The organism is Paenarthrobacter sp. NPDC056912 (assembly GCF_042786555.1).
Lineage (GTDB): Bacteria > Actinomycetota > Actinomycetes > Actinomycetales > Micrococcaceae > Arthrobacter.
This window is the reverse complement of record NZ_JBHUCD010000016.1, coordinates 1-55,504: the sequence shown is the minus strand read 5'-3', so window position 1 is coordinate 55,504 and position 55,504 is coordinate 1. Positions and strand designations below refer to the sequence as shown.

Below are 55,504 nucleotides of genomic sequence, written 5' to 3'. Positions count from 1 at the left end.
GACCAGCAGGGGTTCGATGAGCTTCCGCCCGGCCTCTAGGCTTGGGTCGTCGAGTCGGGCCAGGAGCCTCTGTGCGGCGTCCACGCCCACGATGTCGCTTCGGTTGTCGATGGATGTCAGGTCCAGGTAACGGGACTTGGCCAACGGCGAGTTGTCGTACCCGATGACCGAAATTTCCGCCGGCACCGACAAACCCCGGGCCTTGATGGCCGCGAAAGCGCCCAACGCCATGGTGTCGTTCGCCGCAAAGATGGCCGTGGTTTCCGGGTGATGGTCCAGGAGCCGGCAAGCGGCGCCGTACCCGTCTTCTTCCGACGTTCCGGCGGTCTCGCTGATGACTACCTCGACGCCGGCAGTTTCCACCGCCTGCCGGAACCCTGCGCGGCGGTGAGCAGAGGCGCCGTCGCCTCCTGAGAGGTGACCGATCCGGGTATGACCGAGCCCCAGCAGGTGGTTGGCGGCCAGGCTGCCGCCGCCGTCGTCGTCGTTGGTGATGAGGTCCGCGCCCGCCGGAACGGCTCGGCGCCACCCGGCCACCACGGTGGGTACCCAGATGCCCGTGAGCATGGCTTCATTCGGTTCGGCGGCGAGCACCAGCGCATCCACGTGCATGGCAAGCAGTCCGTCGGTGGCTTCCTTGATGCGGTTTTCGCCAGGGCGGGAGTCGGCCAGCATGACTTGGTAGCCGAGGTCCGAGAGGACGGATTCCATGCCCCTGAGGAGATCGACGAACCAGGGATTTCGGTAGTCGTCAATGACCAGCCCGATGCTCTTGGTGCGGGTACTCGCAAGGGTCGTGGCCGCTCGACTGGGCTGGTATCCCAGCTCCGAAATGGCGCTTTGGACAGCGTCCCGGCGTCTTTCGCTGACCCTTTCCGGGTCCTTGAGGAACAGCGAAACCAACGACGGCGAGACGCCGGCTTGGCGCGCGACGTCGTACAGGGTGGGGCGTCTGGTCTGGGGGCTGTTCAACGGAATCGATGTGCCTTTCGTGTCTGTCCTTGAGGATAGTCGGTTAATGATTGACAGGACATATAGACATAGTTACGATCAAAGCCAGCGTAAAAATTGTAGCGCTACAAAATGCCGTACAGCGCCCCACGCGGCGGCGAAATTTCGAAGGAGAAATCAATGGCTGAGAGCCTCGGCGTCGCCGTCATCGGTGCAGGCATGGCCGGCAAGGCCCACGCTGCCGCCTACCGCACGGCATCTGCCCTTTACAGCCCCGTACTTCCCCCGGTGCGCCTGGTCTCGATCGGCGATGTCAACGCCGAATTCGGTTCCTTGGCCGCCCGCCGGTTCGGATACGAGCGCAATGACACGTCCTGGCAGGCGATTGCCGAGGCCGATGACATTGATGTGGTCAGCGTCGTGATTGCCAATTCGCTGCACCGCGAAGTGGTGGAAGGGTTGCTCGCCGCCGGCAAGCACGTGCTGTGTGAAAAGCCGTTGAGCGACACCCTCGAAGACGCCCGCGCCATGGCCGACGCTGCCCGCGCCGCCGAGGCCGGCGGAACCATCGCCCGCATCGGCTTCACATTCCGCCGTACACCGGGCATCGCTTACATCCGCGACCTCATCCGGAACGGTGTCCTGGGCAATGTGCTTCATTTCAGCGGCCGCTACTGGACCGACTACGGTTTCAGCCCCGCCGCCCCCATGAGCTGGCGCTACAAGGGCGGCCCCGGCTCCGGTGCCCTGGCCGACGTCGGAAGCCACCTGACCTACGTTTCCGAGTTCCTGTGCGGCGACATCACATCCATCAGCGGTGGCCGCCTCACCACGGCCATCGACAAGCGTCCGTTGCCGCTCGGAGCTGTGATCGGGCACGACCACGCTGCTGTCAGCGACACCTACGAGGCTGTTGAAAACGACGACTACGCAGCTTTCAACGCAGAGTTCGCCAACGGAGCCGGCAGCTTCGAGGTCTCCCGAGTAGCTGCGGGCCATGCCAACAGCCTCCAGTTCGAGGTCTTCTGCGAGAACGGGGCCGCCAAGTTCGACCAGCGCCGTCCGTCCGAAATCCAGTTGTTCCTCAACGACGGCTCAGGCAACGAGAACGGCTACCGCCAGGTCATCCTCGGCCCGGGACACCCGTACATCGCCGGCGGCCTGGCCATGGACGCTCCGGAAGTGGGCTTCGGCCAGAACGACGCCTTCGGCTACCAGGCCCGTGCGTTCCTCGAAGAGGTTGCCGGCCTGGACGCGGAAGCATCCCTGCCGCGCTGCGCCACGTTCGACGAAGGCGTCCGCAATATGGAATTGCTCGGTGCCGTCACCGAATCGGCTCTGAACAACGGAAAGAAGATCACGCTATGAAGCTCGGCGTCTACAACGCGATCCTGCACGACCGGCCTCTTCCCGAGGCACTGAAGGTCATTGCCGGCCTTGGCCTGACAGGCATTGAAATCAACACCGGCGGGTTCCTGCCGCCCGTGCACGTGCCTACCTTTGACCAGATCCTGGAAAGCGACGCCGCACGCGACGACTACCTGGCGATCTTCGAAGGCACAGGCGTCTCCATCGCCGGCCTTAACTGCAACGGCAACCCGCTGCACCCCAAACGCGAGATCGGTGAAAAGCACGCGGAAGACATCCGCCGCTCCATCCGGCTGGCCCAACGCCTCGGCCAGGACCGCGTGGTCACCATGTCCGGCCTGCCCGGCGGGGAGCCTGGCGCCACTACCGTCAACTGGGTGGTCAACGCCTGGAACTCGGCAGCACTTGACGTGCTGGACTATCAATGGGGCGTGGCGGCGGAATTCTGGAAGGAAACCGACCGCCTGGCCGCCGATCACGGGGTCAAGGTAGCCCTGGAACTGCATCCGCAGAACATCGTCTTCAACACCGCCGACGTCCACAAGCTGATAGAGCTCACCGGCGCCACGCACGTAGGCGTGGAACTGGATGCATCCCACTTGTTCTGGCAGCAGATGGATCCGGTGGCCGTGGTCCGCGAACTGGGCCCTCTCGTGTTCCAGGCCGCTGCGAAGGATGTCCGTGTGAACACGGAGAATGCCGCGCTCTACGGCGTGCTGGACAACAGCTTCCGCCGGCTCTCGGCGGACGAGCACCGAACCAACCTCGGTGGCGACGAATGGGCTAACGAGTGGCCCAAGAACTCTGCGTGGGACTTTGTTGCCCTGGGCCGCGGTCACGACACCGCCTACTGGACGGAGTTCCTCCGCGCGCTCCATGAGGTGGACCCGAACATGCTGGTCAACATCGAGCACGAGGACGTGTCCTTGGGCCGGATCGAAGGCCTTCAGGTAGCCGCCAAGGTCCTGCGTGATGCCGATGCCGCCCTTGAGGCATCACTGAACGTACCGGCGTAAGCGAAGCGAAAGAAGCAGGGCGAACAGCAAGGCGGTGGCTTCGGCTGCCGCCTTGCTGTGGCATGGCAGGAAACGAAACCCTACGGAAGGACTCGGCACGTGCGCATCGGGATTGTGGGATATGGAGTGGGTGGAAGGTATTTCCATGCACCGTTCATTGAAGCTGCAGAGGGCGTGGAACTGGTGGGTGTCGTGGCGCGCTCAGAGGCCAGGCAAGCCGAAGTCCAGGCTGACTATCCAGGACTTCCGGTCTATGGCAGCCTGGCGGAGATGCTTGCGGCCGGGGTTGATGCAGTGACCATTACCACCCCGCCGCAAACACGCCGCGAGCTGGTCCTGGAAGCAATAGCGGCAGGCGTCCATGTAGTGGCAGACAAGCCGTTCGCCCCCGATTCCGACGCCGCGACGCCGACATCCTCACGCTTGCCGGAGTCCTCTCCTCGGGTGAATTGGGCCAAGCATGGCGCGTGCACTCGATCATGGACCAAGACGGCGCGGACACCCTCGAGGTCGGCCCCACAGGAGGCCTGTTGCGTGATCTGGGGAGTCATGTGGGGGTCGCTTGAGAAAACGGACGTCAGACTACGCTAAGGAGTCTTTGTCGGATTGTCGGTGGTGTCTTCTAGCCTGGAGCGTATGGAGAATCTGTCAGATGTTGAGCACGCGTATTTGAGAGCTCTGGATCTGCTCGTCGAGCGTGAGGTTCCTGTAATCAATGCGCAGGTATCGGTTGGAGCCCCGGGAGCGGTCGTTTGGTTGGACGTCGACTTAGAGGTAGATGTCCTTGAGGCTGCGCTGAGGGTCATTGATACTTGCGCGGTTCGATTTGTTGCTGCTTCGGCCGCGGTTGACGGCGACGAGGAAGAACGGTCGCTTGTCTTTGTCGGCGATGTGTTGATCGGGCTTAGATTCGGCGTGGAAGTCGACGATGACGATGACTTCGAACAGGTTTCAGGCTTCGACGCCGCAACCGTTGAAGACGAAGTTCTGAAATTGTCAGCTTCGGTCATTGAACGAGTCTCTTCGTTCCCCGGTGTTGAACCCTCGAACTTTGCAAGGATTCAGCAGCTGGTCGATGAGGCCTTTGCAGAGTTTGCGGCTGGTGATGAACGAATGGACAGGGTGGCGCGGTCGCGGGCTTCCGCGTTGGTGTATGAGATTGCTGAGGAGATCCGGCGGAGGCATCGGAGAGGTTTTGCCGACCGAGCGGAGGAGATTGCTGACTCGATACTTGCGTCCCGGCCAAATGTCCTATCGATGAACTTAACTGCGCTAAGGCCCCTTGTGCACGATTACCTGCGTACGTTAGACCATGAATGTGCAACACAGCGGGCCGGCGAGCCGGTTGTTCAGGCACTGCGTGCCAAAGCGAAGGCTCCTGCTGCCGGCGCCCCGCTGTTCTAGTCTCACCGTGAAGAAGCGGGCAGCCAGCGGTAGAGCGTTGGCACGGATACACCTAGATCGCGCGCCACATCGACGGCAGGTGTTCCCTGGGCCAGAAGGCGCCTGGCTGAAGTGATTTTACTGTCGGTCATGATCCGTTTCCGGCCCGGTGATGTGCAGGAGAGTGTTTGCGCTCTCACTGTGCGCATGCGCGCCTGGTGTGGAACCTTGCCGTTGAGCAGCACGGGGATTGGCGCCCGGGGCGCAGGGGCGCGCCGGGCGGCGACTCTCTGAGAGGGGGGAAGACTGCTGGAGCGCGGCCGCCCACATGGGGGAGTGGACGACCGCACTGTCCGCTGGAGCTCGAATCAGCGGACCAGTACGCCCCCGCTTAAGAGACCACGGTAGGGGCGCACTTCCGAGGAGCCGGCCATCCAGCCGGCCCCTTATGGTGACCGGGGCAGGGATTGACAACGTAACTGCCCCAACACCCGCACAGTATGAACGCACCCTGGCCCGTGCGGGCTGTCAGGACTGAATAGTCATTCCGGTCCCGGTGATGACGGGTGAACGCGTTCACCCGGAGCGAAGCCCTCGCCAGGCTGTGAGTGCCCTCCATTGCGTGCCCGGCGTTGGGTGGCTTGTGAAGAAGTGGATATCCAACGCTAAGGGACCCCGGCGTCCGGTAACGAACGCTGGCAAGTCATTCCAGGGCAAGGCGCAGAAATAGCGTTGACCCTCCGAGCACCGCGGAAAAACGGACTCTAACGTACAGCAAGCTCGAAGTACCCCAGATCACAAACGAACGATTTCATCCGTTTTCTGCAACCACCCCTTTTTGGGATTGGCGGAGCCCGGCTTTGGCGCGGCGGTGCAGGGCGACAACGGCGTTGGGACTGAGCGCGAAGAGTTTGGCTGCTTCCTTGGCTGGGACGTCGTTCAGGTCCATGTGCCAGAGGACTTGTTGCCAGCGTTCGGGTAGAGACCTGAATGCCTCAGCCAGAGAAGTCAAGGAACGTGGTTCCGGTGAAGTCGGTGAAGTCGGGGAGCAGGGTCTCACGGGACTGCTGCCCGATTTGCCGGTGAATGTGACGGGTGATGCTGACAAATAGGTACGCGGTGAAGGTCCCTACAGGACCTGCGCCTGCGTTGATGGCGGCCAGGATGGAGGCGAAGGCCTCTTGGACGGCGTCTTGAACCATTTGGTGGTCACGGGTGCGTCGCCGTGCGACGCGCAGAGCAGTGGGGGCGCGTCGGGTGAAGAGTACGCCATATGCCTCAGCGTGGCCTTGGCGGACCGCCTCAAGCAGTTCCCCGTCGCTGAGACCCTCCGGGGAGCCACGCGGTTGGTGTCAGAGAGAATCAATGATGCCCGTCCCGGGCGTTGGGTGCGGGCGTAGCAGGACGTCTGCCATCTTGAGCTCTGGGGACTTGGGAAGATCGGTACGGAGATTCACGCTAAGTGCCTCGCTATAGAAAACGGACGTCATGATTTCGCGAACACGGGCGAAGCGTCCTGGCCACCGAAGTCGAACGAAAATGCCCCTTACCGGCGACTCGGTACGGGGCATTTCGGTGGAATTCGGGCTTACCGTTTCATGACGCCGCCATTGGGTGTCATCAGGTCACTGGGAGCGAATGGTCTGGTTATCCGGCTTTTGGTACTGTCCATTGCTGGTTTGCGCCGCCGTGGCAAGTGTAGAGGAGTGCCTCGTTGGTGGTTGTGGATACGTCAAGGCATTTCCCGGTGCCCGGGTTGGTCAGGGTTCCATTGGTGCTTCGCCACTGTTGCGTAGAGCCGGCGTGACAGGTATAGGCGAGGGCTTTGACGCCGTCGGTTGTACCGCCGGCGTCCAGGCACAGCCCTGTTGCCGAGCCCAGGCGGATGGTGCCGTCCTTGGCAACGACCCAATTCTGATTCCCGATGTTGTTCGAATCGTTCGCCTTGGTAGTGAGGGGGGTGTTGTTTGTTCCCGGACCGCCGTCCAGGACACGGCTGTTCAGACCGATGAGCGGTCCCCGGATGGTGTTACCGATAGCGTTGGTCTGAATAGTGGAGGACGGGGTTGTTTCGATCGAACTGAAATCTGTCGGACACGCGGAGCTTAAACTTGTGCTCAGGACCCCGGCGTTTACGGCACCGGCATTGGCCCGGGGCAAAGCGATCTCAGCGCGGGAGTAGGGCTGGTCCAGGCAGGTGGCCTTAGGGTTGTTCCATTCGAAGTACTCAGTCCAGGAGACCATGTTCGTGGATTTGACATAGTCGGATCCTGCGCGGATGCTACCAAGCTTGAAGGACGTGCCTGTCGTGGTGTCTGTGACGGTGACGCCGAACCACCTGTCACCCTCGTTGTTGAGGTTGAATTTGTAGTTATGGCCTTGGACCCATTCAACGTTGATACGGCAACTCTTTCCGACGCCTTCACCGCCGAAGTCCTGGCACCAACTCCCCGCAGCGCCCGCTTTGGCCTCGGTTGCATCCCACACTGAGAAGATGAAGGTCCGCGCGTTCCCGGCCCCGTTGGTCTGCATGCCGGTGTAGGCGTTCTTTCCATCGCTGAACTGGAACTGGTTGGACCAGAAGACTTTGGCGGACTTACCCGGGTCGGCCGTGACCTTGATACCGAACTCAACATCGCTCAGACCTTGTGCCGGGGCGTTAGCGAATGTGTAATTCGTGTAGGTGCCAGGTGTCTGGCCCAGCGTGGCTGCCGCGATGGTTGCGGTCGGACCCGTCTCGATGTTCGTGGCCGCTAGAGCGGCCGTGGACCCACCGGACAGCAAGCCAAGGGCGATTGCTGGCGTCAATGCCAGACTGGCCCAAGTTCTTCTCCACGTCATTATTGGTTTCTGCTTTCAATCATGCACGACAGGCCATGCCTCAGACCGATCACACGGTATGAATACCTCCGGTTAAAGGATTCATCACAAAATAGTGCGAATCCCTAAATTAGTGACGTGAATCACGAAAACATACCCCCGCATCGGACGGCGTTCGGGTGCACTGGCTGAAATTGCTAAGGGGTGGGTGTCGGCCAGGTCTTGCTTCCTGCTGGACGGGCTCCAAGACCCTGGCCTCCGCCGGAAAGTCACAGCCGGCCTTAATAAAGGAGAAGCCCGCAACACCCTTGCCCGGGCAGTGTTCTTCAACCGGCTCGGTGAAATCCGCGATCGATCCTTCGAACAAGAGCGCTACCGCGCCAGCGGCCTAAATCTCATCACCGCCGCTATCGTTCTCTGGAACACCTTCTACCTTGACCGCGCAATCACCACCCTCACCAACGCCGGCAACAGTCCTGATCCAGATCTCCTGCGGTACCTCTCACCACTGGGATGGGAACACAACAACCTCACCGGCGACTACACATGGCCCCGCGCCAGCCACATCAAACCCGGAAAATACAGGCCACTACGTCGCACAGCCAAACCTTAGCGTTGGATATTTCACTTTTTCACAAGCCACCCCTTCTTCTGCTTGGGAAACGGAACGCAGAACCATTTTTTACACTTTGTCCAAGCGCATACTTTTTTTCAATGAAATGCTGGACAAACAGTAAAAAGTTAGACAGACTGTAATCAAGCTCACAGACAAGAATGAGGTTTCATGGATCCCGACGTCCCGTATCTGTACGACCGAAGCGGGGAGAAGTACCCGGTCGACGCTCCGCGGTGGCGAGGCAATGACGGCACGCCCTTGATGGTGTCGGCGCTTCGCGGAATAGGCCGTGACGACATCGAAGACCGAGAGCGGTCCCAGTGGCGTTACGAGGCTGCCCTGCCCTACCATCTGCGTGAGAAGATCACGCTTGGGGAGGGCTGCACCCCACTGCTGCCGTGCCATATCAACGGGGCCGACGTCTTCGTCAAGCCCGAGTGGTTCAACCCGACGTCCAGCTTCAAGGACCGCGGGACGACAGTGATGCTTTCGGCGCTGAAGGACCAAGGGATCATCAGGGTCCTCGAGGACAGCTCCGGTAACGGCGGCTCCTCCGTCGCTGCCTATGCCGCCGCCGGTTCCATGAAGGCCAAGGTTCTGGTGCCCGCCAGCACTTCGCCGGCAAAGATCGTCCAGTCACGGCGCCACGGCGCCGAGATCGAACTCGTTCCCGGGGTCAGACAAGACACTGCGGACGAAGCGGTCCGCCAGTCGGGCTCAATCTTCTACTCGAGCCATAACTGGCATCCCTTCTTCCTGCAGGGAACCAAACTCATCGCCTACGAGATCTGGGAAGGCCTCGGTTTCACCGCCCCGGACAGTGTCGTAGTTCCGGCCGGGGCAGGAAGTCTCGTGCTGGGCTGTTCAATCGGCTTCGGCGAACTGCTGCGTGCCGGTCAGATCGATAAGATGCCCCGGATTCTGGCCGTGCAGCCTGAGAACTGCAGCCCCATCGCCAAGGCATTCGCCGCCGGGTCACCGGTCCCGGTCGACGGCGCGTGGAAACACAGCTTCGCTGAAGGTGCCTCGATCGCCCACCCGGTGCGCGGACCGGAGGTCCTCGCCGCGGTCACAGGAAGCGCCGGCGCGATCATCACGGTGACCGAAGACCAGATCCGCGCCGCTACCGACGAACTCGCCCTCAAGGGCCTTTATGCTGAACCGACAAGTGCGATGGCCGGCGCTGCTGTCCCGGCCTTCATGGACCGCGGCCTGATTCGCACCGGCGAGAAAACCGTCTTGGTGCTGACCGGTTCGGCGCTCAAGGCCACAGCAATAACTGAGTGATTTGGAGAATACAGATGACATCACCTGAGAACGCCGAAACCGAGCACCTGTTGTCCGAGCTGGACAAGATCACCACAGCTCTCGGACGGACCTTCCCAGGGCTGTGCGAAGTCGTTCTTCATGACCTCCGCGACCCCCTCCACACAGTCCGCACGGTCGAAAACAACATTTCAGGGCGTAAACCCGGGGACTCGGCCACAGAGCTGGGACTGGCCCGGATCCAAGACCCTGAGTTTCCTGCAGTGCTGCAGAACTACGCCAACAGCTTCCCTGACGGCCGCGCCTCAAAAAGCACCTCCATCGGCATCAAGGACAGTCAGGGAAATTACATCGCGGCCCTGTGCTTGAACGTCGACATCTCACTGCTCAGCACGCTGACACACCAGCTTTCCGCCCTCACCCGGATCGACGAACAGGCTCCTATGGTCGAAGAAAGCATGCGGCCCAAGAGCCTGCAGGAAATACGGATATTCATCGCCACATATGCGGCCGAACGGGGAAAGACGCCCCAGAGCCTGGACGCCGAATCGACGCGGGCGCTGACCCGGACACTTCGCGATGAAGGTTTCATGAACATCAAGAAATCCGTACCCACCGTCAGCGAAGCCATCGGCGTCTCGCGGGCGACCATCTACAACTACCTGAAGTGAGCCCATGACCCCATTCAGCACAGCCCCTGCAATCCAGCAAATGAACGCTGTTGGCGTCGTCTCCCCCGTGGGGAAGTACAGCCACATCACAGTAGTAAACGGCATGGCCTTCATCTCCGGCCAGCTACCCATCAACAGCGAAGGCGAGCCGGTTACCGCCGAGCCCTTCGCCGTCCAGGTCGAACAGACCCTGGCCAACGTCGATGCCTGCCTCGCGTCAGCTGCGCTAACCCGTGAGGACCTTGTACAGGTCCGCGTCTACGTCACCGAAATCGCCGACTGGAAAGCCTTTGACGACATTTACGGCGAATGGATTGGCGCGCATCGACCGGCTAGAGCCGTCGCCGGCGTCAAAGAACTTCACTACGGAGCTGCCGTAGAAGTCGAAGCCATCGCCCTCCTCCAGGACATCACCCGCTAGTTCCCTGGCCGGCCCCTGGCCTAAGGGCCGGCACCCATCTCCCGAACCGCAATTCGACTCCTCGATGGAGATACCGATTTGTGGTGCCCAAAACAAGGAAAACATCATGAGGAACAGGCTTACCGTCCTGATTGTCATCGGACTCGTGGCCGGCGTAGCCACCGGCCTCATCTTCCACGCAACCCTGCCAGCAGACGCGGCTAAAACCGCAGTTGATGTCTTTGATACCGTCGCCCACCTCTTCCTCAACCTCATCAAGATGGTGATCGCTCCCCTGATCTTCGCCATCATCGTTACCGGCATCACCGGAATGACCAAGTCCACTGGGCTGGGCCCCTTGTTTGCCAAAGCCATCACATGGTTCCTCGCCGCCTCGGTCATTGCAGGAGCCTGGGGATTCATCACAGCCCACATCCTCAATGTCGGAAAGGGCCTGGACCTGCCAGAGTCGAACAGTTCCGCCGTGGATTCCCTCGCCGCCAAACCGCTCGACTTCCTCACTTTCATCGAACATATCGCCCCCAAGAGCCTCATCCAGGCCATGGCAGACAACAACGCCCTGCAGATCCTCGTCTTCGGCACGCTTTTCGGCGCCGCACTACTGGCGCTGAAAAGGGCCGGCAACACAAAGATCTCCGACGTCATCGAAGAGCTCGTCCCTGTCATGCTCAAACTCACCGGCTACGTCATGCGGGCAGCCCCCGTGGGCATCTTCGCGGCCGTCGGATCAGCCTTCACCGCTCAGGGCATTGACGGATTCACTACTTACGCCGGCCTCGTCGGCGGTTACTACGCGTCCTTGGGCGGACTCTGGGTACTGATGCTCGCCGTAGGCTTCCTCTTTCTGGGCAAGTCCGTCTTCCGACTCATCGGGGCCATACGCGAACCCATGGTCATCGCCTTCTCCACCGCCAGCAGCGAAGCGGCCTTCCCCAAGCTCATTGACGCGATCACCCGCTTCGGCGTCCCCCGCCGTACGACTGGATTCGTCCTACCCATGGGCTACTCCTTCAACCTCGACGGATCCATGATGTACATGACCTTTGCATCCGTCTTCCTCATCAACGCCTACGGCATCAGCATCGACATCGGACAGCAAATCGCCATGATCGTCCTGCTCCTGGTCAGCAGCAAAGGCATGGCAGGGGTACCACGCGGAGCCCTCGTGATCCTCGCCGCAGTACTTCCCTCCTTTGGTATCCCCGCGGCCGGTATCGCTGTCCTCTTGGTTGTCGACCAGATCCTTGACATGGGTCGCACAGCCACCAACACCCTCGGCAACGCCATCGCCACGGTCGTCATCGGCCGCAAAGAAGATGACACGACGGAGTTCACCGAGGACGAAGCGCCCGACTGCAAGGACCACGAAGAATTAGCCCTCACAGCCAAGCACTAGACACTCGCGGAGCCTCGAGATCCGCACCGGACTCACACTGACGCCCGGGTGCCGATGCACTTATTGCCCGCCGCACACCGATTCGCTACAACTCCAAAAAAGTCTGCCAACACCCTCGCCCGGCTAACACAGCAAAGCGTTCGACGACATTTCGGGATGGCAACACAACTTCCATTCGAATCTGTGGTCTCGCTCCGCTTAGGGGCACACTCCCGCATGAGCACGAGACAAAAGGAGCCTTCATGAAAATAACATCCGTGAAAATAGCCAGCGCACTGGCCTTTTGCCTACTTATCCCATGCGCTTCCGCATGCTCTTCCGTCCAGCCCAGCGGACAGTCCGCTGCCAAAGACATTCCCGCGGAAAAGACCACGTCAGACTTGCCCAACGTTAAGATCCTGGCAACGGGAGGAACCATCGCAGGCACCTCCGACAGCAATACAGACACCACCGACTACACCTCAGGACAACTCGGCGTGGACGCACTCATCGCAGCTGTCCCGGAAATCAAAACCAAGGCTGACGTCACCGGTGAACAAATTGTCAACTTCAACAGTCCCGACATCAATAGCGAAGTACTGCTCACCCTCGGCAAGAGGATCAACGACCTGCTCGCTTCCCAGGAGGTGGATGGCGTCGTAGTAACCCACGGAACAGACACCCTGGAAGAAACAGCGTATTTCCTCAACCTCGTCGTTAAGAGCGAGAAACCAGTCGTCGTGGTCGGCGCAATGCGTCCGTCCACTGCACTCAGCGCCGATGGGCCCATGAACCTGTACAACGCAGTGCGGCTCGCAGCCGATCCGGGTGCAAAAGCCAAGGGGGTCATGGTCGTCATGAACGACCGCATTGGCGCGGCCCGCTACACGACCAAAACGAACACCAGCGCCACTGACAGTTTTGCCTCGACGGAGCAGGGTTATCTGGGCGAATTCGCCGGCGAAGATATCCGCTTTAACGCCACGATATTGAAAGACCACACGACAAAGACGCCCTTCGACATCTCCAAACTTGATGCCCTCCCACAGGTCGACATCCTGTACTCCTACCAAAACGAAGGGAGATCCCTTTTCGAGGCCGCGGTTGACGCAGGTGCCAAGGGAATTGTTGTCGCAGGCACTGGAAACGGGTCAATGTCCCAGATTGCTGAAGAAGCGGCCCGCAAGACAGCCGCAGACGGCACCCTCATAGTGAGGTCCACTCGGGTGGGTAGTGGCATCGTCACCCACAAGCCCTCCGACGACACGGACAACTTCGTCTCTGCCGACTCCCTCAACCCACAAAAAGCCCGCATCCTTCTGTCCTTATCTCTGACAGCAACAACCAACCGCGAACAGATTCAGGAAAACTTCAACATCTACTGAGCTCCATCACAAACGGCAAAGACCACGAAGGCCACCACCTCGCTCTAGGGCTAGGTTCCTTCAAAACGTATAGACGGCATCCGTTCTTACAGCACATCAAATACCAAGAAACCAAAGGAGTCATTCCCATGACCACTAAGATTCGCAAGGCAATCACTAGTGCTGGCGCCAGCGCCCTGATAGCCGGTGCACTGCTCTCCGGTACAGCAGCGGGGGCCTTTGCAGCCACCCTCGCGCCGACTGTCATCCCGGCAAAAACCATCGCCATAGGTGCCACAGGCAATGTTGGCGCCCAAGTCCTCAACCAAATCGGCGTTACCCAGACTGGTACGGTAACCCTGAACCTGACAGCGCCAGCCAATTCAATCTTCGAAACCCCTGAGGTTTGGGGCATGGACATAAACCAGGGCGTCCCCTCAGGGGGGACTTCAAAGCGATTCACAAATTGCAATATCAGCAACGCAGGAAAGAACATGACCTGCAGCGGCTCAATCACGATACCCGCTGCCGGCAACGGCTCACCAAGCGGTGTGAATCTTCTCGCAGACGTGACTGTCCAGTCCAGCGCGGCCGATAACACGCTTTACACGGACGGATCATTCATCCTGACGAACTCATCGAATGGTGCTATCTCCGGCGGAACCACCAACCTCCAGTACCGGACACCGGAAGTGGTCAACGCCCCTATGATTGACCCGGTGATCGGCGGCGGAGCGGCATCCGCCGGGCTCCTGGCACTTGGTGGAATTTACGTGATGCGTACTCGCAAGAACGCGGCAACTGCCTAGGAACATCCACACGGACAAATCGGAGATCCACCGAAACCGTTATAGGACGAATTCCGGATTTGAATCACAAACTCCTAATTAATAAGTGGTTGTCGATGATGAAGCGCGAGTTTGTGGCCGACCCGGGGAACAACTCCCAGGGTCGGCCTTTACGTCCTGCACATAGACTTTCGCGAGGAAACCCATAGACTCAGCCAGCCCGGATGAAAGTCTTGAAATTTCAGGTTGCGTCCGCTTGTGCACCAAGCAGTGGAAGTCCTGGCTGCATAGCCACCTAGGATTCCACGATATCGGCCGGAACGTCCTCCGCCGTCAAGGGCGAGATCACCAGGTCACCGTTCTCGTCCAGGCGCACCGGTCCATCCCCGGCGGGCAAGAACCTCCTCCAGACCACCAAGCGCTTCGTCCAGTTCCTCCTGCATCCGGACCAGTGCCCGGGGCGAGTCCGCTGGCTTACCGACCAACTTGCAAAACTCATCATGCTGCAACCCCCATCTTTCAGGAGTGAGAAGGTAAGCAGTCGGGTCCGAGTAGCGTCGTGAACCGGCACAAACAAGTCACCGGTGCGCAGCCCGCCACGCAAAGCCAACAAAGTGCACAGCTCCCAATAATGCCGGTACGCGCTCGTATTCCCGGACTCGGCCGCGGCCTGCAGATACCCGGACCACGGCGCCGGGACGAACCCAACCGGTGCCTCTAAAGGGACCTTGCGGGCATCTGTGACCTTCAGATCCCGGAGAATCCCGACCGCGTCCAGGAGCCGACAGTCAGCCCATGAGCGGTGGAAGGGCTGATCCGCACCAACCGAATCCTCTATCCCTCTTGGCCAGCGGAATCGTGGACACCCCGACCGCGCACGGCAAGTTCGTCTTCGGAATGTTTGGCGCTCATGGCCGAATATGAAGCCGCATTGATCCGCGAACGACCCCCGGCCACGGCTGGCACGAGGAGTGCGGCCGTCCACATGGGGGCGTAGACGGCCGCACCGTCCGCTGGGACTCGACAGCGGGCCAGTGCACCCCTGCACCGGAGGACGCGGGGGCACACTACCAGGGGCGGGGCATGATCCACCCACCCCTGGTAGTGACCGGGACAGCATTGACAATGCTACTGCCCCAACACCCCGCCCGGAGCCTCCCCCCAAGGGATTCCCCATGCGGGCTGTCAGGACTGAATAGCCTTCCCGGTCCCGGTAATGACGGTCAGTACGTTCACCCGGAGCGAAGCCCCCGAGCCCCGAGATGTCCTCCATTGCGTGCCCGGCCGCCGCGGGGACTCAACCGGGGTCCATTCATCGGGTGCCCCACACTTAGGGTTGGAAGGCGTCCTTCAGGAGATCCAGTGCCGCTATGAAGCCTTCGGGAACATACTCGTAGACCAGTGCCCGTCTGTGGCGTGCCCCTTCCGGAACGTTTGCGCTCACGATGCCGGCATGTTCCAGATCCTTCAAGCACCTCCAGATAAGGGTGTGTGAGCGCCCAACGACCTGAATGATCGACGTGATTGTCGAAGGCCCATGGTCCATCAGATGCCGGATGACGGTCAGGCCGGTCTTGTTTCCAAGAATTGCCGCTGCATCGTCTACGGACAGCGGCTGGGGTGAAATGGGGGCTACGGTCATACCCCATATAGGGGTCGCCACAGAAAACGGACGAAATCGTACGTTAGTGATCTGGGTTTCCTCATTTTTGGCGTACGTTAAGTCCTTTTTCCGTGGTGGTTGGGTCGTGTCGCTATTTTTTTTGGGGGGGCGCAAGGGGCCGGAGCCGGTCCCGGCCGAGGAAGGCGTGAGGACCGTTGAAGTGCTCGACGCTGCCCGCCGGAGCGCTGCCGAACAGCGCGTCATACAGCTCTGAGGCCGTGCGGACGGGCGCCGGGCACCCGGGCCGCGGCGCCGGGCCGCCTCAGCCCAGCTCGGCCCGCAGCGGGTATTTAGCACCGTCCAGGATGACTTGGACACAGCGGCCAGTGGCGGGGTTCACCACAATCGGGGCCATGAGGTTGACCGTTGTTTTGTCCGGCGTCGGGTTCACCACTACCAACATGGTGGCCGCACTCCCTGCGAGCTCCAGCGAGTCCAAGGCCGCTCCCGAAATGACCGGGGCGTAGTCAGGGACATAGACGGCAGCATCAGCCACGAACATCCGGACGCGCGGGGTGGAGGCTTCCAACGCGTACAAGCCCTCCGCCCCGGCAATTCCGCGCAATGAGAACCCCTCGGCGGACTCCAAGCCCGGCATGGGGGAGGCGAAGGTCAGTGTCTCGAACACCGGTGCCGGGCTCATCGCAGGAAGTCCATGAGCGTGGGCTGGAGCACCTTGGCCGTCACGGCAAGCGCCACTTGATAGTTGGTTTCCTGCAATTTCAAATCCAGAACCGCCTTTCCCAGGTCCATGTCTTCCACACGGGCCCTCTGGGTTTCCAGCGTAGCCTTCATCCCTTCCAAGGACTCCTGGGCCTGGCCGAGCCGAGCCTGCCGCATGCCAACATCTGACCTTCCATCGATGACGGCCTTGATCCGGTCACCGAGGGCGCCCAGCCGCGCGTTGGGATTGACGCCTGAACGGATGTCCGCGACGACGTCACTCACCAGAGCGAAAACGGAGCCGGCGCCGTCCCCGAAGATCGTACCGCCGTCGGAATCCACCCGGACGGTCCGCTCACCATCGACGCGGCGTTCCACCGAACCGTTGCCGGCACCGTTGTACGTTGGGGGAGTGGCGTTGCTGAAGGCGCCGTCGGTGTCCGAACTCCCGGCAAACACGTTCCGGCCCAAGTATTGCGTGTTCGCCTGGGTCAGGAGGTCTTTGCCAAGGCCCTCGATCTCCACCGCGATCGCTTCCTTGGCCGTGGTGTTGAGGGTTCCATTGGACGCTTGGACAACCAGGTCCCGGACGCGGTTGAGGACGTTGGTGGACAGCCCCAGTGCCGTGTCTGCGGCGGCCAACCAGCCGTTGCCGTCGCTGATGTTGTTGCCGTACTGCGTGGCGGCGCTCAACTGGGCGCGCATGGCGATGGACTGCGCGGCACCGGCGGGATCGTCCGAAGGGCGGCTGATGTTCTTCAACGTCAGCGCCCGTTCCTGCAGACCGGCAAGCCTGGACTGCGCCGATTGCAGGTTCCTCTGCGCGGAGGCCGACATCATCTGGTTGGTGACGCGATTGAGCACGGTTTACCTTCCCACCAATCCGGTGCGGTTAATCAGGACGTCCAAGGCCTCGTCGATGGCCGTCATGACCCTGGCTGCCGCCTGGTAGGCGTGTTGACTGGCGAGCAGGAAGATGTTCTCCTCGTCCAGGCTGACGGACGCACCGGAGGAGCGCTGCCCGACGGCGGCAACACTAGCCGCGTCCGACAGTTGCGAATGCTGTTGGGCTGAGCGGGAGGCCATCCCGATGCCCGCCACGACGCTGCTCCAGAACGAATCAGGGGCATCGGGCGAGGAGCCGATCTGCGCGACGCGATCGGCGATGCTTCCGTCAAGGCTGCCGGAGCCCGGGGCGCCCGTTGCGATTCCGGCCGCACTGGTGGGGACAACCCGGATGGACAGTGCGGCGGGCACTCCTGGCGTGCTGGTGAAGAAGTCCAGGTTGCCTGCCCCTGTTGACGATTGTCCCGTGCGGTGGACGGCGTTGACGTCGTTCATCAATTGCGTGGCGAAGGCGTTGTAGGCTGCTGCTGCCTCGGCGATTGCCCCTCCCGTCCCAGTTCCCGAGCTCCCCGGCGCGGCGGGGGCAAGGAGCGAAACCGCCCCCGCGAGCTGGCCGCCGTCGAGGTTTACCGCGACGCCTGGCCGGTCCGCCCACTCAAGCTGAACTGGCGAACCAGCTGCGCTCAAGGACGTTTGGCCAGCCACCGTGAGCTCACGGTGCGAGGTCCCTGAGACCAGGGCGTTTCCGCCGATGAACACGTCAGCGGTGCCGTCGGCATTCTCGCGGACCGTGCCGCCGGCCAAAGCCGCGATGGACTCCGTCATCTGGTTGCGGGCATCGATGAGTTCGTTCGCCGAACCGCCCGCAGCCAGGACCGAACGGATGGTGGCGTTGAGGCCGGCTACGTGTCCGGCCGCGGCATTGAGCTCCTCCACGGTGGCTGATGCCTCGCCGCGGACGCGGCTCCATTGCGCGTCGAGCGCTTTGTAGCCAGCGGATACGGTGGCGCTCAGTGTGGCCCCCGCCTCCAGCAGGACCGACGCCGGCGCGGACTCGCCCGGGTGGTTCGAGACTCCGTGCCATGACGCCCAAAAGGTTTGCAACGCCGTCGAAAGTCCGTGCGGGCCGGGTTCCTGCAACGCGTCCTCAAGCCGCTGGAGTTCCGTGGACCGAATGCCGGCGTAACCGGACTGGGCAGCGGTGTTCCGAACGCCGGAGTCGAGGAAGCTGCTCCCGAGCCGTGCGATGCCGTCCACCGAGACTCCTTGGCCGGCCTGGCCAGTGGCCGGGTTCAGCCCGATGGGGAGCGGTGCGCTGATGGCGGATTGCTCGATCCTCTGCCGCGTATAACCGGGCGTGGAGGCGTTGGCGATGTTCTGGCCGGCCAGGTTGATGGCTTGCTGGGCTGCGGTGAGGCCACGGTAGGCCGTGTTGAGTCCGCCGAAAGTGCTCACGTGGTTGTCCTTTGCTGGTCCGGCCGGGATGTCAGGGGGTGCTTAGATTTGCCGGTCGACGAGGTGGGCCGCTGACGCTTCTCCGGTCCGGCCATGCGCGTCATACGTGCCGGCCCCGGGTTTCAGGTCGGCGATGGTTTCCTGTGTTGAGCGGACGGCTGCGCGCAGGAATTGTTCGTTCGCGTCGCGGAGTTCCTTGATGGCTGCTGTCTGCTGCCGCAAGGCCGTCAAATGGGACGTCAGGACCTCTGTCCACGCGGGATCAGGCGATGCCGCGGCCAATTCCGCCAACGAACAGTCGGCAGACACGCCCCATTGTTCTGCCACGGCGGCGATTTCCACGGCACGGGCCAGCCCGGCATTGGAAACACGGTCCAGGACCTGTTCCACTTCCCGGGTGCCGTGCGGCAGCCAACGGGACTTCCCGGCCGTCAGCAACAGTTGCTCTTCTTCGAGCTTGAAGGTCAGGAGATCCAGGAGTTCGCGCTCGCGCCACAGCAGGGCTGACAGTTCATGGATGGCCACGGGGGTCAACTCCAGTTCTGGTCGGGGTAAGGGTGCGGGATGGGTTGGCGTGCCACCCGCCAACTCCCCAATATCTATCGGCCGCTGCCGCCTCCCCGTTAGGCGGACGGTGCCCTGGAAACGCTGGTTCTTTTCCTCGGCATTTTTACTAACCGGCGCTGGACCGCCTCCGATAGTGGGTTGTGACGGCCCATGGATGGGCCGCCGCACAGTAAGTCCACATCACGGAGGAAAACACCATGGGCATGCAGATCAACAACAACCTGATGGCGAACAACGCGTACCGCAACCTGAACGCCACGCAGGACACCCTTTCCAAGTCGATGGAGAAGCTCTCCAGCGGCCTGCGTATCAACCGTGCCGCAGATGACGCGGCGGGCCTTGCCATCTCGGAAGGCCTCAAGTCCCAGGTCAGCGGCTCCGCAGTTGCCGCACGTAACGCCCAGGACGGCATCAGCATCATCCAGACCACCGAAGGTGCCCTCACCGAGGTCCACTCCGTACTGCAGCGCATGCGCGACCTCGCAGTGCAGGGTGCATCGGACACCAACAACGGTGATGCACGCGCTGCAATCAAGAAGGAAGCCGACTCGCTGGGCAAGGAACTGGACCGCATCACGGAATCCACGAACTTCAACGGCATCGACCTCCTCAAGGGCGGCACCAAGACCATCCAGGTGGGCACCGCTGGTTCGGCCAACGACGTTATCTCGGTAACCCTGGGCGACGTCGCAACGGCTGCGGGCACGCTGTCCTCCGCTACCGGCGCAACGGGCTTCGACGTGAGCACCAACGCCGCAGCGCAGACCACGATCACGGCGATCGACGCTGCCATCACGGCAGTTTCGGCGCAGCGTTCGGACCTGGGCGCCAACCAGAACCGACTGGACCACGCCATCAAGTCCCTGACCGTTTCCGGCGAAAATCTGCAGGCCGCACAGTCCCGCATCGCCGACACGGACATGGCTGCCGAAATGGTCAAGTACACCAAGGCCAACATCCTGTCCCAGGCTGGCACCGCCATGCTGGCGCAGGCCAACCAGTCCGGCCAGGGCGTACTGTCCCTCCTGCGCTAGGACCTTCGCGTTTCGCAGGCAGCAGCAGTAACTGATGGCGGCTGGCCAGGTCCGCTCGTTGTGGGCCCGGCCAGCCGCCATCGGCTTTGACATCCTCCGGAAGGAACACCCGTGGCAACCTCCATCGACGGCCTCGCGAGCGGCCTGAACACCACCGCGATCATCAACTCCCTGATGTCCGTCGAAGCCTTGCCGCAGGCCCAGCTCAAGACCAAACTACAGAACAACCAGACAGTCATCTCCACCCTGCAGTCGCTCAACGTGAAACTCACCGCGCTGAAGGACGTCGCATCCGGCAATGCCGCCGCCGGTGCCTTGAACCTGTTCACCGCCACCAGCAGCTCGCCTTCCGTGACCGCGAAAACCACGACGGCGGCCGCTGCGGGATCGATCGACCTGACCGTGACGCAGCTGGCACAGACGCAGGTCAACGTCACTGCTGCCATGGCAACGTGGCCCACGGACGGCGGCGCTCCGGCCCGGCTGACGATAGTGGATGCCACTGGCAAGAAGACCGAGATTTCCCCGGCCAGCACCTCACTGGATGACGTGGTCTCCGCCATCAACGCCGCTTCCGGCGGTGCCCAGGCAGTGAAAGTACCCGCGGGAAACGGTACTTACCGCCTGCAACTGACGGCCACCACGTCAGGCGCGGCAGGTGCCTTCACCGCGTACCGGGGAACGGCTGCCCAAGTTACCGCGGGCACAGCGGTGGACCTCATGGCGGACCCTGGTGCCGCCGTCGTGAAGTCCGCGCAGGACGCGAAAGCCACACTGTACGCGGGCACTGCCGCCGAGCAGGTCCTCAGCTCCGGCACCAACACGTTCGCCGATGTCCTTCCGGGAGTCTCGGTCACGGCCTCAGCGGTGACGGCGGCCCCCGTCACCGTGACAGTGGCCAGCGACGTCGCCGGGATTGCCAAGAAAGCCGAAGGCCTGGTCACGGCTGTCAACGACGTCCTGAGTTTCGTGGCGATGTACAGTGCCGTGTCCAAGGCAACGGACGCGAGCGGCGCCACCGTGCCCAAGGCCGGGATCTTCACGGGCAACGGCAGCGTCCGGGCGGTCAACGACCAGGTCCTCGCCGCGTTGTCCAGGCCCATCGACGGGAAGTCCCCGGCCGAGTACGGCATCAACATCACCAAAGACGGCAACTTCACGTTCGACGCCGCCAAGTTCTCCGCCGCAATGACCGCCGATCCCGTGGCGACCCAGACTGCCGTCCAGGCCCTCGCAACCCGCGTCGCGGACGCTGCCACAGCTGCCGCTGATCCCTACAGCGGTTCCATTTCCGGCCTCATCAAAGGCAGGGAGTCCGAAGTCCGGGACCTGGGCACCAGGATCGCCGACTGGGACCAGCGGCTGGCCACGCGCCGCGCTACCCTTCAGTCCGTGTACACCAACATGGAGGTTCTGCTGGGGGGACTCCAATCGCAATCAGCGTGGCTGTCCGGCCAGATTTCCAGCCTTTCCAAGCAGTCCACAGGAGAATAAGCAATGACCTACAGTGCACTCCGTGCCCAGCAGCTCTCCCGCTACAACGACGACGCCGTCCTTTCCGCCCCGCCGGCGCGCCTGCTGACCATGCTCTACGACCGGCTCTTGCTGGACCTCAAGCGCGCACAGCTCGCCCAGGAGAACGCCAACTGGGACGTGGCAAGGGAAAACCTGCTGCACGCCCAGGCAATTGTTGCCGAGCTTCAGTCCACGCTGCGGACCGACCTCTGGGACGGGGCAGCCTCGCTGGCGAGCATCTACGAGTACGCCATGCAGGCCTTGATCGGCGCCAACATCTACCGTGATGTTGAGCGGACCAAGGAATCCATCGAGCTCCTGGAACCGCTGCGGCAAGGCTGGCATGAGGCCGCAGCGCAGTTGTCCACTGATTCTGCTCCGGCGGTTTCCTCGGGCAGGGCGCTCGGTGTCGCCTGATCCCTGGTCAGCGATTCTGGACAGTTTTGAGCTCGACATCGCACTGGCCGTGTCCGGCGGTGCTGTCCGGCCATGGTCGCCGCCGGCCGACGCAGGACCGCTGCCCGCTGCCTTGGAGGAGCGTGCCCGCCGCGTCCTTGACGCCCAGACGGACGCCATGGCCACGCTCGCACGGTTGAAGCACGACGCCGGTACGCAGCTGGGAGCCATCGATTCAGTGCCGTCGGGCGCGGCTTCGGACCGGCCGTTGCTGCTGGACGTGCGTGGCTAGCCCAACTGGCTGGCATTAGTGGTTGTTCTGAGGCCGCTGAACAACCACTAATGCGAGCTACTTTGGGCTGCCCAGGAATTCGCGCGCAGCCGTGACCAATGCTTCGGTGCCGGCGGCCAGGGTCGGCTGGATGATGGGCGCAAAGTACGGCGAGTGGTTGGACGGAATATCCTCCGGAAACCGGCCTGTTTCGGCCCAGTCCTTGAAGTGGGACGCATCGACTCCGCCCAGGAACCAGAAGACCAAGGGAGCGCCGGCAGCGGTTGCGAGCTCTCCAACGTCTTCGCTGCCGGACACGGGACCCGGATCAATGATCTTGGCGTCGCCGAATTTCGCACGGAACGCCGCTGTTACCTTCCCGGTGGCCGACTCGTCATTGACTGTCAGCGGGAAGCGCTCCTCGTAGTCGAACTCAGGGTCTTTCGGTGACCCGGACGCGGTCGATTCGCTACGCACAATGCGCTCGATCGAGCCCAGGATCTTCTCCCTGATGGGATCGCTGAACGTGCGGATGCTCAGGCCCAGGGTGGCCGTCTCGGGAATGATGTTGTTCTTGGACCCCGAGTGGATCTGTCCGACGGTCACCACGGCAGAGTCGCTGGCCGCAAGCTCACGGGACACGATTCCCTGCAAGCGAACGGTTGCCGAGGCCGCCATCAGCACCGGATCAATGGTGGTTTCCGGGCGGGAACCGTGACCGCCACGGCCATGCATGGTCACGTTGAGGGAGTCCGCGGACGCCATGGTGACGCCGGGGCGGATGCCGAACCATCCTGCGGGAAACGGTGCCACGTGCTGGCCCAGGACGACGTCGGGCTTCGGGACGAGGCCGTAAAGACCGTCGGCAACCATTGTCTGGGCGCCGCCGCCCCATTCTTCGGCCGGCTGGAACACCGCAATCAGGGTGCCTTGCCAATCCTGCTTTTGGCTGGCGAGGGCCTCCACTGCCCCGACCAGGCAGCTCACATGGACGTCGTGCCCGCAGGCGTGCATGACCGGGACGTCTTTGCCTTCATGATCGACGCCGACTGCCGTGCTTGCGTAGTCCAGACCGGTAGCCTCCTTGACGGGCAGCCCGTCCATGTCCGCCCGGAGCATGACCACCGGGCCGGCACCGTTTTCCAGGACGCCAACAACGCCGGTCTTTCCCACATTGCGGTGCACGGTGAAGCCCAGGTTTTCAAGATGCTGTGCGGCGATCCCGGCTGTTCTGACCTCTTGGAAGGAAAGTTCGGGGTTCGAGTGCAGGTCTTTGTAAAGCTCTTCGAGGTCAATGGTCATGGGTTTGCCCTTTTCGTTCGACGCCGTCCGTCTGGCCAGTGTATCCACACGTTTTCTTCGCGGGCTGCGAAAACACGGGCACACTGGGTGGCATGAATGATTCCGCATCAGTGACGACGCAGGGATCCACCGTGGAAGATTGGACAAAGGCTCTGGCGGAGTCCACTGGTTCTCCTGGCGGTGGTGCCGGGACAGGGGTCATGCTGGCCATCGCCGCGTCCCTGACCTCCATGGTGGCTGGGTACACGGAGGATGGTCACGTCGAGTTGGCAGACCTTCACGGGCGGGCCCGGGCGCTGCGTGAAACCGCCCTGCACCTGGCCGATGAAGACGCTGCGGCTTCCAGGGCCTTCGGTGCCGCTTTCCGGCTGGACCCGGGGCGAGAACGTGAAGACGCGATTCACCGGGCGTCCGTCGATGCGGCGAAGGCCTCCGCCGTGCTGGGCGAGCGGGCGATCGAGGCCATCGAAGACCTGGGGTGGCTTGCCTCCCATGGGAACCCGGCGCTCATAGCTGACGTGGTGGTGGCCTTTGGAGCGCTCAGGGCGGCGATCGCTGGTGCCCGTACCAACGTCAGTTTCGACCTTTCCTCGCTCACCTCTGCCGGCGCTGACTTGGCGAAGGTCCGGAAGGACCACCGCTCGCTGTGGGAGACCGTAGGGCGGCTCAGCGATGCCTTGGACCGGATTGACCAACTGACGGCAAGCGTGGATGGGAAGGCGGCCCCTACGGACGGGGCGTGAGGACCTATACGGGAATGGAAGCAGCCCACTCGTGCCGCCAGCGTGCACAGTCGCTGCGCTGCTGCAGCACTTTGTCTGGCTCAATGCTCCGTGAGGGCCAAAGAACCAGCTTGTGTGAGTCCACTATCTCGCCTGATTCGGGGCTCGTGTCCACATCGTGGCCCGCGTCCATGCCGGTGGCGTAGTACCGCGCCCTATAGATCCCGCGTTTGAGATCCAACGGATACGAAGTTTCGGCTGCCCATTCCATGAGGTGGACTGGTTCATCTGCCAGAATGACACCTCGACTATGTCTTCCCAGCAGTCCTCAACAGGTGGCTCGATAAGCGCTTCTTCGACAACGAAGCCCACAGTTCCGGTGTGCAGCCCTGCACCCACAGGTGGCCGTTGAAAAGACGCCTCATCCGACATTCTTAGCAGTAGGAGCCCAAAGTGCGCACCACATTTGCAAAATTAGTCGCCTGATTCTCCTAACGGCCTTTCGAACGGTGTCGATAACTGATGCTGAGCAGGGATCGCTCGATGCATGGCCACGGATTGGCCTTACGACACCACCAGGCAGGACTTTGTGCTTGAATCCGTGACTTCCGCCGCCTTGGCCAGCGCCTTGGACGCGCTTTCCTTGCGCCAGCGGACCATCGCCAACAACATTGCCAACGTCAACACTCCGAACTATCAGGCCAAACGGGTCTCGTTCGAAGACCAGTTGGCGGCCTCAGTGCGTTCCGGCGACGGCACGGTGAACGCCACGATTTCCCCGTCCGATGAGCCAACCCGGACGGACGGAAACAACGTCAACCTGGACACGGAGACCCTGTCAAATATCGATACCGTGCTCCGCTACCAGTTCGCTTCACGGGCCGCCGCCGGCGAGTTCACTTCCCTCCGCACAGCGTTGAGGACCAACTGATGACCTTTGACGCGATCGGAATCGCGGGCTCGGCACTGACCGTCCACCGCAAATGGCTCGACGCTGTTTCAGACAACCTGGCCAACATGAACAACGCCTCGCGCACCGACGGAGAGGCCTTCCGGGCCCGCTACATCGAGGCCGCCGAAGGGAACAACGGTGACGGGGTGTACGTCAAAAGCACCCCGCTCGGTGACGGGGAGGGAAGGATCGTGTACCAGCCGGACCACCCGTTGGCTGACGCCGACGGCAACGTACGCTACCCGGACATCGACATGGCTGAGCAAATGGGGACACTGATCATCGCCCAGCGGGGATACCAGGCCAACGCCCAAGTAGTGGATCGGGCACGTGAAACGTATCTGGCCGCACTCGAGATAGGAAAATCCTGATGGCCCTGGGCCCTCTCGAAGCCATCCAAGGTGTCACCGGCACCGGCTACATCAACACCGGGAACGTCGGAGCCGCCCAGTCAGCCGGCACGGGAGGCGACTTCGGCGCGGCGCTGACCGGCGCCGTCGACAATTTGCAGTCCTTGCAGTCCGCGTCCAAGGAGCTGGCCGTTTCAGCGGTAACCGGCAACCTGGACGATATCCACAAAGCAACCCTTGCCTCGACCCGCGCCCAAGTGACTTTTGAGCTGGTGGCCACCGTCCGGAACAAGGGGATTGACGCGTTCAACGAGATCATGAGGATGCAGGCCTGATGCCACCCGGGATTTCCCAGTTCTTCCGCAAGATCGGCAGCGGCGTCCAGGCGTTTTCGCCGGCACAGCGTACCCTCGCGATCCTTGGCATCGCCGTACTGGTTCTTGGCGGCGTTGCGCTCACTGCGTGGCTGGGGAAGCCCGCGTACTCGCCCCTGTTCTCCGGGTTGAAGGACACGGACGCCAACAGCATCGTGGAGCAGCTCCGCAAGGACAACATTCCCTACGAACTGAGCAACGGCGGATCCACCATCCTGGTCCCGGAAAACAAGGTCTATGACGAACGCCTCAAGGCTGCCGCCGCTGGCCTGCCTTCCGCCGCCGCCACGGGCTACTCCCTGCTGGACAAACTGGGTGTTACGTCCTCCGAATTCCAACAGTCGGTGACCTACAAACGGGCGCTCGAAGGCGAGCTCAGCACCACGGTCCAGGCAATGGACGGCGTCAAGAGCGCAGCAGTGCGGCTCGCGATCCCCGAGAAGTCCGTTTTCGTGGACACTACCCCCGAGCCCACTGCATCAGTGTTCGTGGAAACCCAGCCGGGCACCACGTTGTCCTCGGACAAAGTGCAGGCAATCGTGCACCTGACATCAGCCGCCATCGAAAACCTTAAACCCACCAACGTCTCAGTAGTGGACTCGCAGGGAAACGTCCTCTCCACGGTGGGCGCCGGCGCCACGGGGTCCTCGTCCAAGCAGGCAGCGGACTACCAGCAACGCACCTCGGACGCCGTCAAAGCAGTCCTGGACAGGGTGGTGGGACCTGGAAACGCAACAGTGGCCGTCGCAGCAGACGTCACAGCTGAATCCGCCCAGCAGCGCAGCGAAACGTTCACACCGGCCGCTGACACCCCGGCCCTGAGCGAATCCACCAAGACCGAGAAGTACACCGGAACCGGCGGTGGCGCCGCCGGTGTCCTGGGTCCGGACAACATCGCGGTACCGGGCGGCAACGCAGCCAACGGAAGCTACGATTCCAGCGACACCACCAAGAACAACGCCGTCAACAAAGTCACCGAAGACCGGACCATCCCGCAGGGAGCCGTGAAACGCCAGACCATTTCGGTAGCGATCAACGAAGCGGCCGCAGGCGGAGTCAATGTCGCCTCGGTGCGCGCACTGGTCACCTCAGCCGCCGGGATCGATGCTGCCCGCGGCGACGTCGTTACCGTGGAGGTGCTCCCGTTCAGCACAGCGGCAGCAGACAAAGCCGCCGAAGCCCTGGGGGCTGCTCAAGCCGACGCCGAAGCAGCCAAGGACGCAGCCCTCATGAACACGCTCATTCTTGCTGGAAGCATCCTCTTGGCCGCGATCGCCCTGATCGTCGCCGTGCTCATCATCCTGAAGCGCCGCCAACGCCGCGAGCCCGTGGACCTGGGCGAGCGGATGGACTACGACGCCTTGGAAGCCAACCCCACGCCTGCCATCACAGGACCGGCCACCACGGCAATCGAGCTGACCTCCATCCAGCCTATGACTCCGATCCAACCCACTCCGGCATTGCCGCTCCCCGGTTCGGAAGCGCTGGACGGCGAACTGAAGCGTGCCCAGATCGAGGCCATGGTGGCTGACAACCCTGCCCGCACCGCCGAGTACCTGCGCGGACTCATGGATGAAAGGCAGTCCGTATGAGCCACACCGTCCCGGAGGCTTCGGCACTTAGCGGCGTGCAAAAGGTCGCTGTGGTGCTCATGCAGATGAGTCCGGGCAGCGCAGCTTCGGTCATGGCGCAGTTCTCCGAATCAGAAGCCGAGGACATCGCGGCCGAGATCGTCCGGCTCCGCCGCGTTTCGTCAGTGGTGGCAGACCACGTCATCAACGAGTTCCATGGACTTGCCGTCAGCGGCCGCCGCACGGCACGCGGCGGCCAGGAGTTCGCAGCAGGGCTTCTCGAAGCATCCTTCGGCGCAGACAAAGCAGCAGGCTTCATGGACCGGCTGGCCTCCACCATGGCCGGCAAGTCGTTCGAGTTCCTGGAGATGATGGACCCCGGGCAGATCCTGGCGCTGATCGACGGCGAACTGCCCCAGACCATTGCGCTGATTCTGGCCCACCTGCGGCCCGGCAAGGCATCAGCGGTCATGTCAGGCCTGGGCGACACGCAGCGGATCGAAGTCGCCCGCTGCATCGCGACCATGGGGTCAGCCTCTCCGGAAGCCGTGGGGATCGTGGCCGAAACCCTCAAAGTCAGGGCCGGGGCGGTCATGTCGCAGCGGAAGTCCAACGAAATCGTCGGCGGCATCCAGCCGTTGGTGGACATCATCAACCGCTCCGACGTCACCACCGAACGGTCCGTGCTGGACGGCCTGGGCACCTTGGATCCGGAACTCGCCACCGAAGTCCGCGCCCGGATGCTCACATTCGTGGACATCGTGAAACTTGAGCCGCGGGACATCCAGCAGATCCTCCGCGGGGTCAGCGCCAACGTACTGGCCGTGGCCATGAAGGGCGCCCCACCGGTGGTCCTCGATACCGTCCGCGCCAACATGTCCGGCCGAAACCTTGAGATCCTCGAATCGGAGATGAATGCCTCCGGCCCGGTCCGCGCCTCACAGGTGGAAGAAGCACGTGCCGAGATCGTTCGGTCCATCCGCGAACTCGAGGCCGAGGGGGCAATCGTGGTCCGACGCGGGGACGAGGACGACTTTGTCTACTGATCACCTCGCCCGCGTGACGTTTCCGTCAGTCGGATCGTCGGAGCGTTCCGGCGAGGTGGACCGCGGCTTCGTCCAAGGCCACGCAGCCGGATACGCCGCCGGAATCCAGGCCGCTGCCGCCGAGCATCGCCGACTCCAGGAACAGCTGCGGGCTGAGCATGAGGAAATGCTCGACGCCGGCCGCACGGCTTTAGCGCGCTCCGTTCAGCTTCTGCAGGCCGCAGCAACGGCGGCGCAGCAACGCCAGGAAATCGCCTTGGACGAAGTGCAGGACGTCCTCGCCGCCGGTGCCATGGACCTCGCGGAAGCGGTCCTCGGACATGAGCTGGCGCAAGGAGAGAACACTGCCCGGGCGGCGCTCGGCCGTGCGCTTGGATCGCAACGAGGCGGCAGCACCGGCGTCGGAAGCGTCACCACCGTACGCCTCCACCCGGGTGACCTGGCAGCGCTCGCGGCATCCGGCGTCGTAGACGTTGCCGGAGTTGAGCTGAAGGCCGATGCCGCGCTGAACCCGGGCGACGCCGTCGGGGAATACCCGAACGGCTGGATCGATGCCCGCATTGCCTCCGCGCTGGAGCGGGCCAAACAGGCGCTGCTCGGGGCGGGCTCGTGACGGCGTACAGGCCGCACGCGGGGCGCTTCCACGCCGCCATGGCCGCCGCCGCTCCGCAACGCGTCGGGACCGTGACCTCCGTACTGGGACTGGGCCTGGAGATCGCCGGACTCGATTGCGCCGTAGGAGAGCTGGTGACCATAGGCTCGGGTCCTGAAACGCTCGACGCCGAAGTTGTCGCCTCCGTCAGCGGGGCCCTGCGGTGCATGCCCCTGGGCCGATTGAACGGAGTTGCCGCCGGAGCTCCAGCCCGCGCCAAGGGCACCCCCATGCTCGTCCCCACAGGCACCGGGTTGTTCGGCCGCGTGGTGGATGCGCTGGGCCGGCCGATCGACGGCAAAGGCCCGCTGCCCTTCTCCCACCGGGTCGAACTGGATCAGGAAGCACCGTCCGCCATGAGCAGGGCGCGCATCGACACGCCCCTGCAGACCGGCGTGCGTGTCCTGGACACCATGACCACCCTGGGTCGCGGCCAGCGCATGGGACTCTTCGCCGGATCCGGCGTGGGCAAGTCATCGCTGCTGTCCATGGTTACCCGCGGCACCGACGCCGAAGTCTCCGTGATCGCCCTGGTGGGGGAGCGCGGCCGTGAAGTGCGCGAATTCCTTGAAGACGACCTCGGCCCAGAAGGCCTGGCCCGCTCCGTGGTAGTGGTCGCCACCTCAGACGAACCAGCCCTCATGCGGCTTCGCGCCGCAGTGACCGCCACCCGCATCGCCGAGTCCTTCCGTGAAGCCGGCAAGGACGTGGTGCTCATGATGGACTCCCTGACCCGCGTTGCCATGGCCCAGCGCGAGATCGGCCTCTCCGCAGGTGAGCCGCCCGCCACCCGCGGCTACCCGCCGTCGACCTTCTCTGTCCTGGCCAGGCTCCTGGAACGTGCCGGAACCGCCGAAACCGGCTCCGTGACCGGCATCTACACCGTGCTGGTGGATGGCGACGACCACAACGAACCCATCGCCGACGCCGCCCGCTCCATCTTGGACGGCCACGTTGTCCTGGACCGGAAACTCGCCGTCACCGGGCACTTTCCCTCCGTGGACGTCCTGGGCTCGGTGTCGCGCGTGGCGTCCAAGGTCAACGCGCGTGAGCACACGGCGCTCGCCGCCACGCTCCGGCGCGTCCTCGCGGCGCGGCGGGGTGCGCAGGACCTGATCGACGTGGGCGCGTACCGGCACGGCAGCAACCCGTTGGTGGACGCTGCCCTGGATCACGAAGGCGCCATCAACCAGTTTCTCCGGCAGGGCATGGGCGAATCGACTCCGAACAGCCACTCCTGGGCCGAACTTTCCCGCCTCTCAGCGCACTTTGGACACTTTGAAGGAGCCGCGTGAACCGACAATTTTCCCTGGCAGGGCTCTTGAGGCTGCGGCAAGCCGAACAGAAGTCCGCGGAAAGCGGGCTGGCTGCGGCCAACTCGCGTTCGGCGTTGCTGCGTGTGCGCCGGGCGGAAGCCCGCGAAGCGCTGGCAGACTCCGCCGGCCATGCTGCCGACTCTGCTTCCTTGCTGGCCATCGCGGCCGCACGTGCCTCCTCGCAGAGCATGCTCGCAGAGCTGGATGCCCTGGCCGCCAGCGCCGACGCCGACGCTGCCGAAGCCCGCTCCGAATACACCGAAGCCAAGCAACGCGCGGTGGGTCTTGAGAAACTCGAAATCCGTCACGAGGCCGAATATTCGGCGTCTGTCCTCCACGCAGAACAGGGTGTCCTGGACGAGATCGCGTCCGCCGCCTGGCAGAGAAAGGCCACCTCGTGAGCATGACCGACGCCATCGGGCGGATCCAGAGCATCGAAGCCTCGCTGCAGCAATTGGCCCAGGGTGCGCGGGCTTCGGCGGCTTCTTCGCCTGCGTCCAGCGCCGCAACCGCCACCGACGCCGCCTCCTTCGCTTCAGCATTGAGCAGCGCGATGGGGACAACCTCCTCTGCTTCCCTGGCGTCCGGACTGAGTTCTGTCGGCCTGAGCGCACTGGTGCCAACTGCTGGAAGTACGACGGCGGCCGCTGGCGCCGGGGCTGTCGGCACCGCCTCCGGGGGAGTCACGGGTGACGCCGTGGTGGCAGCAGCCAAGAAGTACATTGGCGTGCCCTACGTCTGGGGCGGAACAAACCCTGCGGTGGGCATGGACTGTTCCGGGTTCGTCCAACGGGTCTTCAAGGACCTGGGTGTTGAGCTGCCGCGCGTTGTCAGCGACCAGATGCAGAAAGGCACTCCAGTGGCTTCACTGGCAGAAGCCAAACCAGGGGACCTCCTGGTCAGCTACGGGGGCGAACACATCTCGATCTACCTGGGCAACGGCAAGGCAATCGACGCGCCCGTGCCCGGGCAGACCATCCAGATCCGGGATGCCTGGGAAAAGTACTCCAACCTGACCTCGATTCGCCGGATCGTCCCTGCTGGGGGTTCGTGATGCAGGCGGTGGTTGGGGGCAGCGCGTGTGTGAAGGGTGCTGCTGGTGCTTTGAATGCGGCCGGTGTTGCGGGTCCGGCCGGGGTTGGTGGTGCCGGGGCGTTCGATGCGGTGATGACTGCCGAGGCTTCGGCCACCCATTTCGGTGGCTCACTGTTCATTCGGCCGTTGGCACGGAACGTTCCGCAGGGAACCCACGAAACGGGTGTAGCTGCGCAGGGAAGCGTCGTTGTTGGGACTGTCAATGGGCCCGTGAACGCGCCGGAGATTGGGAGTGCCAGTGTCCTCGAGCCCGGTGACGCCCAGCTGACCTTGGTTGGCGTTATTTCCAGTGTCACTCCTGTGCCTGGAACGCCGACCGAGCGGACCACTGGGGCCGGCACATCACCAACAGCCATGACAACCGACGCTAGTGCCTCGTCATCCGCCCATTTCGAGGGCTCGCTGCCCATTCGTTGGTTGGAACGGCCTGTTCCGCAGGGAACCCCGGAAACGGGTGAGCCTGAGGCGGCCGCGGCTTCGGGGGCCTGCGCGACCGTGGTGGCGGCGGTGCCTGTGGTCGCCCCGGACCAGGTTGCCGAGGCTTCGCAGTCTGTCCGTTTCGATGGTTCGCTGCCGGTTCGTTGGTTGGAACGGCCTGTTTCGCAGGGAACCCCCGAAACGGGCGCAGCTCCGCGGGAAAGTGTCGTTGCTGGGACTGCTGGGACTGCTGGGACTGCCGGTGTGCCCGCGCAGGTTGATGCCCGGCTGCCCTTGGCTGACTCTGTGCCCGCTGGCCCTTCTCTGGTTGGGGCTCCGGCTGCGCTGACCACTCGGACCGACGCATCAACCGCAGCCCCGACTGCCGGTGCCTCGTCGTCCGCCCGTTTCGATGGTTCGCTGCCGGTTCGGTGGTTGGAACGGCCTGTTGCGCAGGGAACCCCCGAAACGGGCGCGATGCACGGGCCCACGCCGGCCCAGGTCACCGTCCATCCCACAGCTGTCATCCCGGCCGGACCCGCGCTCACCCCGCAGCCAGCGCCCGCCCCGCAAACCACACCCACACCTCAGCCTGCCCTCACCGCCCAGCTCGCCACGCCCCTGTTTTCGCTGGCATCGGCCGCTCCGGGGCAGCATGTCATGACACTGCGGGTGTCCCCTGAAGACCTTGGCCCCCTCACGGTCCGGGCGCACATTGATGCGGCGGGTGTAAGGATCGAGCTGTTCGCGCCGGGAGATGCCGGCCGGGATGCAGTGCGGCACATCCTCCCGGAACTCCGGCGTGGACTTGAAGACTCCGGGGCCAGCCTGAGCCTCTCGTCGCACAACAGCCCGCAGGACGGGGGAGCCAGAGGTGACAGTGCCACCGGCAACGCACCCCGCGACGCGGAGCCGCAGCCCCGACGCTTCGGTGACCCTGGGGCAAACGGGACAGAAGACCAACCGCAGCAACGACGCCAGCCAGCACCCGGCGTCGTACATGACCCCGGCAGCCCAAGCCGCCTGGACATCCTCGTCTGAGGTGAAGGAGAGACAACCATGACTACTATTCCCGCAATTGCGGCCAACAACGGCGTAGCGTCGGACAGTGCACCAAGGACTCCCGTGAAAACCATGGATTCCGAGGTTTTCATGTCCTTGCTGGTGACGCAGCTGAGGTACCAGGATCCCAGCGCGCCCATGGACACCAACCAGATGATGAGCCAGTCGGTTCAGCTTTCCATGATGGAGAAGATGACCGAGCTGACGGCAGGGGCCAAGGAAAGCTTCTCGCTGCAGATGCGTACGGCCGCTGCCCAGATCATCGGGACCCAGGTGAGCTACACGCTGGCCGACGGGACCAAGGGTTCTGGCGTTGCCAGTGCGGTGTCGTTCGCGGACGGCGTTCCGACGGTGACGGTGGGGGACGCCAAAGTTCCGCTGGACCTGATCACCGGCATGACCGCCCCCACCGCAGCCACCCCTCCAACCAGCTGATTTTCACCAACTTCACCCGAAGAAAGGCAACACCATGCTCCGTTCGCTGTACTCCGGTATCTCCGGCCTCCGCGCCCACCAGACCATGCTCGACGTCACCGGCAACAACATCGCCAACGTGAACACCACCGGCTACAAGACGTCGTCCGCCCAGTTCCAGGACACGCTCTCGCAGATGACGCAGGGCGCGGCCGGGCCACAGCAGGACGTGGGCGGCGCCAACCCCGCGCAGGTCGGCCTGGGTGTGCGGGTGGCCGGTGTCAGCACCAACTTCGGCCAGGGCTCGTCGCAGAGCACCGGCCGCGGCACTGACCTCATGATTTCCGGCGAGGGCTTCTTTGTCACCGGAAAGGGAACCCAGCAGTACTACACCCGGGCAGGCAACTTCCAGATGGACGCGGCGGGCCGCTTGGTCAGTCCCGACGGCGGCATCCTCCAGGGGTGGACGGCCACCAACGGCGTGGTGAACCAGGGCGGAGCCACCGGGCCCATCACGTTGTCTCCGAACACCACAGCACCTGCTGTGGCTACGACGAGGGCCACACTGAACGGGAACCTGCCGTCGGACGCTGCCGTGGGCACCTCCGTGGAGCGCCAAGTGAAGGTGTTCGACGCCAACGGGGCCGAGCGCAGCCTCACCATGAATTTCAGCCGCACCGCGACGGGCTGGAACGTGGCCGGCGCCGATGCGAACGGTTCCACGGGTACGTCCGCCATGACCTTCACCAACGGCGCGCTCACGTCCGGCGGGACAATGACTGTTGGCGGGATTTCCGTGGACATGAACGCCGTGACCGGCTTCGCGCAGATGAGCACGCTTGCAGTCACCGGCCAAAACGGTGCGGAAGCCGGCAAGCTGGAGTCCTTCACCTTGGCCGGCGACGGTTCCCTGATCGGTTCCTTCAGCAACGGCAGCAAGACTGTCCTGGCGCGCGTGGCCCTTGCGCGCTTCACCAATGTGGAGGGCCTCGAAAAGGCCGGCGGATCCACCTATGTTGCCACGGCCAACTCGGGCGCAGCCCAGCTGGGCGCACCAGGCGACGCCGGTTTGGGCTCCCTGGAATCGGGCTCCCTGGAAATGTCCAACGTGGACCTGTCCCAGGAGTTCACCAACCTGATCGTCGCCCAGCGCGGCTTCCAGGCCAATGCCCGCATCATCACCACCTCTGACGAGGTCCTGCAGGAACTGAGCAACCTGAAGCGCTAACCGCCGGGAGGAAGGCGGTCTTCCTGCCGCCTCCTAACGCGGCGCCCCTTGCGGCCGACAGTAGGGGACAGAACCACCTCCAGCCGAGCCCAACCAGAAACGGCCCATGATCGTTGTCACCCGCCTGAACGGCACACGCTTCGCCGTGAATCCGGACATCCTTGAACGGATCCACGAGAGTCCGGATACCCATCTGGTGACCCTCGACGGCGCCGCTTACGTTGTGCGGGAATCGCTCGCTGAGGTGGTGGAGCTGATCGCGAACTACCGCGCCAGCGTGCTCCGCCGCGCCCAGGACCTGCCCGCCGTCACGGGCTACCCCCTCAGCCTGGTCCGATCGCCCGAATCCGAACCCGATCCGGGCCACAGCCCGGATAACGATCACGACCACCGGAACGGAAGGTAGCCCATGACAATCCTTGGTCTGCTCCTGGCCTTTGCATCCGTGGTGGCGATGGTCACCCTGGAACACGCGAACCTCATGTCGCTGCTCCTGCCTGCTCCCATGATCCTGGTTTTTGGAGCCACCATTGCGGTGGGGCTGGCCGGAAACACCTTCCGCGACGTCATTCAGGCGTTCAAGGATGTGCCCAAGGCCTTCCTCGGCAAGCCGGCCAAGCCCACGGCGAGCATTGATGAGCTGGTCCGTCTCGCCGAGAAAGCCCGCAGCGACGGCCTGTTGTCCCTCGAGGAAGAGGCCAACAACGCCAAGGACCCGTTCCTGCAGCGCTCCCTCCAAAACATCGCCGACGGCACGGATGCCGAGGAACTCCGCCTCCTGATGGAGGACGAGATCGACACCAAGGTCCGTGCCGACCACGTTTCCTCCAAGTTCTTTGCCGCCCTGGGCGGGTACGCGCCAACCATCGGCATCATCGGTACGGTGGTGTCTTTGACCCACGTCCTGGAGAACCTGTCCTCGCCGGACCACTTGGGACCGATGATCGCGGCAGCCTTCGTGGCAACACTGTGGGGTCTGTTGTCCGCCAACTTCATCTGGTTGCCCCTCAGCGCCAAGCTGAAGCGACTGTCGGAGCTCGAAGTTGAGCGCATGACGCTCCTCATGGAGGGTTTGCTTGCGGTTCAGAACGGGACCCAGCCCCTGCTGCTCGCCGAGCGCCTTCGCGCGATGGTCCCGGCCGAGCCCCGCGGCAAAGCGAAGGACGCCAAAGACAAAGCGGACGACGGCGGCAGGCCCGGCAAGCTTTCGGCGTCCAGGGCAGCATGAGGTCCCGCAGGAAGCGCGGCTCCCAGCCTGAAGAGCACCACGTCGACGAACGGTGGATGGCCTCCTACATGGATATGGTCACCGTCCTGATGTGCATGTTCATTGTCCTGTTCGCCATGTCATCGGTGGATCAGGTCAAATTCGAGAAACTGCGGAATTCGCTGGCCACGGGTTTCGGCACGGAGATCAGCCAGAAGGTGGACACCGCCAGCGGTGTGGTGGTGCCGTCCGAGCTCACAACGGCCAACGGCGAGGGTTTTTCAGCGCTGGACCTGGCCATCAAGGAGGCCGACAAGCTTACGGCTTTGCAGAATGCCATGCAGGCCAAACTGGATGGCGCGGGCCTGGCCGCGAACGTGCAGTTCGTCGTGGGAGAGCGCGGCCTGACGGTAAAGCTTGTGGGCTCCCAAACGTTCTTCCAGCCGGACATGCCTGACCTTACGCCCAAGGCCGTCCAGATCCTGAACACCATCGCACCCACCGTGGTGGGTTCCGGTCTGGAGGTCATGGTGGAGGGCCATGCCGCCAAGGGGGTCACGGCCTTCGCTTCAACGTGGGAGCTTTCGGCGGCACGTTCTGTCAATGTGCTGAGGTATTTCGTTGACAACTCGGGCATGCCGCCGGGACGGATCGGCGCGGTGGCTTTCGGTGCTGCCCGCCAGGTGACGGATGACTCCACCGAGGAGCTGATGGAACTGAACCGGCGAGTGGACGTTGTGTTGCTGTCCGCCAGTCCGGAGGATGTCCGGGCCTTGATCCCGGGCGCCATCGAAGCCCAAACCCAGGAGACAGCTGCTGCCGCGAAGGGTGCCAAATAGTCGCTGGATAGTCCTGGACGGAATGCCTTACGCCGCCGGCTGACGTGCCGATAGTGCCATCCGTGGGAGAACAGGAAGATCGCGCGGCGGCACGCCAGCGCACTGTGGATGTCTATGACTTCCGTCGTCCCACCACGTTGCCCCGGCAACACAGCCGTGTCTTGGAGGTGGCGTTTGAAACGTTCGCCCGCCAGTGGGGCACGCAGCTCACTGCCAAGGTCCGGTTGAAGTCCACGGCAACCCTGGATCAGCTGAGCATGCAAAGCTACGACGAGTATTCGGCCTCCCTGCCATCAGTCACGTCCATGGTGCTGTGCAGGATCGACGGCAGCGAGTCCCGGCTCGTGATCCAGTTCCCCGCAACGGCAGCCCTTTCCTGGCTGGGCCGGATGCTGGGTGGATCAACGGATACGGCTGTTCCTGAACGAAAGTTCACCCAGATCGAGCAGGCGCTGATCTCCCGCATGGTCGAGGAGGTCCTGGAGGATCTCCGGTACTCCCTGGGCAATCTCCTCACCCAAGCGGTGACCATGGACGGGATCCAGTACAACTCCCAGTTCGCGCAGGCCGCTGCGCCGTCGGAACTCATGATCGTGGCGTCTTTCAGCGTCAACGTCGGCGAAACCCAATGTGCGGCCACGCTGGCGATCCCCGCCGACGTCCTCCTGTCCCGCCTTGGAGACGTGAACCCGACCGTTCACAGCGTGGACAACGAGGCCCTGGTCCGTGCCCAACTCGCGCAGGTACCGGTGGACGTCGCTGTTCGCCTGACCCCCGCACCGGTGACGCCCGCGCAGATCCTGGGCCTCGCCGTCGGGGATGTCCTGCCGTTGCAGCATCTTGAGAACCGGCCTTTCGACGTCACTGTCAACGGCACCCGTTTGGCCACGGCCGCGGCTGCCCGCCACGGCTCGCGGGCCGCCGCAGTCATCGTCACAACCGAGGAGCACCAGCGATGAGCAACATCTTGACCCTTCAGGCGGCGGCGGCCGAGCGGCTCGCCCTGCACCTGCCCAGCGCTTCCACGCTCCGCGTTGCGGGCATCGTTCCCGCGCAGGACGCCGCCACCTATGCCTCACCTGCAGTGACGGCCACGTTCGTGGGTGCCTCGACGGCGGACTTCGCGTTATTGCTGGTTGACCGTTCTTTCCTGGCCGCCGCTGGCGGTTCCGGGCTGGCAGGCGCGGTACAGAGTGCCGTGCAGGCCGGCGATGTCTTGCGTCCTGCTCTGGAACAGGCGGCGTCAGCGTTCGACGCCGGTGTGCTGGGGGAGTTGCGCGAGGAAGATGCCGCCGGGCTGCTGTCCGACCCCGGCACTGCTGTTTTTGAACTAAGCGACGGCGGCGCTCCCTTCGGTTGGTTCGCCGTGCGTGTGCGGGACAACGGTGCCAACCTGAGCTCCGCCGCCCGCAGCGGCCAGGACAGCGAGATGGCTGCGCGACTTGGCCTCATCAGCAATGTGGAAATGGCGTTGACCGTTGAGATCGGACGCACGCGTATGTCTGTTCGCGACGCCTTGGCGCTGGAACCGGGCCGGGTGATCGAGCTGGATCGATCGGCCGGTGCACCCGCCGATGTCCTGCTCAACGGCCGGCTGATCGCCCATGGCGAGGTAGTGGTGGTGGACCAGGACTACGCCGTACGCATCACCCGCATCCTGGACGGGGCAGAGGGAACGCACTAGATGGATTCATTCATCCTCGGGCTGCGCGTGCTCGTGGCCCTTGGCGCTGTGCTGGGGCTGATCTGGTTCGTCCAGAAGCGCCTCGGCAAAGGCAAGGGCCGGCGGCGCGCCGACGCTGCCCTCACGGTAGTCAGCCGCCAGGTGGTGGGCCAGAAGGCCTCTGTGGTGGTGGTCGACGCCGGGGACAAACGTTTCCTGCTCGGCGTCACGGAGCATGCGGTCACCGTCCTCCACAGCAGCGACGCTCCTGTTGTCGCGGAGACCGTGGACGCTGTGGAGGAGCAGTCGCCGGCGAGCTTCGCTGAGCTGTTCCGGCAGGCTTCGGGCGGACCGTTGTCAGAGCCTCGCGCTGAGGCTGTGACCGGACCGCTGGGCCCGGTCACGGGATCCCTTCCTGTGCTTCGCAGGCGCAGCGAACTCCACCGTGGCGGCCAGCCGCACCGTGGAGTTGATCCTGCCCGCCAAACGCCGCCGATGCACGGGTCCATCCTCTCCGCCTCCACGTGGCGGCAAGCCTCCGATGCCTTCAGGGGACGCCGGAATTGATTCGATCTGCTGGTTCCGGGGCGGGATCCTTGGCCTGCCTGGCATCGCCGGCCGCCCGGCGATGGTTTGCCGCGCTGTGCGTTGTCTTGCTCACGGCCGGTTTCTTGTGGCTCGGAATGGCAGCAGGGCATGCGACGCCGATCGACCCCACCCAGCCCACCGCACCTACCCCGCCGGCGGCGCCGGAGCCCGGCGGTAACGTCAGCATCGACATCAACGGACTGGATGGGACACCCTCCACGGCAGTGGTGACGCTGATCGGGATCACGTTGCTGTCCGTGGCCCCCGCGTTGCTGCTCATGATGACGTCCTTCACCAAGATCTTCGTGGTGCTGGCCATGACCCGCAACGCCTTGTCCCTGCCCGCCATTCCGCCCAACCAGGTATTGGCGGGTTTGGCCCTGTTCCTGTCCCTGTTCGTCATGTGGCCTGTGATTGCGGACATCAACACAGCCGCCGTGCAGCCCTACTTGAACGGTGGGCTGGACTTCAACGGTGCCATGTCCGCCGGCTGGTCACCCTTGCAACACTTCATGCTGGCCCACACGCGTGAAGAGGACATTGCCCTCATGACCCGGGCAGCCAAGATGGAGAACCCGGCCAACCCGGAATCGGTGCCGTTCCAGACGCTCGTCCCGGCGTTCATGATCTCCGAGCTCCGGGCCGCTTTCATCATTGGTTTCGTCATCTTCATTCCCTTCCTGGTGATCGACCTGGTGGTGTCGGCCGCGCTGATGTCCATGGGCATGATGATGCTCCCGCCAGTGATGATTTCCCTGCCCTTCAAGATCCTGTTGTTCGTCCTGGTGGACGGTTGGGGACTGGTCATCACGTCCCTGATCCAGAGCTATTCGAGCGGCTGATGGATACCAACGCAGTCCTGGACATTTGCCTCCAGGCCATGATTGTCGCCGCGAAACTTGCCGCACCCACGCTGGTCACCGCGTTGGTGGTTGGCCTGGCGATCTCACTCCTGCAGTCCATCACCCAGTTGCAGGAAGCCACACTGTCTTTTGTCCCCAAGGCCGTGGCCGTGGCCATCGCCCTGGTGGTGTGCGGACATTGGATGATCTCGGAAATGGTCGCGTTCACCAACGAACTTTTCGGCCGGATCCCTGGACTGATCGGCGGAACGTGAGGTGGACATCCCCATAGACCAGTCGTGGATCCAGGTCCTGCTGCTGGCGTCGGTCCGCATGACAGCCTTCCTGGTGGTGGCTCCACCCTTCGCCCACCACGCCATCCCGGCCCGCATCAAGGCGATGCTGGGAATCGGGCTGGGCCTGGCCGTCTCGCAGCGGCTCTCCGCCGATGCCGTGCCCAAGGACACCGCCGGCTTCGTCACGGCGGTGGTCCTTGAACTGGTCACAGGCCTGGTCCTGGGCTTCCTGGTGATGGTGATCTTCGCCGCGATCCAGTCTGCAGGCAGCCTGGTGGACCTCTTCAGCGGCTTCCAAATGGCCCAGGCATTCGATCCCCAGATGATGGTCAACGGCGCCCAGTTCACCCGGCTCATGCAGATGGCGGCCTTGGCGTTGCTCTTCGCTTCCGACGGATACCAGATGGTCATCGGGGGCTTGGCCGGGAGTTTCAACGCGTTGCCGCTTGCCGGCGGACTGGACCTCACCCAGCCCGTGGAAGCGATGATAGGAGCCCTGACGGGGATGTTCCTGGCCGCGGTTCAAATCGCCGGTCCGCTGCTGGTGGTCCTGGTGCTGGCCGATGTGGGGCTTGGCCTCCTCACCCGTGTGGCTCCTGCCTTGAACGCATTCGCATTGGGCTTCCCGCTGAAGATCTTCATCACGCTGGCGTTGGCAGGCTTCCTTTTCCTTGCCCTTCCCCGGCTCGTTGCAACGCTCGCGGAACAAGCCGCAAACACCCTGATGGGGGTGGGCTAGTGTCGGATTCACAGGAAAAAACCGAGCAAGCCACGGACAAACGCATGCGGGAAGTCCGGTCCAAGGGACAGCTGTCCAGATCACAGGATCTGATGGCCTGGCTGGCTGTCGGAGCAGCTGCTGCGATGCTTCCGGCCACCATCGCCAGCGCTTCCAACGCTGCCGTGGACCAGTTGTTCACAGTCAAAAGCGTCATTGCCGAGCCGGATCCCGCCAAAGCCGTGGCCGCACTCGAAGCAGGATTGGGTTCCCTGGCCGGAATCCTGGGGCCGCTCCTCCTGGTGGTCACCGTGGTGGTGCTGGCCGGATCAGCGCTGCAAGGGGGCATCCGTTTCAAGAGGTTCCGCGCCGAGTTCGAGCACTTCAACCTGCTCGCCGGCGTCAAGAGGATGTTTGGCGGCCAGGCACTCTGGGGAGGCGTCAAAGCGTTGCTGAAGACCGCCGTCGTGGGTCTTGTCCTCTACGCCGTGGTCCAGGGCCTGATGCCCGTGTTGCTGACGGCCGGCGGCTTGCCCGTTGCCGGCGTGCTCGCGGCCGCTGCAGGCGGGATCGGCGCGCTCATCCAGTTTGCCGTGGCCGCCGGCCTGGTGTTGGCAGCGGCGGACATCTTCGTGGTGATGCGCCGCAACCGCAAGAAAACCCGGATGTCCAAGAAGGAAGTCCAGGACGAGAACAAGAACACCGACGGCGATCCCCTCATCAAGTCCCAGCGACGGTCGCGCCAGCTCAGCATGAGCCGGAACCGCATGATCGGCGCGATCGGGGACGCCGACGTGGTGCTGGTCAACCCGACGCACGTGGCAGTTGCGTTGAAGTACGACGCCGGCAAATCGGCCCCTCGCGTCGTGGCGAAAGGCTCGGGGCTGATCGCTGCCCGCATCAGGGAGGAAGCCGAAGCCAAGGGCGTGCCCATGGTCCAGGACATTCCGCTGGCCCGGGCCCTGCACACGGCGTGCGAACTCGGCCAGGAGATCCCCGTTGACCTGTACCGTTCCGTGGCGGCCGTGCTCGCGTTCGTGATGTCGCTGAAGACGCGGGGGACTGCACGAGGGATTCATCAGATGAAAGAGAGCTTCCAGCCATGAGCAATAACAAGTTCGCCCGGCTTTCGGTACCTGTGGGCATCGTGGGCATTGTGCTGCTGCTGGTTGTTCCGTTGCCCGCGCCGTTCCTCGACTTCCTGATCGTGTGCAACATCCTGCTGGCCCTCCTGATCCTGCTCACCAGCATGTTCGTGAAGAAGCCACTGGATTTCTCGGTCTTCCCGTCGCTGCTCCTCGTGGCCACACTGTTCCGACTCGGACTCAACGTCGCCTCCACCCGCTTGGTGCTAGGGCAGGGTTTTGCCGGTCAGGTCATTGAGGCTTTCGGCAAAGTCACCGTGGGCGGCTCGCTCATCATCGGCGCCGTGGTGTTCCTCATCCTCGTAGTGATCCAGTTCGTGGTGGTCACCAAGGGCGCCGAGCGTGTGGCCGAGGTCGGGGCCCGCTTCACCCTGGACGCCATGCCGGGCAAGCAGATGGCCATCGACGCCGACCTCAACGCCGGACTCATCACCGACGCCGAGGCACGGAAGCGCCGTGCCGAAGTCTCTGCGGAGGCCGACTTCTACGGCGCCATGGATGGTGCCTCGAAGTTCGTGAAGGGCGATGCCATCGCCGGCATCATCATTATCATCATCAACTTCGTGGGCGGCATCGCCATCGGTGTGCTGCAGCGCGGCATGGACGCCGGCGATGCCCTCAACACCTATGGCCTGCTGACCATGGGCGACGGCTTGGTCACCCAGATCCCGGCGCTGCTCATGGCCGTTTCCACCGGCATGATCGTCACGCGGTCCAATGCCGAAGAGGACATGGGCCGCACGGCTTCCTCGCAGCTGATGCAGTCACCCAACGCGCTGCTGATCGCCGGGTTGGCAGCCTGCAGCATGGCGCTCATCCCGGGAATGCCCATCCTTCCGTTCGTAGTGGTGGGAGCACTGCTGGTCCTCGCTTCACGGCGGGTGGCTTCCCAACAAAAGGCCACCGCGGCTGCCCAGGACGCGGACAATGCCGCCACTGTGGCAGCAGAGGAAGACCCCAACGAGCGCCTCATGGAGGACATGCGGGTCCATCCCGTGGAGATCCTGCTTGCCCCGGACCTCGTAGACATCGTCTCCGGAGCCTCGGACGACCTCCTCGCCCGGGTCCGGTCCCTCCGCCACAAGATCGCCATGGAACTAGGGCTCGTGGTTCCGCCGGTCCGCACCCGTGACGCGATGGACCTGCCGCCCTCCACCTATGCCATCCGCATCGCCGGCGTCGAGGCCGGGAGGGGAGTGGCGCCGTCGGGCAAGCTGCTGGCGCTCGGAGAATTCCTGGACGCGCTCCCCGGAACCGCAACCATAGAACCCGTGTTCGGGCTGTCCGGCAAATGGGTTCCCACCGAGATGCGGCACAGCGCGGAAATGACCGGGGCCACGGTGATCGACCGCGTGTCCGTGCTGGTGACACACCTGTCGTCGATCATCACGGCCAACGCCGCCCGGCTCCTGACGCGCGAGGATGTCCGCGTGCTCACCGAAGGGGTCCGCAAGCAAAGTCCGGCCGCCGTGGAGGAGCTCACGCCGGGGCTGCTGTCCTTGGCCGAAGTTCAGCGCGTTCTGCAAGGGCTCCTCGAGGAACAAGTGCCCATCAACGATCTTCCGAGGATCTACGAGGCACTCTCGTTGCGGGCCAAAGTATCCACGGACCCCGAGTCGTTGGTCGAGTCCGCACGGCAATCACTCGGGCCCGTGCTCGCCCACAAGTACCTGGACGGGGCAGTCCTCAACGTGGTCATGATCGACCCCTTGCTGGAGCAGTCCATGCTTGAGGACATGCGTCCGGCCGAAGGAGGCACGCAGATCGTCATGGGCCAAAGCAAACTGGACGGCGTCCTCACCTCGCTGAAGTCCGCGATGGACGGCGCCGCGGCCACTGGTCGGCAGGCCGTCCTCGTCTGCGCGCCCGCCCTGCGTCCGGCGATCCGTCGCCTGGTGGCAGCTCCCGACGGCGGTGTCCCCGTTTTGTCGTATCGCGAAGTAACGTCGGCCGACATCCGCATCGAAACCGTGGGGGTGGTCCGCTATGCAGAAGCGCTACAAGCTTAGGGGCGCGTCGCTTGAGGCCATCCGTGAAAAGGCTGTCCAGCAATACGGGCCCGGAGCACGGATCATTGCTGCCGAGAAAGTGACCAACCCGGGCATCGTCGGCCTGTTCGCGGCCAATCGCTATGAGGCAACCGTGGAGGTCCCGGAGGTCTCGGCTGCACCTGCCGTAACTACTCCTGTCACTGCTGCTCCGGGCTCCGTGCACGAGCTTCACGGCCCGGCCATTGCTGCCCTGCTGGAGCGAGCGGACGCCGCCGAGATCAAGCTCCACAGACCCGCACCGGCCCCGGTGTCCACGGCTTCGCCGGATTTCGCGGGCTTGCTGGAACAACTCGGCAAGGAACTCCAACCTGCGCCGACTCCCGCACCCGTACCCGCCCTGGTGACGGTGCCGCCGTCGGACGCTGTACCCGTTCCGGTCCCGATGACCGGCGACGGTAACCTGATCGTCCTCTTGGGCCTCGGCGACGACGCCCTTGGACCCGCCCTGGAAATGTCCATCGCCGCGGGCGGCTCCGACGTTCGGACCGCCGGGGAGCTGAGTGCATTCGGCCACCTGCATGTCCATGGGCGGCAAGGAGCCATGACGGCGCGTGCCCAAGCGGTGCTGACAGGACAGACAGTCGTGGTGGCCTTCGGGCTGGGACGTCCGCGCGACATGCCGCTGAAAGCAGCCGGAATAGCGGGCCTCGCGGCCGATCAACTGTGGATCGTCGCGGATGCCCGACGCAAGGCAGACGACACCAAAACGTGGGTACAGGCGCTTCAAAGCCTGCTGGCGGGGGAGGCCGCGGTAGTCGACGCGCTCGCCGTCATCGGCGCGTCAGAAACGGCGAGCCCTGAAACGATTGACACACTTGGCATTCCCATCGGCTGGATCGACGGCAATCCGGCCAGCGCACCCGCCCTCGGAAAGGTAAATTGAGAGCATGTTGGTACTGACGCGTAAGCCGGGCGAGAAGATCATGATCGGGGATGACATTGTCATCACTGTCATGGAAGGGCGCGGCGACGGCGTTCGCATTGGAATCGAGGCGCCCCGTGGTGTGTCCATCCAACGCAGCGAAGTTGTCCAGGCCATTGCCGCCGCCAACCTTGCCGCAACCCAGGCCGGCCCCGACGCCGAGGAGCTCCTGGCAACCCTCCGTCCGGCGGCACCCACTCCGTCAAGCCCAACCACCCCACCCGCCGAATAACACCCTCTCTCACCTCCCGACCCCCTTTTTCCGACCCTCTCTCACCTCCCGATCCCCTTTTTTCCGACCCTCTCTCACGTCCCGTCCCCCCTTTTTTCCGACCCTCTCTCACCGCCCGTCCCCCCTTTTTCCGACCCTCTCTCACGTCCCGTCGGGTTTTGGGCGGCCCTCTCTCACTTCAGGACGGAATCGCTCGACGTCGGCACTCACGTAAATGCCGACGTCGCGTACTGGGACTCATGGCCCAGATCATCTGATCGTCGCGAAGATGCCCGCGCACCTGTCAGCTGGAGCTCTCGCGCTGATGGCGGGAGGTGAGTGAGCGTCGGTGGGGGACCGCCGGGAGGTGAGTGAGCGTCGGCAGGGGACCGTCGGGAGGTGAGTGAGCGTCGGTGGGGGACGGTCGGGAGGTGAGAGAGCGTCCCAAGCCCGGCAGAAACCCTAGAGCCCCAGGAAGTCCCTGAGCAACGGGAGCGAAGAACCCTGTACGGCGGCGAGGGCGCGTTGGACATTCGCGTCGCGGGCAAGAAGGGCGAGGTCGTCGGAACCGCCGGCCAGGGTTGCCAATGCGTCCGGCTGTGAAAGATCTGCGGCCAGTTCCACTGAGCCCGCCGGAGGGGACTGCAGCAGAGCGATATTGGCAGCAACCGCCTGGTCGATCTCCGTAAGCAGCACCGTCATGCCGCGCCGGTGCTCTTCCAGGAGTTCCGGCCATATTCCGTCGGGTGCCAGTGATATCAGGGACGGAAGGGATGACTGGTGCGGGGCTTTCCACTCGGCGGCCACGGAGGCGGCTTCAACGCCGCGGGCCAGCGATTCGAAACGCAGGTTCTCGAGGACTTTTTCGAGTTCGGCCGCGGTGAAACCCAGCCGGTGCCAGTTGCCTGCCCGGAGATGCAAGAGCTGCGTTTCGAGCAGGAATAGCAAGAAATCAAGTTGCCTTCGCTCGCGCCACAGCGTTGCCGATAGCTCGTCCGCCCCCACGGTTCCCCAATTCGTTTTATGGCCTGCCAAAATCACGTTTCGGTAGGGTTTATATTTACTTCTGTTGAGCGTACACGCAGAGTCCTTTTCAGGTGATATGTTCACTGAACACGTACCTGTTCGAAGTCCCACCTCGTCGCTGTGATTGGTCTCTTGGCGCCGTCCGGAACTCCGGATTTTCAGGTTCTTGCAACTAAATACTCCGGTCTCATGGGGGGACTTACTTTTGAATCGCGAACAGCGAAACGAGCTGGTGTTGCAGCACCTTCCGCTCGTTGGTTACTTGGTCTCTGACCTTTGCGCGCGCGCCTCACATTTGTCGCGCGACGATTTTGCGTCTGTAGGCTCCTTGGCGCTCATCACGTCGGCCGATTCCTTTGATCCGGAGCTCGGTGTTCCGTTCGGCGCGTTCGCACGCCGGCGGATCGTGGGTGCGTTTGCTGATGAGATGCGCGCCGGCGACTGGGCGACGCGCTCGGCCCGCAAACGCATCAAGGAAACATTGGCCATCCAGGAAACTTTGACCGGTGTCCTGGGGCGCGGTCCTAGCGTTTCCGAGATGGCGTCGGCGCTGGGCGTTGAGCGCAGCTATGTCGAGGCTGCAATGGCCGATGCGGCGCGGACCCTGACCTCGCTCGACGAAGTAGTGGTGGACACCGTGGCGTCTCCGGCGGAGTCCCCCGAGCACTCGGTCCTTGCCGATGAGCGCATCAAGTACCTCCGCGCCGCCGTCGATGCTTTGCCGGAGAAGATGCGCTTCGTGATCCAGGAGATCTACCTGACGGGCCGGACGGTGAAAGAACTCGCCGAAGAACTGGGCTCCACCCACGCAGCGGTCTCCCAACAACGGGCCGAGGGCATCCGGCTTATGCGCGACGGCCTGGCAGCCCACTATGCGGACAGTCCGGACCAAACTTTTGAACCCGAGTCCCGCATCACGGCGCGGCGTCGCAATGACTATCTTTCGGCCTTGGCGACGGCAACCACCGGGGGAATCACCCGCGGCCTGGGGTTGGGGTCGGCCCTGAATTCCGCCGTCTGAGGGGCACGCAAACGCAAGGAAGGCCGGGCCCGGTACAGGGCCCGGCCTTCCGGTTTTGGCGCCAATACTACTGCGCTTTGGGAACCTTGCGGAGTACGACGGCGGCAAGGACTGCCGCTCCAGCCATCAGGACCAGCCCAATCGCCGCAGTGATGTGGACGCCGGATTCGAAAGCGATCCGGGCGGCGGCTGTGAGTGCTTCCGACAAGGGAGCGGGGAGCGCGGAGGCCGCATCAACAGCGCCTGCCAGTGTTTCTCCGGACTTCCCGGCAGCCTCGGTGGAGACGCCGTCCGGAATGATGAGGTTGTGTTGGTAGGACGCGGTGAGGATGGAGCCCAGCACGGCCGTTCCCAGGAGTGAACCCAGTTCGTAGCCGGTCTCGGAGATGGCCGAGGCCGCACCGGACTTCGCTGCCGGAACGGACGCCAGGATGAGGTCGTTGGAGATGGTCTCCGCCGCGCCCACACCCACGGCCAGCACCGTCAAAGCTGACAGGAGGAAGACCGGGCCGCTGCCGTGGTCGCCCACTACGGCAATCAGGTACCCGACGGCGCTCAGCGTCAGTCCGCCTGCCACGACGAATCCGGGCCGCACGCGCTTGACCAGCGGCACCACCAGCAGGCCGGCGATCACTGTTGCCAGGAGCGCAGGAATCATGGCGATACCGGCCTCCATGGGGGACTGCCCCTCCACCAGCTGCAGGTGCTGGGCGAAGAAGTAGATGAATCCCGTCATGGAGAACAGGGACAGTACGTTGGCCACGATGGCCGTGCTGAAGACTTTGTTCTTGAACAAGCTGACGTCCAGCATGGGGCTGTCGATCTTCTGCTGGCGACGGACAAAGAGGACACCCATTACCAATCCGAAGAGCATGAAGGCTGCGGCGGAAGCCCCGAATCCGTGGACGGCGAATTCCTTGATGCCGTAGACGAACGGCGCCATGGTGAACACCGACAGGGCGATGCTCGGCACATCCACGCGGCCTGGGTTGGCGTCCTTGGACTCAGGAATCAGGATCCGGCCAAAAGCGAGCAGCGGCAGGAGCAGGAAGGCTGCAACCAGGAAGACCGCGCCCCACCAGAAGTGTTCCACGAGCCAACCGCCGAAGATCGGGCCAAGGGCGGCGCCGCCGGAGAAGCCTGCCGCCCACACTGCGATGGCGAGCCGCCGGCGGTTCGGGTCCGTAAAGATGTTCCGGATCAGGGACAACGTTGAAGGCATCAGCATGGCGCCGAAGACGCCAAGGGCGGCGCGGCCGGCAATGAGCCATTCCGCTGAGGGGGCGAATGCCGTAGCAGCCGAAACCGCCGCGAAGCCCGTGCTGCCGATCAGGAGCAGCCGCCGTCGTCCGATCCTGTCGCCCAAGTTGCCCATGGACACAAGGAGGGCGGCCAGCACCAGCGGGTAGGCGTCAACGATCCATAGGAGCTGTACGCCGCCCACATCCAGGGAGCGGGCGATTTCCGGCAGGGCGAAGGTGAGCGCGGTGTTGTCGACGGCCACGAGCAGCACCGGGAACATCAGCAGTGCCAGGGCCGTCCAGTCGCGCCACGGTGCTGTTGTGCCCTTGATGGGCTGAGCGGAACGGGGTGCTTGGGTTGAGGACGGCGAGAACATGACTCTTACTGTACCGTCCAGACGGTACAGTTTCAAATGGAACCCCCCAAGCCTTTAGGGAATGATGTACACATGCCACGAAAACCAGTCGCCCGGGATGCCGTCCTGGATGCTTATGAAGCACTCCTCATCGAGGTGGGGGAGCGTGCTGCCACGCTCGACGCCGTCGCCAAGCGGGCAGGGGTATCCAAAGGCGGGCTGCTCTATCACTTCCCCAACAAGGAATCGCTGATCAGTGCCTTGCTGGAGCGCCTGGACCAATTGGCGCAGGAAGACATCGAACAGATGAAGGCCGCGCCGGACGGGTCCGCTGCGTATTTCATCCGGTCCTCGCTATGGGCCGGCACACCCATGGACCGTGCGTTCGTGGCCGCCACCCGCTTGGCCGAGGTAGCCCACGAAGAGACCCGACGCAGGTTCGCCGGCATCCAGAAGCAGTGGTTGGACGTGCTGGCCGAGGACGTCGGACCGGAGGTAGCCAAGGCCGTCAGTTACATGGGCGACGGCCTGTACTTCAATGCGATGTTCGAAGGTGGCCAGGAAGACGGCAAAGCGGGGCGGGAGGCCGACGTCGAGATCCTGCTGGGAGTCTTGGACCGCCTGCGGAAGTAGCGAGCCATCCATTTGCGGCGCCGCCCGCCGCGTAGGACAATTAACCCTTGTGGCGTGCCGTCAGTGGCGCCGCGCATAACTGAACATGCCTTTGATCTGCGGCGGGAGAGTCCTGCAGGCTAGTGATGCAGGCGCCGTAGGAGCAAACCCTCCCCAGGAATCTCTCAGGCCCATGCACCGCCGCGGCGAGGCAACTCTGGAAAGTAGCAAGTGCCCTAGGGCGCTGTGCTCACCGACGGTGCAAGCGATAGTTGTCCAACAACGCGCGGAAACTCTCAGGTCCAATACAGAGCGGGGAGGAACCCGAGCCACTGTGGCGTACCCAAACGCCGCCCAAGTATTGGAGTTCCTTCGTGACGGTTAGTTCTGCCTCCACCACCTTCGTCGATCGGCATATCGGCGCCCGCCGCCAGGCCGACATTGAGACCATGCTCAAGTCCGTCGGCTACGACACCGTTGACTCGCTGGTCGACACCGCCGTTCCGAACGACATCCGCCAGGACGTCGCCCTCACCTTGCAGGACGCGCTGAGCGAAGTTGAGGTCCTGGCCGAGCTGCGCAAGCTCGCATCCAAGAACAAGACGGCTGTTCAGATGATCGGCCAGGGCTACTACGACACCGTCACGCCCCCCGTGATCCGCCGGAACATCCTTGAATCCCCGGCCTGGTACACCGCCTACACCCCCTACCAGCCGGAAATCTCGCAGGGCCGCCTTGAAGCACTGCTGAACTTCCAGACCATGGTGCAGGACCTCGTTGGCCTGCCGATCGCCAACGCCTCACTCCTGGACGAAGCAACGGCTGTGGCCGAGGCCGTCCTCATGATGCGCCGCGCCAACAAGAACAAGGCTGCCCAGGACGGCAAGACTGTCCTCGACGCCGACTGCCTCCCGCAGACCATCGCCATCGTCAAGGGCCGCGCCGAAGCACTCGGCTTTGAGGTTGAGGTCGCCGACCTTTCCCTCGGCCTCCCGGAAGGTGCCATCAACGGCGTCGTCCTCCAGCAGCCCGGCGTTTCGGGCCGCGTGTTCGACCACTCCGCCGTCATTGCCGAAGCCAAGGAACGCGGCGCACTGGTCACCGTCGCTGCCGACCTTCTCTCTCTGACGCTCATCACCCCTCCGGGTGAGCAGGGCGCCGACATCGCTGTTGGTTCCGCGCAGCGCCTGGGCGTTCCGCTGTTCTTCGGCGGCCCGCACGCCGCGTACATGGCCGTCCAGAAGGGCCTTGAGCGTTCCATGCCGGGCCGTTTGGTGGGCGTTTCCAAGGACGACGCCGGTGTCCCCGCCTACCGCTTGGCGCTGCAGACCCGTGAGCAGCACATCCGCCGCGAGAAGGCCACATCCAACATCTGTACCGCGCAGGCGCTGCTGGCCATCGTCGCGTCGATGTACGCCGTCTACCACGGCCCGGAAGGCCTGAAAGCGATCGCCGAGACCGCCCACAGCCACGCCCGCACGCTTGCAGCATCCCTGAAGGCTGCCGGCGTCGACGTCCTCCACGGTTCGTTCTTCGACACCATCACCGTCCGAGTCCCGGGTAAGGCAGCAGAGATCGTCGCCGCCGCCGAGGCCAAGGGCATCAACCTGCGCGGCATCGACGCCGATACCGTCGGCATCTCCGTTGACGAAACGACGACGACGGCGGTCGTCGCCGACGTCGCTTCGGTCTTCGGCGCTTCGGTCACCGAAGCTGCTGAGGACTTTGCGCTTGAAGGTTCCGTTGAGCGCACCAGCGAGTTCATGCAGCACCCGGTGTTCAACACCCACCGCTCCGAAACCCAGCTCCTGCGCTACATTCGCAAGCTCTCTGACCGTGACCTCGCGCTGGACCGCACCATGATCCCGCTGGGTTCGTGCACCATGAAGCTGAACGCCACGGCCGAGATGGAAGCCATTTCCTGGCCGGAGTTCGCCTCGATCCACCCGTTCGCTCCGGACTCCCAGACCGAGGGCTGGCGTGAACTCATTACCGACCTCGAATCCCAGCTGACCGAAATCACGGGCTACGACCAAGTCTCCATCCAGCCGAACGCCGGTTCCCAGGGTGAGCTCGCAGGCCTGCTGGCCATCCGTGGCTACCACCTCTCCAACGGCGACGACCAGCGCAACGTGTGCCTGATCCCCGCTTCCGCGCACGGCACCAACGCAGCCTCGGCTGTGCTCGCCGGCATGAAGGTAGTGGTTGTGGCCACCGCTCCCGATGGCACCATCGACCACATTGACCTCAAGAACAAGATCGAGGCCAACCGGGACGCGCTCTCGGCCATCATGATCACCTACCCGTCCACGCACGGTGTGTATGACGCCGACGTCCGCGAAGTCTGCGACGCCATCCACGAGGCCGGCGGCCAGGTGTACATCGACGGCGCCAACCTGAACGCACTGGTGGGCTTGGCCCAGCCGGGCAAGTTCGGCGGCGACGTGTCCCACCTGAACCTGCACAAGACCTTCTGCATCCCGCATGGTGGCGGCGGACCCGGCGTGGGACCGGTCGCAGCCAAGGCACACCTCGCGCCGTTCATGCCCGGTGACGCAGCATCCTGGACCGAAGGCAAGGACGTCCCGATCTCGGCATCCCGCTTCGGTTCCGCCGGTGTCCTGCCGATCAGCTGGGCCTACGTGAAGCTCATGGGCGGCCAAGGACTCACCGAAGCCACCAAGTCCGCACTGCTGGCTGCGAACTACATCGCTTCCCGCCTCAACGACCACTTCCCGGTGCTCTACACGGGCGAAGGTGGACTTGTTGCCCACGAGTGCATCCTGGACCTGCGTGAACTGACCGCGAAGACCGGCGTTACAGCTGAAGACGTGGCCAAGCGCCTCATCGACTTCGGCTTCCACGCTCCCACCCTTGCCTTCCCGGTGGCGGGCACGCTGATGGTGGAGCCCACGGAGTCCGAGGACCTGGTGGAGATCGATCGCTTCATCGAAGCCATGATCACCATCCGCAAGGAAATCGACCAGGTGTCCAATGGCGACTTCGCCGTGGAGAACTCGCCGCTGCGCAAGGCACCGCACACAGCTGCCGCCGTCGTAAGTTCTGATTGGGACCGTGCGTACCCGCGCGAGCAGGCCGCCTTCCCGGTTCACCACCTCAAGCAGGACAAGTACTTCCCGCCCGTTGGCCGCATCGACGGCGCAGCCGGAGACCGCAACCTGGTCTGCTCCTGCCCGCCGATCGAAGACTTCGAAAACTAAGGACTCGTCATGACTGAGAACTACACAGCTCTCTATGAAGAGCACAAAAAGCTCGGCGCCTCCTTCACCGACTTCGGTGGTTGGCAGATGCCGCTCAAGTACTCCTCCGAGCTGGCCGAGCACCACGCAGTCCGCAACTCCGCTGGCCTGTTCGACCTCTCCCACATGGGCGAAGTCTGGGTCACCGGTCCCGAGGCCGCCGCGTTCCTCGACTACGCCCTGGTGGGCAAGATCTCCGCCATGGCCGAGGGCAAAGCCAAGTACTCGCTGATCTGCCAGGAAGACGGCGGCATCATCGACGACCTCATCGCCTACCGTCGCGGTTCCGAGAAGTTCCTGGTGGTTCCGAACGCGGGCAACGCTGCGGTTGTTGCCACGGCGTTACAGGAGCGCGCAGCCGGGTTCGACGTCGTGGTTCAGGACGCCTCTGCCGAGACTTCGCTGATTGCAGTGCAGGGTCCGCGTGCGGAAGGTATCCTCCTCCGTCTGGTTCCCGCCGAGCAGCACGCGCTGGTCACCGAACTGAAGTACTACGCGGCCGTTGAGGTTCCGTTCACGTTCGACGGCGGCACCCAGGAACTGCTGTTGGCGCGTACCGGCTACACCGGCGAAGACGGCTTCGAGATCTTCGTGGCCAACGGCTCCGCGGCAGCGCTGTGGCAGGCCATTGCCGACGCCGCAGAAGAGGGCGAGCTCACCCCCGCCGGCCTCGCATCCCGCGACTCCCTGCGTCTCGAAGCCGGCATGCCCCTCTACGGCAACGAACTCTCCCGCGAAGAAAACCCCTTCGCTGCAGGGCTCGGACCCGTGGTGGCACTGTCCAAGGAAGGCGACTTCGTCGGCAAGGACGCACTCGCAGCCTTGAAGGCAGACGGCGCCGGATCCACCAGCGGCCGCAAGCTCGTAGGTCTCAAAGGCCTGGGTCGTCGTGCCGGACGCGGCCACTACCCGGTCCTCAAGGACGGCGCCGTGGTAGGCGAAGTCACTTCCGGCCAGCCCAGCCCGACGCTCGGGTACCCGGTAGCGTTGGCCTATGTCGACGTCGAGCACACTGAGCTTGGCACCGCGCTGGACATTGACCTGCGCGGTAAGTCTGAGCCGTTCGAAGTTGTCGCACTGCCGTTCTACAAGCGCCAAAAGTAAGCCGGGTCTTCGAGCCCGACGACCTCTGCATGCTCCCCCCGTCGAAGATTGCGCCCGCTGAGCGGACGCGATGCTCCCTTGGACGCACGCTTACGGATACCGGTCCCGAAGGGGCCGCGTACCTCCGGAGCGACCGTTAGATTTAGACCACTCAACCTAAAGGAATCAGAATGCCCAAAGTAGCGCCCGAACTTCAGTACTCCGACGAGCACGAGTGGGTTTCCCGCGGCGAGGGGAACCTCGTGTCCGTGGGTATCTCCGAGGTTGCCACTGACGCACTGGGTGACATCGTGTACGTTGACCTGCCCGAGGTTGGTTCTTCCGTGACTGCAGGCGAGACCTGTGGCGAAGTTGAGTCCACCAAGTCGGTTTCGGACCTGTACTCTCCGGTCACCGGTGAGGTTACGGAGATCAACGACGCCGTTGTTTCCGACCCGGCCCTGATCAACAACGATCCGTACGGCGCCGGCTGGCTGTTCAAGGTTGCTGCTGAGTCCGAGGGCCCGCTGCTCTCGGCCGAGGAATACGCCTCCAAGAATGGCGGAGACCTCTCCTAACTTCCACCCCGACCGAGTCCGATTCGGGGGTTCGCTGCCGCGGGTGCCGTTCGCACGGCATGTTCTGCAGCGATACCCCGCTCTGGGCATCGAGACGCCTATACCTTTGGGACGGCGTCCGGCAGCGGCCGTCTAAGGGAGCTTCGCGTCCGCTTAGCGGGCGCCCAAGCGACCGAGGCCGCAGAGGACGTCGTCCTGAAGGGCCACCACGCACGTTCAGTGGCGTAGCGTGGGATTGTAGAACTAAATAAGTATTGCGACGCCGGGTTGCCGCCTTTGGGGGCCATCCGGCGTCGTGCTTCGGTCGACTTCCGCCACAAGCGGGGGAGGCCATCCGGCAGGACCATCTGCCGGACCGTTTCAAGCTGTATTAAGGGATCCCGACCATGGCTGTTGGTGTTTTCGATTTGTTCTCTGTGGGTATTGGTCCGTCGAGTTCGCATACTGTGGGGCCGATGCGGGCTGCTGCGGTGTTTGCTGGTGAGTTGAAGGACGCTGGTGTTCTGGGTTCGGTGGCGGCGTTGCGGGTGGATTTGTATGGGTCGTTGGCTGCGACGGGCAGGGGCCACGGGACGATGACGGCCACGTTGTTGGGGTTGGAGGGGTATCACCCGGAGTTGATCTTGCCGGATGAGGTGGAGGAGCGGCTGGCGGCGATCGCGGAGACGGGGAAGTTGAACCTGGCTGGTGGTGTGCTCTTGGATTACGCGGTGGAGGATATGATCCTGCATCCGTTGACGGTGTTGCCGCGGCATACGAACGGGATGAAGTTCGCGGTCTCTGATGCGGAGGGGAACGTCTTGTGTGAGGCGACGTTTTTCTCGGTGGGTGGTGGGTTCATTGTCCGGGAGGGTGAGGAGAACGCTGCGCAGCGGGAGTTGGAGGAGACCAAGGC

58 protein-coding genes, 3 pseudogenes and 1 riboswitch (1 of these 62 cut by a window edge) are annotated in these 55,504 nt (G+C 63.6%); of the genes and pseudogenes, 47 read left to right on the top strand and 14 right to left on the bottom strand.

Features of this window, described 5'->3' with window-relative positions:
• Positions 1-978 carry the 5' portion of a LacI family DNA-binding transcriptional regulator gene (locus ACFRJ9_RS17125; protein WP_377670465.1) on the bottom strand. 30 nt of this gene lie to the left of the window's left edge, so the window shows 978 of its 1,008 coding nt (coding positions 1-978); it begins with the start codon at positions 976-978; its stop codon lies beyond the left edge, outside the window.
• Positions 979-1,131: 153 nt separating this feature from the next.
• On the opposite strand from ACFRJ9_RS17125, the gene ACFRJ9_RS17120 reads away from it, so the two are divergent.
• The 4 genes and pseudogenes from ACFRJ9_RS17120 (at position 1,132) to ACFRJ9_RS17105 (ending at position 4,739) form a co-directional block, all read left to right on the top strand.
• Entirely contained in the window at positions 1,132-2,319 is a 1,188-nt protein-coding gene (locus ACFRJ9_RS17120) for a Gfo/Idh/MocA family protein (RefSeq protein ID WP_377670283.1), read from the top strand.
• A complete protein-coding gene (locus ACFRJ9_RS17115) occupies positions 2,316-3,335 on the top strand; it encodes a sugar phosphate isomerase/epimerase family protein (RefSeq protein ID WP_377670280.1) in 1,020 nt (339 codons plus the stop codon). Before ACFRJ9_RS17120 ends, ACFRJ9_RS17115 begins: the two co-directional genes overlap by 4 nt.
• Before the next feature lie 99 nt (positions 3,336-3,434).
• Positions 3,435-3,889, top strand: a pseudogene (locus ACFRJ9_RS17110) (Gfo/Idh/MocA family protein); the annotation flags it as partial.
• Between the two features lie 82 nt (positions 3,890-3,971).
• Positions 3,972-4,739, top strand: a complete 768-nt coding sequence (locus ACFRJ9_RS17105; RefSeq protein ID WP_377670278.1) for a hypothetical protein — start codon at positions 3,972-3,974, stop codon at positions 4,737-4,739.
• Between the two features lie 2 nt (positions 4,740-4,741).
• Here ACFRJ9_RS17105 and ACFRJ9_RS17100 read toward each other — a convergent pair.
• The 4 genes and pseudogenes from ACFRJ9_RS17100 to ACFRJ9_RS17085 form a co-directional block, all read right to left on the bottom strand.
• Positions 4,742-4,885 (bottom strand): annotated as a pseudogene (locus ACFRJ9_RS17100) (helix-turn-helix domain-containing protein); the annotation flags it as partial.
• Between the two features lie 644 nt (positions 4,886-5,529).
• A complete protein-coding gene (locus tag ACFRJ9_RS17095) occupies positions 5,530-5,667 on the bottom strand; it encodes a hypothetical protein (RefSeq protein WP_377670276.1) in 138 nt (45 codons plus the stop codon).
• Positions 5,668-5,713: 46 nt separating this feature from the next.
• A complete protein-coding gene (locus ACFRJ9_RS17090) occupies positions 5,714-6,028 on the bottom strand; it encodes an RNA polymerase sigma factor (RefSeq protein WP_377670462.1) in 315 nt (104 codons plus the stop codon).
• 337 nt (positions 6,029-6,365) lie between these two features.
• Positions 6,366-7,559, bottom strand: coding sequence for a ricin-type beta-trefoil lectin domain protein (locus ACFRJ9_RS17085; protein ID WP_377670273.1), 1,194 nt, complete (start codon positions 7,557-7,559; stop codon positions 6,366-6,368).
• Between the two features lie 130 nt (positions 7,560-7,689).
• Between ACFRJ9_RS17085 and ACFRJ9_RS17080 the strand changes: the two are divergent.
• The 7 genes and pseudogenes from ACFRJ9_RS17080 to ACFRJ9_RS17050 all read left to right on the top strand — a co-directional run.
• Positions 7,690-8,151 (top strand): annotated as a pseudogene (locus tag ACFRJ9_RS17080) (Tn3 family transposase); the annotation flags it as partial.
• 171 nt (positions 8,152-8,322) lie between these two features.
• Positions 8,323-9,441 carry a pyridoxal-phosphate dependent enzyme gene (locus ACFRJ9_RS17075; RefSeq protein ID WP_377670271.1) on the top strand — a complete coding sequence of 373 codons (1,119 nt, stop codon included), beginning with the start codon at positions 8,323-8,325 and terminating at the stop codon, positions 9,439-9,441.
• 14 nt (positions 9,442-9,455) lie between these two features.
• Positions 9,456-10,091, top strand: coding sequence for a transcriptional regulator (locus ACFRJ9_RS17070; protein WP_377670268.1), 636 nt, complete (start codon positions 9,456-9,458; stop codon positions 10,089-10,091).
• A 4-nt stretch (positions 10,092-10,095) separates the two neighbouring features.
• On the top strand, positions 10,096-10,512 hold the full coding sequence (locus ACFRJ9_RS17065; protein WP_377670265.1) for a RidA family protein: 417 nt from the start codon (positions 10,096-10,098) through the stop codon (positions 10,510-10,512).
• 106 nt (positions 10,513-10,618) lie between these two features.
• Positions 10,619-11,908: a dicarboxylate/amino acid:cation symporter gene (locus ACFRJ9_RS17060; protein WP_377670263.1), complete on the top strand. Its 1,290-nt coding sequence runs from the start codon at positions 10,619-10,621 to the stop codon at positions 11,906-11,908.
• A 242-nt stretch (positions 11,909-12,150) separates the two neighbouring features.
• Positions 12,151-13,272, top strand: a complete 1,122-nt coding sequence (locus tag ACFRJ9_RS17055; protein ID WP_377670261.1) for a type II asparaginase — start codon at positions 12,151-12,153, stop codon at positions 13,270-13,272.
• A 128-nt stretch (positions 13,273-13,400) separates the two neighbouring features.
• The gene (locus ACFRJ9_RS17050; protein WP_377670258.1) at positions 13,401-14,060 is read left to right on the top strand and encodes a hypothetical protein; all 660 of its coding nucleotides are present in this window, start codon (positions 13,401-13,403) and stop codon (positions 14,058-14,060) included.
• A gap of 1,309 nt (positions 14,061-15,369) precedes the next feature.
• Here the strand turns inward: ACFRJ9_RS17050 and ACFRJ9_RS17045 are convergent.
• The 5 genes from ACFRJ9_RS17045 to ACFRJ9_RS17025 form a co-directional block, all read right to left on the bottom strand.
• Positions 15,370-15,681, bottom strand: coding sequence for a winged helix-turn-helix domain-containing protein (locus ACFRJ9_RS17045; protein ID WP_377670255.1), 312 nt, complete (start codon positions 15,679-15,681; stop codon positions 15,370-15,372).
• Between the two features lie 283 nt (positions 15,682-15,964).
• A complete protein-coding gene (locus tag ACFRJ9_RS17040; protein ID WP_377670253.1) occupies positions 15,965-16,345 on the bottom strand; it encodes a flagellar assembly protein FliW in 381 nt (126 codons plus the stop codon).
• Positions 16,342-17,229 (bottom strand): flagellar hook-associated protein FlgL, encoded by an 888-nt coding sequence (flgL, locus tag ACFRJ9_RS17035; RefSeq protein WP_377670251.1) that lies wholly within the window; start codon positions 17,227-17,229, stop codon positions 16,342-16,344. Before flgL ends, ACFRJ9_RS17040 begins: the two co-directional genes overlap by 4 nt.
• Before the next feature lie 3 nt (positions 17,230-17,232).
• Complete coding sequence (gene flgK, locus ACFRJ9_RS17030; RefSeq protein ID WP_377670248.1) at positions 17,233-18,666, bottom strand: flagellar hook-associated protein FlgK; 1,434 nt, start codon at positions 18,664-18,666, stop codon at positions 17,233-17,235.
• A gap of 42 nt (positions 18,667-18,708) precedes the next feature.
• Complete coding sequence (locus ACFRJ9_RS17025; RefSeq protein WP_377670246.1) at positions 18,709-19,191, bottom strand: flagellar protein FlgN; 483 nt, start codon at positions 19,189-19,191, stop codon at positions 18,709-18,711.
• A gap of 239 nt (positions 19,192-19,430) precedes the next feature.
• Between ACFRJ9_RS17025 and ACFRJ9_RS17020 the strand changes: the two genes are divergently transcribed.
• The 4 genes from ACFRJ9_RS17020 to ACFRJ9_RS17005 all read left to right on the top strand — a co-directional run bounded on the left by ACFRJ9_RS17020 (position 19,431) and on the right by ACFRJ9_RS17005 (position 22,470).
• Positions 19,431-20,267: a flagellin gene (locus ACFRJ9_RS17020; RefSeq protein ID WP_377670244.1), complete on the top strand. Its 837-nt coding sequence runs from the start codon at positions 19,431-19,433 to the stop codon at positions 20,265-20,267.
• A 111-nt stretch (positions 20,268-20,378) separates the two neighbouring features.
• Positions 20,379-21,761 (top strand): flagellar filament capping protein FliD, encoded by a 1,383-nt coding sequence (gene fliD, locus ACFRJ9_RS17015; protein WP_377670242.1) that lies wholly within the window; start codon positions 20,379-20,381, stop codon positions 21,759-21,761.
• A 3-nt stretch (positions 21,762-21,764) separates the two neighbouring features.
• Entirely contained in the window at positions 21,765-22,199 is a 435-nt protein-coding gene (gene fliS / locus ACFRJ9_RS17010) for a flagellar export chaperone FliS (RefSeq protein ID WP_377670240.1), read from the top strand.
• Positions 22,189-22,470, top strand: a complete 282-nt coding sequence (locus tag ACFRJ9_RS17005; RefSeq protein ID WP_377670238.1) for a hypothetical protein — start codon at positions 22,189-22,191, stop codon at positions 22,468-22,470. Before fliS ends, ACFRJ9_RS17005 begins: the two co-directional genes overlap by 11 nt.
• Positions 22,471-22,527: 57 nt before the next feature.
• Here the strand turns inward: ACFRJ9_RS17005 and ACFRJ9_RS17000 are convergent, their stop codons facing one another.
• Positions 22,528-23,751 (bottom strand): amidohydrolase, encoded by a 1,224-nt coding sequence (locus tag ACFRJ9_RS17000; protein WP_377670235.1) that lies wholly within the window; start codon positions 23,749-23,751, stop codon positions 22,528-22,530.
• Between the two features lie 92 nt (positions 23,752-23,843).
• Here ACFRJ9_RS17000 and ACFRJ9_RS16995 point away from each other — a divergent pair, with 92 nt between their 5' ends.
• Complete coding sequence (locus ACFRJ9_RS16995; RefSeq protein WP_377670233.1) at positions 23,844-24,494, top strand: cyclodeaminase/cyclohydrolase family protein; 651 nt, start codon at positions 23,844-23,846, stop codon at positions 24,492-24,494.
• Between the two features lie 4 nt (positions 24,495-24,498).
• Here ACFRJ9_RS16995 and ACFRJ9_RS16990 read toward each other — a convergent pair whose 3' ends face one another.
• Positions 24,499-24,744, bottom strand: coding sequence for a hypothetical protein (locus tag ACFRJ9_RS16990; RefSeq protein ID WP_377670230.1), 246 nt, complete (start codon positions 24,742-24,744; stop codon positions 24,499-24,501).
• A 318-nt stretch (positions 24,745-25,062) separates the two neighbouring features.
• Between ACFRJ9_RS16990 and ACFRJ9_RS16985 the strand changes: the two genes are divergently transcribed.
• The 25 genes from ACFRJ9_RS16985 to csrA all read left to right on the top strand — a co-directional run bounded on the left by ACFRJ9_RS16985 (position 25,063) and on the right by csrA (position 45,453).
• The gene (locus ACFRJ9_RS16985; RefSeq protein WP_377670460.1) at positions 25,063-25,404 is read left to right on the top strand and encodes a flagellar basal body rod protein FlgB; all 342 of its coding nucleotides are present in this window, start codon (positions 25,063-25,065) and stop codon (positions 25,402-25,404) included.
• Positions 25,404-25,796 carry a flagellar basal body rod protein FlgC gene (locus ACFRJ9_RS16980; protein ID WP_207596508.1) on the top strand — a complete coding sequence of 131 codons (393 nt, stop codon included), beginning with the start codon at positions 25,404-25,406 and terminating at the stop codon, positions 25,794-25,796. The genes ACFRJ9_RS16985 and ACFRJ9_RS16980 overlap by 1 nt, the downstream gene beginning before the upstream one ends.
• The gene (locus tag ACFRJ9_RS16975; RefSeq protein WP_377670227.1) at positions 25,796-26,110 is read left to right on the top strand and encodes a flagellar hook-basal body complex protein FliE; all 315 of its coding nucleotides are present in this window, start codon (positions 25,796-25,798) and stop codon (positions 26,108-26,110) included. The genes ACFRJ9_RS16980 and ACFRJ9_RS16975 overlap by 1 nt, the downstream gene beginning before the upstream one ends.
• Complete coding sequence (fliF, locus tag ACFRJ9_RS16970) at positions 26,110-27,741, top strand: flagellar basal-body MS-ring/collar protein FliF (RefSeq protein WP_377670225.1); 1,632 nt, start codon at positions 26,110-26,112, stop codon at positions 27,739-27,741. The genes ACFRJ9_RS16975 and fliF overlap by 1 nt, the downstream gene beginning before the upstream one ends.
• Positions 27,738-28,766, top strand: coding sequence for a flagellar motor switch protein FliG (gene fliG / locus ACFRJ9_RS16965; protein ID WP_377670222.1), 1,029 nt, complete (start codon positions 27,738-27,740; stop codon positions 28,764-28,766). Before fliF ends, fliG begins: the two co-directional genes overlap by 4 nt.
• A complete protein-coding gene (locus ACFRJ9_RS16960) occupies positions 28,756-29,379 on the top strand; it encodes a FliH/SctL family protein (protein WP_377670219.1) in 624 nt (207 codons plus the stop codon). Before fliG ends, ACFRJ9_RS16960 begins: the two co-directional genes overlap by 11 nt.
• 38 nt (positions 29,380-29,417) lie before the next feature.
• Complete coding sequence (locus ACFRJ9_RS16955) at positions 29,418-30,713, top strand: FliI/YscN family ATPase (RefSeq protein ID WP_377670458.1); 1,296 nt, start codon at positions 29,418-29,420, stop codon at positions 30,711-30,713.
• Positions 30,710-31,135, top strand: coding sequence for a flagellar FliJ family protein (locus ACFRJ9_RS16950; RefSeq protein WP_377670217.1), 426 nt, complete (start codon positions 30,710-30,712; stop codon positions 31,133-31,135). The genes ACFRJ9_RS16955 and ACFRJ9_RS16950 overlap by 4 nt, the downstream gene beginning before the upstream one ends.
• Positions 31,136-31,137: 2 nt before the next feature.
• Positions 31,138-31,788 (top strand): C40 family peptidase, encoded by a 651-nt coding sequence (locus ACFRJ9_RS16945; protein ID WP_377670455.1) that lies wholly within the window; start codon positions 31,138-31,140, stop codon positions 31,786-31,788.
• Positions 31,789-31,817: 29 nt separating this feature from the next.
• Positions 31,818-33,287, top strand: a complete 1,470-nt coding sequence (locus ACFRJ9_RS16940; RefSeq protein WP_377670213.1) for a flagellar hook-length control protein FliK — start codon at positions 31,818-31,820, stop codon at positions 33,285-33,287.
• An 18-nt stretch (positions 33,288-33,305) separates the two neighbouring features.
• Positions 33,306-33,743 (top strand): flagellar hook assembly protein FlgD, encoded by a 438-nt coding sequence (locus ACFRJ9_RS16935; protein ID WP_377670211.1) that lies wholly within the window; start codon positions 33,306-33,308, stop codon positions 33,741-33,743.
• Between the two features lie 34 nt (positions 33,744-33,777).
• Positions 33,778-34,950, top strand: coding sequence for a flagellar hook protein FlgE (locus tag ACFRJ9_RS16930; RefSeq protein ID WP_377670208.1), 1,173 nt, complete (start codon positions 33,778-33,780; stop codon positions 34,948-34,950).
• 106 nt (positions 34,951-35,056) lie between these two features.
• A complete protein-coding gene (locus tag ACFRJ9_RS16925) occupies positions 35,057-35,356 on the top strand; it encodes a flagellar FlbD family protein (protein ID WP_377670205.1) in 300 nt (99 codons plus the stop codon).
• A gap of 3 nt (positions 35,357-35,359) precedes the next feature.
• Positions 35,360-36,178, top strand: a complete 819-nt coding sequence (locus ACFRJ9_RS16920; protein WP_377670202.1) for a motility protein A — start codon at positions 35,360-35,362, stop codon at positions 36,176-36,178.
• On the top strand, positions 36,175-36,996 hold the full coding sequence (locus tag ACFRJ9_RS16915; RefSeq protein WP_377670199.1) for a flagellar motor protein MotB: 822 nt from the start codon (positions 36,175-36,177) through the stop codon (positions 36,994-36,996). The genes ACFRJ9_RS16920 and ACFRJ9_RS16915 overlap by 4 nt, the downstream gene beginning before the upstream one ends.
• 62 nt (positions 36,997-37,058) lie before the next feature.
• Positions 37,059-37,955, top strand: a complete 897-nt coding sequence (locus tag ACFRJ9_RS16910; protein WP_377670197.1) for a flagellar motor switch protein FliM — start codon at positions 37,059-37,061, stop codon at positions 37,953-37,955.
• Positions 37,952-38,680, top strand: a complete 729-nt coding sequence (fliN, locus tag ACFRJ9_RS16905; protein ID WP_377670194.1) for a flagellar motor switch protein FliN — start codon at positions 37,952-37,954, stop codon at positions 38,678-38,680. The genes ACFRJ9_RS16910 and fliN overlap by 4 nt, the downstream gene beginning before the upstream one ends.
• Entirely contained in the window at positions 38,681-39,226 is a 546-nt protein-coding gene (gene fliO, locus ACFRJ9_RS16900; RefSeq protein ID WP_377670192.1) for a flagellar biosynthetic protein FliO, read from the top strand.
• 116 nt (positions 39,227-39,342) lie between these two features.
• A complete protein-coding gene (gene fliP, locus ACFRJ9_RS16895; protein WP_377670453.1) occupies positions 39,343-40,089 on the top strand; it encodes a flagellar type III secretion system pore protein FliP in 747 nt (248 codons plus the stop codon).
• Positions 40,089-40,364: a flagellar biosynthesis protein FliQ gene (fliQ, locus tag ACFRJ9_RS16890; RefSeq protein WP_377670190.1), complete on the top strand. Its 276-nt coding sequence runs from the start codon at positions 40,089-40,091 to the stop codon at positions 40,362-40,364. Before fliP ends, fliQ begins: the two co-directional genes overlap by 1 nt.
• Before the next feature lies 1 nt (position 40,365).
• Positions 40,366-41,124 (top strand): flagellar biosynthetic protein FliR, encoded by a 759-nt coding sequence (locus ACFRJ9_RS16885; protein ID WP_377670187.1) that lies wholly within the window; start codon positions 40,366-40,368, stop codon positions 41,122-41,124.
• Positions 41,124-42,209, top strand: coding sequence for a flagellar biosynthesis protein FlhB (locus ACFRJ9_RS16880; protein ID WP_377670185.1), 1,086 nt, complete (start codon positions 41,124-41,126; stop codon positions 42,207-42,209). The genes ACFRJ9_RS16885 and ACFRJ9_RS16880 overlap by 1 nt, the downstream gene beginning before the upstream one ends.
• A complete protein-coding gene (locus ACFRJ9_RS16875) occupies positions 42,206-44,257 on the top strand; it encodes a flagellar biosynthesis protein FlhA (protein ID WP_377670183.1) in 2,052 nt (683 codons plus the stop codon). The genes ACFRJ9_RS16880 and ACFRJ9_RS16875 overlap by 4 nt, the downstream gene beginning before the upstream one ends.
• On the top strand, positions 44,235-45,182 hold the full coding sequence (locus ACFRJ9_RS16870) for a hypothetical protein (RefSeq protein ID WP_377670181.1): 948 nt from the start codon (positions 44,235-44,237) through the stop codon (positions 45,180-45,182). Before ACFRJ9_RS16875 ends, ACFRJ9_RS16870 begins: the two co-directional genes overlap by 23 nt.
• A gap of 4 nt (positions 45,183-45,186) precedes the next feature.
• Positions 45,187-45,453, top strand: coding sequence for a carbon storage regulator CsrA (gene csrA, locus ACFRJ9_RS16865; protein WP_377670179.1), 267 nt, complete (start codon positions 45,187-45,189; stop codon positions 45,451-45,453).
• Between the two features lie 441 nt (positions 45,454-45,894).
• Here csrA and ACFRJ9_RS16860 read toward each other — a convergent pair whose 3' ends face one another.
• Positions 45,895-46,380 (bottom strand): flagellar protein FlgN, encoded by a 486-nt coding sequence (locus ACFRJ9_RS16860; RefSeq protein WP_377670177.1) that lies wholly within the window; start codon positions 46,378-46,380, stop codon positions 45,895-45,897.
• Between the two features lie 283 nt (positions 46,381-46,663).
• On the opposite strand from ACFRJ9_RS16860, the gene ACFRJ9_RS16855 reads away from it, so the two are divergent.
• A complete protein-coding gene (locus ACFRJ9_RS16855; RefSeq protein WP_377670175.1) occupies positions 46,664-47,479 on the top strand; it encodes a sigma-70 family RNA polymerase sigma factor in 816 nt (271 codons plus the stop codon).
• A gap of 67 nt (positions 47,480-47,546) precedes the next feature.
• Here the strand turns inward: ACFRJ9_RS16855 and ACFRJ9_RS16850 are convergent, their stop codons facing one another.
• Positions 47,547-49,097: an MFS transporter gene (locus ACFRJ9_RS16850; protein ID WP_377670173.1), complete on the bottom strand. Its 1,551-nt coding sequence runs from the start codon at positions 49,095-49,097 to the stop codon at positions 47,547-47,549.
• Positions 49,098-49,169: 72 nt separating this feature from the next.
• On the opposite strand from ACFRJ9_RS16850, the gene ACFRJ9_RS16845 reads away from it, so the two are divergent.
• From ACFRJ9_RS16845 to ACFRJ9_RS16825, 5 genes are all read left to right on the top strand, one after another.
• Positions 49,170-49,709: a TetR/AcrR family transcriptional regulator gene (locus ACFRJ9_RS16845; protein WP_377670171.1), complete on the top strand. Its 540-nt coding sequence runs from the start codon at positions 49,170-49,172 to the stop codon at positions 49,707-49,709.
• Between the two features lie 92 nt (positions 49,710-49,801).
• Positions 49,802-49,899, top strand: a riboswitch (glycine riboswitch).
• Between the two features lie 163 nt (positions 49,900-50,062).
• On the top strand, positions 50,063-52,909 hold the full coding sequence (gene gcvP / locus ACFRJ9_RS16840) for an aminomethyl-transferring glycine dehydrogenase (protein ID WP_377670169.1): 2,847 nt from the start codon (positions 50,063-50,065) through the stop codon (positions 52,907-52,909).
• A 9-nt stretch (positions 52,910-52,918) separates the two neighbouring features.
• On the top strand, positions 52,919-54,052 hold the full coding sequence (gene gcvT, locus ACFRJ9_RS16835) for a glycine cleavage system aminomethyltransferase GcvT (RefSeq protein WP_377670167.1): 1,134 nt from the start codon (positions 52,919-52,921) through the stop codon (positions 54,050-54,052).
• Positions 54,053-54,222: 170 nt separating this feature from the next.
• Positions 54,223-54,609, top strand: a complete 387-nt coding sequence (gene gcvH, locus ACFRJ9_RS16830) for a glycine cleavage system protein GcvH (protein WP_377670165.1) — start codon at positions 54,223-54,225, stop codon at positions 54,607-54,609.
• A gap of 386 nt (positions 54,610-54,995) precedes the next feature.
• Positions 54,996-55,504: serine dehydratase beta chain (locus ACFRJ9_RS16825; RefSeq protein WP_377670163.1), on the top strand; the 509-nt coding region annotated here is incomplete at its 3' end.

Excerpts from the sequence above, each read along its gene's own strand:
- fliQ (WP_377670190.1), top strand. The coding sequence starts at position 40,089 with ATGGATACCAACGCAGTCCTGGACATTTGCCTCCAGGCCATGATTGTC.
- ACFRJ9_RS17120 (WP_377670283.1), top strand. The coding sequence starts at position 1,132 with ATGGCTGAGAGCCTCGGCGTCGCCGTCATCGGTGCAGGCATGGCCGGC.
- ACFRJ9_RS17020 (WP_377670244.1), top strand. The coding sequence starts at position 19,431 with ATGGGCATGCAGATCAACAACAACCTGATGGCGAACAACGCGTACCGC.
- ACFRJ9_RS16990 (WP_377670230.1), bottom strand. The coding sequence starts at position 24,744 with ATGGAATGGGCAGCCGAAACTTCGTATCCGTTGGATCTCAAACGCGGG.
- fliN (WP_377670194.1), top strand. The coding sequence starts at position 37,952 with ATGAGCAACATCTTGACCCTTCAGGCGGCGGCGGCCGAGCGGCTCGCC.
- fliG (WP_377670222.1), top strand. The coding sequence starts at position 27,738 with ATGAGCCACACCGTCCCGGAGGCTTCGGCACTTAGCGGCGTGCAAAAG.
- ACFRJ9_RS16980 (WP_207596508.1), top strand. The coding sequence starts at position 25,404 with ATGACCTTTGACGCGATCGGAATCGCGGGCTCGGCACTGACCGTCCAC.
- ACFRJ9_RS16915 (WP_377670199.1), top strand. The coding sequence starts at position 36,175 with ATGAGGTCCCGCAGGAAGCGCGGCTCCCAGCCTGAAGAGCACCACGTC.
- fliO (WP_377670192.1), top strand. The coding sequence starts at position 38,681 with ATGGATTCATTCATCCTCGGGCTGCGCGTGCTCGTGGCCCTTGGCGCT.
- gcvT (WP_377670167.1), top strand. The coding sequence starts at position 52,919 with ATGACTGAGAACTACACAGCTCTCTATGAAGAGCACAAAAAGCTCGGC.
- ACFRJ9_RS17040 (WP_377670253.1), bottom strand. The coding sequence starts at position 16,345 with ATGAGCCCGGCACCGGTGTTCGAGACACTGACCTTCGCCTCCCCCATG.
- ACFRJ9_RS16870 (WP_377670181.1), top strand. The coding sequence starts at position 44,235 with ATGCAGAAGCGCTACAAGCTTAGGGGCGCGTCGCTTGAGGCCATCCGT.
- ACFRJ9_RS17055 (WP_377670261.1), top strand. The coding sequence starts at position 12,151 with ATGAAAATAACATCCGTGAAAATAGCCAGCGCACTGGCCTTTTGCCTA.
- ACFRJ9_RS17050 (WP_377670258.1), top strand. The coding sequence starts at position 13,401 with ATGACCACTAAGATTCGCAAGGCAATCACTAGTGCTGGCGCCAGCGCC.
- ACFRJ9_RS16925 (WP_377670205.1), top strand. The coding sequence starts at position 35,057 with ATGATCGTTGTCACCCGCCTGAACGGCACACGCTTCGCCGTGAATCCG.
- ACFRJ9_RS17105 (WP_377670278.1), top strand. The coding sequence starts at position 3,972 with ATGGAGAATCTGTCAGATGTTGAGCACGCGTATTTGAGAGCTCTGGAT.
- fliF (WP_377670225.1), top strand. The coding sequence starts at position 26,110 with ATGCCACCCGGGATTTCCCAGTTCTTCCGCAAGATCGGCAGCGGCGTC.
- csrA (WP_377670179.1), top strand. The coding sequence starts at position 45,187 with ATGTTGGTACTGACGCGTAAGCCGGGCGAGAAGATCATGATCGGGGAT.
- fliP (WP_377670453.1), top strand. The coding sequence starts at position 39,343 with ATGGCAGCAGGGCATGCGACGCCGATCGACCCCACCCAGCCCACCGCA.
- ACFRJ9_RS17045 (WP_377670255.1), bottom strand. The coding sequence starts at position 15,681 with ATGACCGTAGCCCCCATTTCACCCCAGCCGCTGTCCGTAGACGATGCA.
- ACFRJ9_RS16845 (WP_377670171.1), top strand. The coding sequence starts at position 49,170 with ATGCCACGAAAACCAGTCGCCCGGGATGCCGTCCTGGATGCTTATGAA.
- ACFRJ9_RS16995 (WP_377670233.1), top strand. The coding sequence starts at position 23,844 with ATGAATGATTCCGCATCAGTGACGACGCAGGGATCCACCGTGGAAGAT.
- fliS (WP_377670240.1), top strand. The coding sequence starts at position 21,765 with ATGACCTACAGTGCACTCCGTGCCCAGCAGCTCTCCCGCTACAACGAC.
- ACFRJ9_RS17115 (WP_377670280.1), top strand. The coding sequence starts at position 2,316 with ATGAAGCTCGGCGTCTACAACGCGATCCTGCACGACCGGCCTCTTCCC.
- ACFRJ9_RS16945 (WP_377670455.1), top strand. The coding sequence starts at position 31,138 with ATGACCGACGCCATCGGGCGGATCCAGAGCATCGAAGCCTCGCTGCAG.
- ACFRJ9_RS16850 (WP_377670173.1), bottom strand. The coding sequence starts at position 49,097 with ATGTTCTCGCCGTCCTCAACCCAAGCACCCCGTTCCGCTCAGCCCATC.
- ACFRJ9_RS17085 (WP_377670273.1), bottom strand. The coding sequence starts at position 7,559 with ATGACGTGGAGAAGAACTTGGGCCAGTCTGGCATTGACGCCAGCAATC.
- ACFRJ9_RS16920 (WP_377670202.1), top strand. The coding sequence starts at position 35,360 with ATGACAATCCTTGGTCTGCTCCTGGCCTTTGCATCCGTGGTGGCGATG.
- ACFRJ9_RS17075 (WP_377670271.1), top strand. The coding sequence starts at position 8,323 with ATGGATCCCGACGTCCCGTATCTGTACGACCGAAGCGGGGAGAAGTAC.
- ACFRJ9_RS16935 (WP_377670211.1), top strand. The coding sequence starts at position 33,306 with ATGACTACTATTCCCGCAATTGCGGCCAACAACGGCGTAGCGTCGGAC.
- ACFRJ9_RS17060 (WP_377670263.1), top strand. The coding sequence starts at position 10,619 with ATGAGGAACAGGCTTACCGTCCTGATTGTCATCGGACTCGTGGCCGGC.
- ACFRJ9_RS16930 (WP_377670208.1), top strand. The coding sequence starts at position 33,778 with ATGCTCCGTTCGCTGTACTCCGGTATCTCCGGCCTCCGCGCCCACCAG.
- ACFRJ9_RS17000 (WP_377670235.1), bottom strand. The coding sequence starts at position 23,751 with ATGACCATTGACCTCGAAGAGCTTTACAAAGACCTGCACTCGAACCCC.
- ACFRJ9_RS17070 (WP_377670268.1), top strand. The coding sequence starts at position 9,456 with ATGACATCACCTGAGAACGCCGAAACCGAGCACCTGTTGTCCGAGCTG.
- gcvH (WP_377670165.1), top strand. The coding sequence starts at position 54,223 with ATGCCCAAAGTAGCGCCCGAACTTCAGTACTCCGACGAGCACGAGTGG.
- ACFRJ9_RS16975 (WP_377670227.1), top strand. The coding sequence starts at position 25,796 with ATGGCCCTGGGCCCTCTCGAAGCCATCCAAGGTGTCACCGGCACCGGC.
- ACFRJ9_RS17095 (WP_377670276.1), bottom strand. The coding sequence starts at position 5,667 with ATGGACCTGAACGACGTCCCAGCCAAGGAAGCAGCCAAACTCTTCGCG.
- ACFRJ9_RS16955 (WP_377670458.1), top strand. The coding sequence starts at position 29,418 with ATGGCCGCCGCCGCTCCGCAACGCGTCGGGACCGTGACCTCCGTACTG.
- ACFRJ9_RS17065 (WP_377670265.1), top strand. The coding sequence starts at position 10,096 with ATGACCCCATTCAGCACAGCCCCTGCAATCCAGCAAATGAACGCTGTT.
- ACFRJ9_RS16875 (WP_377670183.1), top strand. The coding sequence starts at position 42,206 with ATGAGCAATAACAAGTTCGCCCGGCTTTCGGTACCTGTGGGCATCGTG.